The organism is Hymenobacter sp. BT730 (assembly GCF_030542105.1).
GTDB lineage: Bacteria > Bacteroidota > Bacteroidia > Cytophagales > Hymenobacteraceae > Hymenobacter.
In genome coordinates this window covers 1,552,770-1,610,440 of record NZ_JAUOFB010000001.1, presented here as the reverse complement: position 1 = coordinate 1,610,440, position 57,671 = coordinate 1,552,770, and the positions used below count along the sequence as shown (strand labels likewise).

45 protein-coding genes (2 of these 45 cut by a window edge) are annotated in these 57,671 nt (G+C 56.4%); 22 read left to right on the top strand and 23 right to left on the bottom strand.

Annotation, left to right across the window (positions count from 1 at the left end; all coding sequences use genetic code 11):
* Together Q4G72_RS06915 and Q4G72_RS06910 are read right to left on the bottom strand one after the other, a co-directional pair.
* Positions 1–504: the 5' end (the start) of a FecCD family ABC transporter permease gene (locus Q4G72_RS06915; RefSeq protein WP_303310669.1), read on the bottom strand. 507 nt of this gene lie to the left of the window's left edge; the window shows 504 of its 1,011 coding nt (coding positions 1–504); it begins with the start codon at positions 502–504; its stop codon lies beyond the left edge, outside the window.
* A 27-nt stretch (positions 505–531) separates the two neighbouring features.
* On the bottom strand, positions 532–1,449 hold the full coding sequence (locus Q4G72_RS06910) for an ABC transporter substrate-binding protein (RefSeq protein ID WP_303310668.1): 918 nt from the start codon (positions 1,447–1,449) through the stop codon (positions 532–534).
* A gap of 90 nt (positions 1,450–1,539) precedes the next feature.
* On the opposite strand from Q4G72_RS06910, the gene rfaD reads away from it, so the two are divergent.
* Positions 1,540–2,508 (top strand): ADP-glyceromanno-heptose 6-epimerase, encoded by a 969-nt coding sequence (gene rfaD / locus Q4G72_RS06905; protein WP_303310667.1) that lies wholly within the window; start codon positions 1,540–1,542, stop codon positions 2,506–2,508.
* A gap of 216 nt (positions 2,509–2,724) precedes the next feature.
* Entirely contained in the window at positions 2,725–4,125 is a 1,401-nt protein-coding gene (locus tag Q4G72_RS06900; RefSeq protein WP_303310666.1) for an FAD/NAD(P)-binding protein, read from the top strand.
* Between the two features lie 62 nt (positions 4,126–4,187).
* Here Q4G72_RS06900 and Q4G72_RS06895 read toward each other — a convergent pair whose 3' ends face one another.
* From Q4G72_RS06895 to Q4G72_RS06885, 3 genes are all read right to left on the bottom strand, one after another.
* Entirely contained in the window at positions 4,188–4,448 is a 261-nt protein-coding gene (locus tag Q4G72_RS06895) for a hypothetical protein (protein WP_303310665.1), read from the bottom strand.
* A 150-nt stretch (positions 4,449–4,598) separates the two neighbouring features.
* A complete protein-coding gene (locus Q4G72_RS06890) occupies positions 4,599–5,606 on the bottom strand; it encodes a quinone oxidoreductase family protein (RefSeq protein ID WP_303310664.1) in 1,008 nt (335 codons plus the stop codon).
* A gap of 66 nt (positions 5,607–5,672) precedes the next feature.
* Positions 5,673–6,086: a thiol-disulfide oxidoreductase DCC family protein gene (locus Q4G72_RS06885; RefSeq protein ID WP_303310663.1), complete on the bottom strand. Its 414-nt coding sequence runs from the start codon at positions 6,084–6,086 to the stop codon at positions 5,673–5,675.
* A 345-nt stretch (positions 6,087–6,431) separates the two neighbouring features.
* Here Q4G72_RS06885 and Q4G72_RS06880 point away from each other — a divergent pair, with 345 nt between their 5' ends.
* The 3 genes from Q4G72_RS06880 to Q4G72_RS06870 all read left to right on the top strand — a co-directional run bounded on the left by Q4G72_RS06880 (position 6,432) and on the right by Q4G72_RS06870 (position 8,926).
* Positions 6,432–6,824: a hypothetical protein gene (locus Q4G72_RS06880; protein ID WP_303310662.1), complete on the top strand. Its 393-nt coding sequence runs from the start codon at positions 6,432–6,434 to the stop codon at positions 6,822–6,824.
* Positions 6,825–6,950: 126 nt separating this feature from the next.
* Entirely contained in the window at positions 6,951–8,486 is a 1,536-nt protein-coding gene (locus Q4G72_RS06875) for an HTTM domain-containing protein (protein ID WP_303310661.1), read from the top strand.
* A gap of 119 nt (positions 8,487–8,605) precedes the next feature.
* Positions 8,606–8,926: a hypothetical protein gene (locus Q4G72_RS06870; RefSeq protein ID WP_303310660.1), complete on the top strand. Its 321-nt coding sequence runs from the start codon at positions 8,606–8,608 to the stop codon at positions 8,924–8,926.
* An 85-nt stretch (positions 8,927–9,011) separates the two neighbouring features.
* Here Q4G72_RS06870 and Q4G72_RS06865 read toward each other — a convergent pair whose 3' ends face one another.
* From Q4G72_RS06865 to Q4G72_RS06850, 4 genes are all read right to left on the bottom strand, one after another.
* On the bottom strand, positions 9,012–10,814 hold the full coding sequence (locus Q4G72_RS06865; RefSeq protein ID WP_303310659.1) for a DUF885 domain-containing protein: 1,803 nt from the start codon (positions 10,812–10,814) through the stop codon (positions 9,012–9,014).
* 165 nt (positions 10,815–10,979) lie between these two features.
* Positions 10,980–12,260 carry a T9SS type A sorting domain-containing protein gene (locus Q4G72_RS06860; RefSeq protein ID WP_303310658.1) on the bottom strand — a complete coding sequence of 427 codons (1,281 nt, stop codon included), beginning with the start codon at positions 12,258–12,260 and terminating at the stop codon, positions 10,980–10,982.
* A gap of 353 nt (positions 12,261–12,613) precedes the next feature.
* On the bottom strand, positions 12,614–13,468 hold the full coding sequence (locus Q4G72_RS06855) for a hypothetical protein (protein ID WP_303310657.1): 855 nt from the start codon (positions 13,466–13,468) through the stop codon (positions 12,614–12,616).
* Positions 13,469–14,207: 739 nt separating this feature from the next.
* Positions 14,208–15,431 (bottom strand): carboxypeptidase-like regulatory domain-containing protein, encoded by a 1,224-nt coding sequence (locus tag Q4G72_RS06850; protein WP_303310656.1) that lies wholly within the window; start codon positions 15,429–15,431, stop codon positions 14,208–14,210.
* A gap of 219 nt (positions 15,432–15,650) precedes the next feature.
* On the opposite strand from Q4G72_RS06850, the gene Q4G72_RS06845 reads away from it, so the two are divergent.
* From Q4G72_RS06845 to Q4G72_RS06835, 3 genes are all read left to right on the top strand, one after another.
* The gene (locus tag Q4G72_RS06845) at positions 15,651–16,670 is read left to right on the top strand and encodes an alkaline phosphatase D family protein (protein WP_303310655.1); all 1,020 of its coding nucleotides are present in this window, start codon (positions 15,651–15,653) and stop codon (positions 16,668–16,670) included.
* Between the two features lie 104 nt (positions 16,671–16,774).
* A complete protein-coding gene (locus tag Q4G72_RS06840) occupies positions 16,775–19,933 on the top strand; it encodes a serine hydrolase domain-containing protein (RefSeq protein ID WP_303310654.1) in 3,159 nt (1,052 codons plus the stop codon).
* 152 nt (positions 19,934–20,085) lie between these two features.
* Positions 20,086–21,717 carry a 3-(methylthio)propionyl-CoA ligase gene (locus Q4G72_RS06835; RefSeq protein ID WP_303310653.1) on the top strand — a complete coding sequence of 544 codons (1,632 nt, stop codon included), beginning with the start codon at positions 20,086–20,088 and terminating at the stop codon, positions 21,715–21,717.
* A gap of 80 nt (positions 21,718–21,797) precedes the next feature.
* On the opposite strand, the gene Q4G72_RS06830 is transcribed toward Q4G72_RS06835, so the two are convergent.
* The 5 genes from Q4G72_RS06830 to Q4G72_RS06810 all read right to left on the bottom strand — a co-directional run bounded on the left by Q4G72_RS06830 (position 21,798) and on the right by Q4G72_RS06810 (position 26,340).
* Positions 21,798–22,319 carry a DUF2059 domain-containing protein gene (locus tag Q4G72_RS06830; RefSeq protein WP_303310652.1) on the bottom strand — a complete coding sequence of 174 codons (522 nt, stop codon included), beginning with the start codon at positions 22,317–22,319 and terminating at the stop codon, positions 21,798–21,800.
* A gap of 73 nt (positions 22,320–22,392) precedes the next feature.
* Entirely contained in the window at positions 22,393–23,574 is a 1,182-nt protein-coding gene (locus Q4G72_RS06825) for an acyltransferase family protein (RefSeq protein ID WP_303310651.1), read from the bottom strand.
* A 75-nt stretch (positions 23,575–23,649) separates the two neighbouring features.
* Entirely contained in the window at positions 23,650–25,449 is a 1,800-nt protein-coding gene (locus Q4G72_RS06820; protein WP_303310650.1) for a family 10 glycosylhydrolase, read from the bottom strand.
* Between the two features lie 312 nt (positions 25,450–25,761).
* Complete coding sequence (locus tag Q4G72_RS06815; RefSeq protein WP_303310649.1) at positions 25,762–26,004, bottom strand: hypothetical protein; 243 nt, start codon at positions 26,002–26,004, stop codon at positions 25,762–25,764.
* A gap of 30 nt (positions 26,005–26,034) precedes the next feature.
* Positions 26,035–26,340, bottom strand: a complete 306-nt coding sequence (locus Q4G72_RS06810) for a hypothetical protein (protein WP_303310648.1) — start codon at positions 26,338–26,340, stop codon at positions 26,035–26,037.
* Positions 26,341–26,467: 127 nt separating this feature from the next.
* Between Q4G72_RS06810 and Q4G72_RS06805 the strand changes: the two genes are divergently transcribed.
* The 3 genes from Q4G72_RS06805 to Q4G72_RS06795 are packed head-to-tail and all read left to right on the top strand — an operon-like array spanning position 26,468 to position 29,371.
* Positions 26,468–27,277 (top strand): hypothetical protein, encoded by an 810-nt coding sequence (locus Q4G72_RS06805; RefSeq protein WP_303310647.1) that lies wholly within the window; start codon positions 26,468–26,470, stop codon positions 27,275–27,277.
* A 51-nt stretch (positions 27,278–27,328) separates the two neighbouring features.
* Positions 27,329–28,177, top strand: coding sequence for a rhomboid family intramembrane serine protease (locus Q4G72_RS06800; protein ID WP_303310646.1), 849 nt, complete (start codon positions 27,329–27,331; stop codon positions 28,175–28,177).
* Between the two features lie 60 nt (positions 28,178–28,237).
* Positions 28,238–29,371, top strand: a complete 1,134-nt coding sequence (locus Q4G72_RS06795; protein WP_303310645.1) for an esterase/lipase family protein — start codon at positions 28,238–28,240, stop codon at positions 29,369–29,371.
* Positions 29,372–29,518: 147 nt separating this feature from the next.
* Here Q4G72_RS06795 and Q4G72_RS06790 read toward each other — a convergent pair whose 3' ends face one another.
* Positions 29,519–31,945 (bottom strand): glycoside hydrolase family 31 protein, encoded by a 2,427-nt coding sequence (locus tag Q4G72_RS06790; RefSeq protein WP_303310644.1) that lies wholly within the window; start codon positions 31,943–31,945, stop codon positions 29,519–29,521.
* A gap of 175 nt (positions 31,946–32,120) precedes the next feature.
* Between Q4G72_RS06790 and Q4G72_RS06785 the strand changes: the two genes are divergently transcribed.
* Positions 32,121–33,101 carry a glycosyltransferase gene (locus Q4G72_RS06785; protein WP_303310643.1) on the top strand — a complete coding sequence of 327 codons (981 nt, stop codon included), beginning with the start codon at positions 32,121–32,123 and terminating at the stop codon, positions 33,099–33,101.
* Positions 33,102–33,194: 93 nt separating this feature from the next.
* Entirely contained in the window at positions 33,195–33,659 is a 465-nt protein-coding gene (locus Q4G72_RS06780) for a YdeI/OmpD-associated family protein (RefSeq protein ID WP_121235488.1), read from the top strand.
* A gap of 78 nt (positions 33,660–33,737) precedes the next feature.
* Here Q4G72_RS06780 and Q4G72_RS06775 read toward each other — a convergent pair whose 3' ends face one another.
* Both Q4G72_RS06775 and Q4G72_RS06770 read right to left on the bottom strand, forming a co-directional pair.
* Positions 33,738–35,786 (bottom strand): alpha amylase C-terminal domain-containing protein, encoded by a 2,049-nt coding sequence (locus Q4G72_RS06775; RefSeq protein WP_303310642.1) that lies wholly within the window; start codon positions 35,784–35,786, stop codon positions 33,738–33,740.
* A 128-nt stretch (positions 35,787–35,914) separates the two neighbouring features.
* Complete coding sequence (locus Q4G72_RS06770) at positions 35,915–36,403, bottom strand: hypothetical protein (protein ID WP_303310641.1); 489 nt, start codon at positions 36,401–36,403, stop codon at positions 35,915–35,917.
* 317 nt (positions 36,404–36,720) lie between these two features.
* Between Q4G72_RS06770 and ggt the strand changes: the two genes are divergently transcribed.
* Positions 36,721–38,457, top strand: coding sequence for a gamma-glutamyltransferase (gene ggt / locus Q4G72_RS06765; RefSeq protein WP_303310640.1), 1,737 nt, complete (start codon positions 36,721–36,723; stop codon positions 38,455–38,457).
* 129 nt (positions 38,458–38,586) lie between these two features.
* On the opposite strand, the gene Q4G72_RS06760 is transcribed toward ggt, so the two are convergent.
* On the bottom strand, positions 38,587–38,928 hold the full coding sequence (locus Q4G72_RS06760; protein ID WP_303310639.1) for a hypothetical protein: 342 nt from the start codon (positions 38,926–38,928) through the stop codon (positions 38,587–38,589).
* Between the two features lie 149 nt (positions 38,929–39,077).
* Between Q4G72_RS06760 and Q4G72_RS06755 the strand changes: the two genes are divergently transcribed.
* A complete protein-coding gene (locus tag Q4G72_RS06755) occupies positions 39,078–42,101 on the top strand; it encodes a TIM-barrel domain-containing protein (RefSeq protein ID WP_303310638.1) in 3,024 nt (1,007 codons plus the stop codon).
* Here the strand turns inward: Q4G72_RS06755 and Q4G72_RS06750 are convergent.
* A complete protein-coding gene (locus Q4G72_RS06750; protein ID WP_303310637.1) occupies positions 42,098–42,832 on the bottom strand; it encodes a phosphatase PAP2 family protein in 735 nt (244 codons plus the stop codon). The genes Q4G72_RS06755 and Q4G72_RS06750 overlap by 4 nt on opposite strands.
* Positions 42,833–42,943: 111 nt before the next feature.
* Here Q4G72_RS06750 and Q4G72_RS06745 point away from each other — a divergent pair, with 111 nt between their 5' ends.
* From Q4G72_RS06745 to Q4G72_RS06730, 4 genes are all read left to right on the top strand, one after another.
* On the top strand, positions 42,944–43,840 hold the full coding sequence (locus Q4G72_RS06745) for an AraC family transcriptional regulator (protein WP_303310636.1): 897 nt from the start codon (positions 42,944–42,946) through the stop codon (positions 43,838–43,840).
* Positions 43,841–43,931: 91 nt separating this feature from the next.
* Positions 43,932–44,342, top strand: coding sequence for a DUF983 domain-containing protein (locus tag Q4G72_RS06740; RefSeq protein ID WP_303310635.1), 411 nt, complete (start codon positions 43,932–43,934; stop codon positions 44,340–44,342).
* Between the two features lie 124 nt (positions 44,343–44,466).
* A complete protein-coding gene (locus Q4G72_RS06735) occupies positions 44,467–45,912 on the top strand; it encodes an alpha-amylase family glycosyl hydrolase (protein ID WP_303310634.1) in 1,446 nt (481 codons plus the stop codon).
* A 63-nt stretch (positions 45,913–45,975) separates the two neighbouring features.
* On the top strand, positions 45,976–46,926 hold the full coding sequence (locus Q4G72_RS06730; RefSeq protein WP_303310633.1) for an aldo/keto reductase: 951 nt from the start codon (positions 45,976–45,978) through the stop codon (positions 46,924–46,926).
* A 112-nt stretch (positions 46,927–47,038) separates the two neighbouring features.
* Here the strand turns inward: Q4G72_RS06730 and Q4G72_RS06725 are convergent, their stop codons facing one another.
* Both Q4G72_RS06725 and Q4G72_RS06720 read right to left on the bottom strand, forming a co-directional pair.
* Positions 47,039–47,806, bottom strand: coding sequence for a manganese catalase family protein (locus Q4G72_RS06725; RefSeq protein ID WP_303310632.1), 768 nt, complete (start codon positions 47,804–47,806; stop codon positions 47,039–47,041).
* Between the two features lie 196 nt (positions 47,807–48,002).
* A complete protein-coding gene (locus Q4G72_RS06720; protein ID WP_303310631.1) occupies positions 48,003–50,150 on the bottom strand; it encodes an FUSC family membrane protein in 2,148 nt (715 codons plus the stop codon).
* Between the two features lie 261 nt (positions 50,151–50,411).
* On the opposite strand from Q4G72_RS06720, the gene gloA2 reads away from it, so the two are divergent.
* Positions 50,412–50,801, top strand: coding sequence for an SMU1112c/YaeR family gloxylase I-like metalloprotein (gene gloA2 / locus Q4G72_RS06715; protein WP_303310630.1), 390 nt, complete (start codon positions 50,412–50,414; stop codon positions 50,799–50,801).
* A gap of 180 nt (positions 50,802–50,981) precedes the next feature.
* Here the strand turns inward: gloA2 and Q4G72_RS06710 are convergent, their stop codons facing one another.
* Entirely contained in the window at positions 50,982–51,683 is a 702-nt protein-coding gene (locus Q4G72_RS06710; RefSeq protein ID WP_303310629.1) for an outer membrane beta-barrel protein, read from the bottom strand.
* 136 nt (positions 51,684–51,819) lie between these two features.
* On the opposite strand from Q4G72_RS06710, the gene serA reads away from it, so the two are divergent.
* Positions 51,820–53,721 carry a phosphoglycerate dehydrogenase gene (gene serA / locus Q4G72_RS06705; RefSeq protein ID WP_303310628.1) on the top strand — a complete coding sequence of 634 codons (1,902 nt, stop codon included), beginning with the start codon at positions 51,820–51,822 and terminating at the stop codon, positions 53,719–53,721.
* A 1,011-nt stretch (positions 53,722–54,732) separates the two neighbouring features.
* A complete protein-coding gene (locus Q4G72_RS06700; protein ID WP_303310627.1) occupies positions 54,733–57,471 on the top strand; it encodes a S8 family peptidase in 2,739 nt (912 codons plus the stop codon).
* A 66-nt stretch (positions 57,472–57,537) separates the two neighbouring features.
* Here Q4G72_RS06700 and Q4G72_RS06695 read toward each other — a convergent pair whose 3' ends face one another.
* A protein-coding gene (locus Q4G72_RS06695) for a D-alanyl-D-alanine carboxypeptidase/D-alanyl-D-alanine-endopeptidase (protein WP_303310626.1) crosses the window boundary here: on the bottom strand, positions 57,538–57,671 show its end. 1,222 nt of this gene lie beyond the right edge of the window; the window shows 134 of its 1,356 coding nt (coding positions 1,223–1,356); the start codon falls outside the window, past its right edge — the gene reads right to left on this strand; the stop codon is at positions 57,538–57,540.

Genomic DNA, 57,671 nt, shown 5'->3' with positions numbered 1-57,671 from the left:
AAGCAACCCGCCTATGGCGGTAGTCAGGGAACCAATAGCTACGCCGCCTAGCAACAGTTGCGCCGGCCGCAATTGCCCTTGCTGCATGCCCAGCACTACTACTACCAGCGTAGTGCCCAGGGCACCGGCCAAGGCCGCCAGCGGCGGCAAGTAGAAGCCACCCAGAAAAACGCTGGGCAGGAAAGAAAAGCATAGAATAGCACCTAAGGCCCCGCCGGAGGCAGTGCCCAGCAGATAGGGGTCGGCCAGGGCATTGTTTACCATGGCCTGCATGAGGTAACCACTCACAGCCAGGCCCGCGCCGGCCAGCACCGCCAGCAGCAAGCGGGGCAGGCGCAGCTCCACCAGTACCAGCTGGGCTGGGTCGGTAGGGTTGTAGTGCAGCAGCGCGCGGCGCACCAGGGCATAGTCTACCGAGTAGCTGCCCACGCGCAAACCCAGCGCCAGTAGTACCACCAGCAGCACCAGGCCCAGCACTAGCCAAATGGCGGCACGTTGATTCATAGCGTGAAGTAACACCAGCCGGTGGAATTACCGGGCAGCCGGCTGCCGCAACAAGCGTTGCAGCTCCTGAATAGATTCTACCACACGCGGGCTGGGGCGCTCCATCAGGTTGCCGGTGACGGCAAACACGCGGCGGTTCTGGTAAGCCCGTATGCGGCGCAACTCCGGATAATTCTTGAAAAACGTGCTGTCCAGCTGCCCGAAGCGGCCGCCCAGCAACACATCGGGGTTCAGTTGCAGAATGTACTCGCGCGTGAGGGCCGGGTAGGGTTGCGGGAAAGACTCAACCACGGCATTTTGCCCGCCGGCCAGCCTTATTTTATCGGTAAACAGGGTGTTCTGGCCATATACATAAATGGGGTCCTGCCAGGTAATGGCCAGCACCCGGGGGCGCGGCCCGGCTGGTGCCGCCTCGGTTATGGCTTTCAGCGCAGTGCGGAGGGAATCGGTGAGGTGGCGGGCTTGTGGCTCGCGGTGCAGAATGCGGCCCAGGTCCTGCAGCCCTTTGAAAATATCCTCTACCTTGTTGTAGCGCTGATAATACACCGGAATGCCCAGCTTTTCCAGGCGGGCCGCATCATCCTGGGAGGTAATGCCTTCAATGGTGAAGACTACATCGGGCTGCAGCGCTACCAGGCGCTCCAGATCCAGCGGATAGCTGTTGACCACCGGTTTGCGCAGGGCTGCCTGTGGGAAGTCACAGACCTGGGTGCGGGCTATGATGGTGGCGGTATCGGCTACGGCGTACAGCATTTCCGTCATGGACGGGGCCAGCGCCAGAATACGGCGCGGCTGGGCCGGCACAGTAAGGTTGCGGCCCAGGTCGTCGGTCAGCTGCTGGGGCCGGGCGGCATTTTCAGTAGTGGCGGGCTGCTTATCGGGCTGGCAGGCGAGCAACCCGAGCAAAGGCAGCGCCCGAAACACGCGTAGAAATAACTGAAGCATGGGCAAAGGTAGCGCGCCAAGTCAAGTACTCGTCAGTCGAGGAAATGCAGACGGTGGATAATGCCTACTTTTAGGCAAAATTTCAGCCCTATGATAGTTGTGACCGGAGCGGCCGGCTTTATTGCCAGCTGCCTTGTAACCCGCCTCAATGCCGCCAACTTCAACGACATTGTAGTGGTGGATAATTTCTCAGTGGAGCGCAAGCTGGCCAACCTCAAGGGCAAGCACCTGCGCGAGTACGTAGACCGCAACGAGTTTTTTGAGTGGCTCGATAAAAACCACGAGGAAGTGGAATTCATCTTCCACCTCGGCGCCCGCACCGATACCACCGAGCAGGACCGCGCCGTACTGGACCTGCTCAACCTGAATTACTCCAAGCAGATGTGGCAGGCCTGTGTGCGCTATCATCTGCCGCTGGTATACGCCTCCTCGGCCGCTACCTACGGCTCGGGCACGCTGGGTTATTCTGATCAGGACGATGCGCTTTTGCCTTTGTACCGCCCCTTGAACCCCTACGGCGAGTCGAAGAATGACTTTGACAACTGGGCCGTGGAGCAGGAAGAAAAGCCGTTTTTCTGGGCGGGCCTGAAGTTTTTCAATGTGTACGGCCCCAACGAATACCACAAGGGCCGCATGGCGTCCGTGATTCTGCACGCGTTTGAGCAGATTCGGCGCACAGGCTCCATGGAGCTGTTCCGCTCCCACAACCCCGACTATACTGACGGCGGCCAGATGCGCGACTTCGTGTATGTGAAGGACGTGGTGGAAGTGTGCTACTTCCTGCTGCATCACCGCCAGCATTCCGGCATCTACAACCTGGGCACCGGCGAGGCCCGCACTTTCCTGGATTTAGCCCTGAACACGTTTGCCGCGCTGGATATGACGGCTGACATCCAGTTCAAAGACACACCCGAGGACATCCGTGACAAGTACCAGTACTTTACGGAGGCTGATATGCGCAAGCTGCGCAGCATTGGCTACGACCGGCCTTTCACCCGCCTGGAAGATGGCATCAATGATTATGTGCGCAATTATCTGGCAACAGGCGCCTACTATTAATCAGGGTGGCTAACTAAACCAGAGCCATTTGCTTCGATTTTACATCTAGCCGCCCGGCTGTGCGCAACGCACGGCCGGGCGGTTCGTTTGAGGGCACAAGCTGCAGGCGGGAAGAACCACAATTAGCTTATTGGCTTATGCCCTTGATTTTTTAGTAAGAATCTTTTCTCCCATTTTATCCGCCCAAACTCTCCCACCCTTCTTGAACTCACCTCAGTGAAACGAAAGACCATAACGATTTTGGGCGGGGGATTTTCGGGTTCCATGCTGGCGGTACAGCTGGCGCATTTACCAGGCGGGCCATTTGCCTGTGATATCCACCTAGTAGAGCCACGCCCTATTGCTGGTCCGGGGCTGGCTTACACTGCCCGCCGACCAGAATATCTGCTGAATGTGCGTAGTCCTCAACTAAGTGCTTTCCCGGAAAATCCGGGCCACTTTGTGGAATGGCTACAGACAAACCACACGCCAGCCTGTGAGCAGGAATTCTGTTCCCGTGAAACCTATGGGCATTATATACAGGAGTTGGTAACTACGATTATAAGCCATTCTCCTATAAATGGCATTCGGGTTACGGTACATCATACCGCGGCTACTGCCGCTACTTTAGCCCCGGATGGAAAATCAGCGGTTTTGGAGCTGGCCAATGGCACACGCTTATCCAGCGACTATGTTGTTCTGGCTTTGGGCAATTTTCCGCCACTACCACCCACTCGTCCGGCTGATGGCTACAGCAACCACCCAGGCTTTCATGGCAACCCGTGGGCACAGGGGGCCTTGCGCTCCATTGGCTTGGATGATTCTGTGCTATTGATAGGCTCTGGCCTTACCGCAGTGGATGTATTGCTCGGTCTACGCGCCGACGGCCACCGTGCGCCTATCACCGTGGTTTCGGGACACGGGCGCTGGCCTAGTACGCATGGCCCGGCAGAACCCACCTATCCCAGTTTTTACACTACTGAGCTGCAGGAATTAAAAACGGTAGGTGAGGTAGTGGCCGCTATTCGCCGGCGCGTGCGCACAGCGGCCACACAAGGCATTGACTGGCGGCCGGTGCTGGATTCGCTCCGGCCTGATCTGGGCAACATTTGGGCAAACTGGCCTTTGCCGGAACAGGCCCGTTTTCTCCGCCACGTCTCTTCGCTCTGGACTACCATCCGGCATCGTAGCCCGCCGCAGAATGCCGCCATTATAGAACAGTTGATGGCCGCCGGCCAAGTACAAGTATACCAGGGCCGGGTACAGCATCTGGTTTCGCAGGGCCCTGAGCTGGCCGTCCACATTCGGCGAAAGAGAAGTACTGCTGTCCTGACGGCGCAGCACGTGGTTTCCTGCACCGGGCCTTTGCTGGACTACACCCGCATTCAGGACCCCCTGGTACTAAGCCTGCGGGAAGCCGGCCAACTGGTACCTGATGCCTTGCGGTTAGGCATTGTTACGGATGAGCACGGCGCCTTGCTTACAGCCGACGGATCGGTTTCACCGGTGTATTTCACACTTGGCCCCAGTCGTCGGCCCGCATATTTTGAATCGACTGCTGTGCCGGAGCTGAGGCAGCAGGCGGTGGCGCTGGCCCAGCTTCTGGGCAGTAAAGTGGCGGGCCAGCCGAGGGTTTAAGCCAAATGCCACCGCTGAAACAGGCTCAGCAGTGGCATTTGGTATGTGAAATAAAAAGGCACTTAAGCGGCCATATCATCTTCCGAATAAAAGGGCACCATGGAAACTACCGGCGCCGTGGTGGTTTGTTCGGCCGCATCCGGGGACTTCCGGCGCAAAGCGCGCATCAACAAGTAGCGGTATTGTTCCGCATCGGCCAGGGCAGTTTCAATGGCCCGCAGTGCATCATCATAAGTTACAACCGGCGCCGATTCTGCCTGTTCCCCGGTTGGGTAGGTCAGGTAGAAAACCGGTGCATTGAGGTAATCAGCAGCTGATTTCATATAGGGAAGAGCGAAGAGTCCTGATTGAATTATCGTACGCTTTATAACAGAAAAGCCCCTCTCTTCATTCATTTTTCAGCGAATATTACTCCAAAATATTGCAAGTTATAATGTTGATTTTCAATAGTTTATAAATAATATTCCAGAAATTTATTCATGTGAAATCTGCAATACAATTTTGCCAAACTGCTGTCCATTATCCATGCGTCGCATAGCGGCTTCGCCTTCGGCAAGCGGCAACACTTCATCTACCACGGGATGCAATTGATGCTCGGTAACCAGAGCCAGCAACTCGGCGAAATCCTGCTCGGTACCCATGGTAGAACCCAGAATAGAGAGCTGCTTCCAGAATATTTTGGCGGGCGGTACCTGCGGAATAGTGCCCAAGGTACCCCCGTAGAACACTATACGGCCGCCGGGAGCAGCCACATCCAGCAGTTGGGCAAAAGCAGGGCCAGCAGCGCTGTCCACAATTACATCGAAAGGCCCACCGGCTTCTTTGGCTATTGTCATGGCCCAGCCTTCGGTTTTGTAATTGATGCCACCCTGCGCACCTAAGGCTACGGCCCGGGCTATTTTCTCGTCGGAGCCGGAAGTGACCCACACTTGTGCGCCGCGGGCCACGGCCATTTGCATGGCCAGCAAAGCTACCCCACCACCTATGCCCGTAATCAGCACCCGCTCCTGGGCTTGCAGACCGGCCCGGGTGAAGGTGGCCCGATAGGCCGTTACGCCAGCCAGAGGCAAGGCCGCAGCTTGGGCAAAGCTCAGATGCTGCGGCATGGGGTGCACATATTGTAAGGGTACGCTCAGGAATTCGGCGAACGTGCCCTGCTCCGGCAAACCTACAATGGCAAAGGAACGGCCCTGTGCCCTGGGGTTTTCGCCCCAGTTATGCCCCGGGTTGATGAGCACCTTCTGGCCCAGCCACTGTGGATCAACTCCCTCCCCAACGGCGGAAACGACGCCTGCTCCATCGGAACCCAGGATGCACGGAAACCGGAGCCCGGCATATTGGCCGTGCTGAATCCAGACGTCGCGGTGGTTGAGGGCCGCGGCGTGCAGGTGAACCAGGAGTTGTCCGGGGCCGGCAGTGGGCGTAGGCACGTCGCGGAGCTGTAGGGGCTGGCTGATGCCTTCAAGAACTAGTGCTTGCATGCAGAAGGGAGTTGGGTGGAAGAGGCGTCGTAAGGTACTGGCAAATAACAAAACGCGGGGCCTGCGCTAACCTGCCAGGAAACGGGCGCGCAACTCCGGGGTGGGCAGCCAGCAGGCATCCTGTTTGCCAAACCACTGATATCGATGCCGTGCCACCCAGCGGTACACGGCATCGCGCAGGCGCTGAGGCAGCCAGATGGCGGCGTAGCTCCAGCGCCAGGGCCAGGTTAGCTGCCGGGCTATGCGCAGTGCGGCGGTGGAATGCGAATAAAGCTGCCCGTTTTCCAGTAGCAACACTGACTGCGGCTCGCCAACGGGTACTACATGGCCTTGGGCAGCCAGTAATGCCTGCGCTTCCGGCGACTGCAGGGCCGCAAAGCGGAAGTTGCCAGCCGGGTCGTGCTGAATGACAAACTGCACAAAACTATTGCAGAGGTTACAGACGCCATCAAACAAAATAATTGCCGGGAAAGCCGTCATGGAGCTACAGGGGGTGGAAAATAGTTTGCTTAATCAATAGTACTGAAGAAGGAAACATTTTGGCCTAGCATGAAGCCATTTATATAGGTCCTGTAAACCTGTCCAGACTCTATAATCTGCTTTTTATGGAATAGTAAGAAGGTTTGCCAGTTAAAAATACGGATACCGGCAGTGCGCCAATTTGGCGAAATCAGTATTTATTAAAGAATAAAAGTGAATCATACGGCTCAACGGTTCGTATAACAAGCACATTATTCCCTACTTATAGAAACCCGCATGATGGGAAAATGTCTTTCCCTGTTGGTTTCCAGTGTTCCTTTTTCTCCTTCCTTAACCGATTATTTTATGAAAAAGTCATTTGCCTCCGTGGCTAAGCTGTCAGCCGTACTCGTGCTGTCCACTGGCCTGTCTTTAAGCTCATGCAACAAGAGTATGTCGACGGATAGCGGCACCTCTCCCTCTTCGGGCAGTGATATGAGCACCACTTCCGGCACTTCCACCTCCGGTACATCTACATCAGGCACTACGTCCGGAACAACATCGGGCATGGATGGGACAACCACCGGTTCTACCGGCTCCACCACGGGCTCTACAACTGGCACTACCACGGGTTCCACTACCGGCACAACAACCGGAACTACCTCCGGAACAACCAGCGGCACTACTTCGGGCTCTACTACTGGCTCTACCACCAGCAGCACAACTTCTGGCACCACCAGTGGCTCTACTACCCGCTAAGGCGCGTTGAATAGCCAAGCCCTCCTTTTATAAAGGCATACACGGCAGCTTCTCAGAATAAGTGTATTCTGGTAAGCTGCCGCGTTGCGTTTTCCCTTTCCATTAAGCCCCCTGCCCTGGCCTTCTATGCCACGTGCCTCTGCTTTCTTCCAGAATCCGTTTGTGCTGGATGTGCGGGCACTGGGGCTCATGCGCATTGCACTGGCTGCCGTATTACTGACGGATTTAGCTATTCGCAGTACGGACCTGGAAGCGCACTACGCCAACATGGGCGTGCTGCCGCTGCATGCGCTGTTTGCCAATTGCTGGACGCCCTATCAGTTTTCCCTGCATACCATTAGCGGGTTGTGGCAGGTGCAGGCTCTGCTGTTTTTAATTGCGGCGGGAGTAGCCGGCGCCCTGCTGTTAGGGTATCATACCCGCCTGATGACGGTACTTTCGTGGCTGCTGCTTGTATCGGTGCAGAACCGCAACCCGCTCATTTCGCAGGGGGGCGACGACCTGTTGCGTATGCTCCTGTTCTGGGGAATTTTCCTGCCCTGGGGCCGCTGCTACTCACTGGATGCCCGCCATAAGCCACTACCTGCTTCGTTTTCCTATTTCAGCGCGGCCACGGTAGCCTACATGGTGCAGCTGGCCATGCTGTACTGGTGCACGGCGCTTTTAAAAAGTGGGCCGGAATGGACCCAGGAAGGCACCGCGCTGTACTATGCTCTAAGCCTGGACCAGATTTTAATGCCGGTAGGGCGCCTGCTGTATCCATACGGAGAGTTACTGCGGGTACTCACGTTTGGTGCCTACTACACGGAAATGCTGCTGCCCTTTGTGCTGTTTATCCCATTTCGGGTGGCATGGTGGCGCATGGTGTTTATTACGGTGCTTCTTCTCTTTCATATAGGCATCAGCCTGACCCTGTTTGTGGGGCTGTTTTACCTGATCAATATTGCCTCGCTGCTGGGGTTGCTACCTGCAGCAGCGCTGGCCGTGCTGGAGCGGCGCGTATTGCCGCCACTCCAGCGTTTGCAGCAACGCGCCGCCGAAAATACAGCTGCCTGGCGCGCCCGCCTGACAGCCTGGCCCCGCCCCTTCCGTCTGCAGGTAAGCGCTGCCTGGCATGGCTCCGGTAGCAGCCGGCAGTTGGTGCGTAGTCTGCGCGAGGGGCTGGTGCTAGGCTTGCTGGTATATATCTGCTGGTGGAATGCGGATAGTGTGGCCCCAACGCGCAGGTTGTTTTCAGACCAAAGCCGTTGGTTAGCTTATCTGGTTCGGCTGGATCAGCACTGGGGCATGTTTGCACCCACGGTTTTTAAGGATGATGGCTGGTACATTCTGGAGGCCACTACCGCCACCGGGCAGCACCTTGATTTAAACCGGCATGGGGCGCCCGTTAGCTATGCCAAGCCGGCCTCGGTAGTAAGCCTGTTTGCCAATGACCGATGGCGCAAGTACTCCGAGAACTACCTTTTCATCCAGAACGCCTATATGCGCCCGTACTACTGCAACTATATGCTGCGCATCTGGCAGGAAAAGCTGCCGCACACCCCCATTCGGCAACTGGCTGTGGTGTATATGAAAGAGGTTTCTCTGCCGAATTATCAGGTGGCGCGCCCTACCCGGGAAGTGCTATGCACCTGTGCCCCGGCGGTACCGACAAAACCATGACTAGCCCAGAATGGGTGGCATAAGGCTATTGAGCCGGAAAAATCTGGCAGCCCCATCTTCCTGTTCCTTCCCGCCGTATACAAAGGCCGAGTATCCTGTTCATCAAGTTATCCTTTCCTATGAAACACCTGCCTCATATAGTACTAACTCTGGTGGCTGCCACCGCCCTTTCTTCCTGCGACCGGAGCAACAGCCCCGGCAAAGACCCGCAAACCACGGAAGACTTTACCAATGCCCCTCCGGCGCGTTCTACCGACACCAACCTGGATAGCGTTAGTAAGGACCAAGATGCCCAGACGCCTATTGGCACCGGCTCTGCCGCAGACCAGAAAACCTCTACCGACGCGGCCATAAAGGGCTCCCCCAACGACCCCACTTCCCCGGTACAGCGTATGCCTAGCCAGTCTACCGAGCAGCAAGCCTCTACCCGGGAAGAGTAGCCACCGGCTCCATCTTACTGAAAACGCCCGCCAGAATATCTGGCGGGCGTTTTTTTTATGAATAAGGCATTAATTCCTGTAGTGCTTATTTCTGGGCAGCGGCCCAGGCGTCCATTTTGCGCTCCAGCACGGCCAGGGGCATTACACCGTCCTTCAGCAGCTCATCATGAAAGTTACTCAGGCTGAACTTAGTGCCGAGTTGCTGCTCGTACTTAGTACGCAGTTCCCTGATCTTCAGGGCACCTACTTTATAGGAAAGCGCCTGACCCGGAATGGCCATGTAGCGCTCAATCTCGGCCGTGGCGCCGTCTTCGCCTATGGCTTCATTTTCCATCATATACTTAATGGCCTGCTCCCGGGTCATGTTTTTGGTGTGCATGCCCACGTCTACTACCAGCCGGATAGCGCGGTGCATTTCATCACCCAAAGCCCCCATATATTGGTACGGGTTGGTATAGAGGCCCAGCTCTTTGCCCAGGCTTTCGGTATACAGCGCCCAGCCTTCGCCCATGGCGCCGTACCAGGCAAAGCGGCGGAACTTGGGCAGTTCCGTATTTTCCTGCTGCAGGGAAATCTGGTAGTGGTGCCCGGGAATAGCCTCGTGCAGGAACAAAGACTCCATGCCGGAGGTAATGTTGAAGGTAGTAGCATCCAGAATAGGGATGTAGAAAATACCCGGGCGGGAGCCATCCGGACTGCCCTGGTTGTATTCTGCCGAGGCCGAGGCGGCGCGGAAGGCCTCTGTCTGCCGGATTTCGAATGGCGTTTTGGGCGTGCGCCCGAACATCTTCTTCAGGTTAGGGTCAATGGTGGCCTGAATAGCCCGGAAGGCGTTGAGCACCTCTTCCGGCTTTTTGTAGGGCATTAGCTTTTTGTCGGACTTCAGGCTCTTGAAGAATGCCTGCAAATCTCCTTTAAAGCCTACCTGCGCCTTTACCTTCTCCATCTCTGTGCGGATGCGCTTTACCTCGCTCAGACCGGTTTGGTAAATCTCCTCGGGCGTTTTATCGGTGGTGGTCCAGTATTTTACGTCGTAGCGGTAATCTTCCGCGCCCTGGGGAATGGCCGCAATACCAGTGCTGGTACGGGCCTTGGGGAGGTATTCATTTTTGAGGAAGTCGCCCAGCTTTTTGTAGGTAGGCACCAGTTCCGTCAGAATAGCTTGCTTATAGGCTTCCGTAATCCGCTTTTTGTCGGCTTCGGCTATGTCCTTCGGCATCTTGCTGATTGGGCCGTAGAACAGACTCTTGGTGGGGTCGGTAACCACCATAGCCGTCATTTGCGGCACCATTTTTACCACCAGAGCTTTGGGCAGCACTACGCCAGCTTTCATGCCCTGGCGGAAGTTGCTGATGGCGGTATCGGCCCAAACGGAGAACCTCCGCACGCGGCCCAGCCAGTTGTCGTAGTCCTGCGCGGTTTTAAACGGCTGGTTGCCTTCGCCGGAGCCATACTGCCCCATAGTGAGAGGCAGCCCCCAGAACTGCTGAAAGGGCATCATCCAGGTGTTCAGCTTGAGGCCTTCCAGCTTGGTTTCCAGATCATACTTAAAGATGTCGTAGCTGATTTTATCATTTTCCGACAGCTTCTCCCGGTCATATTTAGCCAGCTGATCCAGGTAAGACTGGTAGGTGCTGCGCAGCTTTTCCCGAAACTCCTGGGTGCCGTCGTTGGGCAGTTGGTCGTTGTAGCGGTTGTCGCCCTGCGCGGTAGCATCAAGCGGGAAAAGCCGGCTGTTTTCTTCCCAGTACCTATCGAAAAGCGTGGCCATATCTTTCATGTCAGTAGCCGTGCTGGCCGTTGCGCCGGCCTCTTGTGGTTGCGTTTGCTGACTACAGCTACCCAGCAGGGTGCCGGCCAGCAGAGCCGCTAAGGTTACGTGTTTCATCCGGGGAGAGTTGAAAGGGTGAATAGAGACGAAAGCTAGCAGATTTTGCGGCGAAAGGCAGTAGCTAAAGCCAGAAATGCGGTGGCCATATCCCCTAAAACCCCGGTACCTCCGAAGACATGCTTCGGAGGTACCGGGGTTTTATCAGCGGGAAATTTGTGTGGTTTAATTCAGCAGGATTTTCTGGCTCATCATGCCGGTAGAGGTCATAGCCTGCACAATGTAGATGCCCGCTACCGAAGTACGCAACGGAATAGTGCGGGAGAAAGTACCAGCGGTTTCTGCCGCCAGCTGTTCAGTATATACTACCCGGCCCATGCTATCCAGCACCCGAATGGCGCGGCAGGTGCCCGGGCTGCGCAAATCCAGATTCAACGACGACAGATTACCATACACAGTCATTGTTTGATTGCCTTTGCCAACCTGCACTACCGCTACACTGGAGTAGGAGAAGGTACCATCGGTATCAGTGGCTTTCAGGCGGTAGTAGCTGGTACCAGCGCGGGGCGTTTTATCTACGGAGCTGTACGTGAGTGTAGAAGAGGACTGGCCGGCAGCAGGCACTACGGAAACAGCTTCAAACTGGCGGCCGTCCTGTGAGCGTTCTACAGTGAAGTTGGACGAGGCCCGTTCCATGGCCGTAGCCCAGTTGAGCTGTACCTGCTCATCTACATATTTAGCGGAGAAATTAATCAGCTCAACAGGCAGCGGGGCACAGCCATTAATGGCAATAGCCTGCAAAGCATTGGGGTTGCAATCCAGGCCTGGCTCAGGAGCAGCGGAGCAGGCATTATCCTGCCCCTGTATGCATACCCGCAGGTTGGGCCCAAACAAACCATTCAGGTTTCCCCGGCTTTGGGTGCGCACGCAGCCATCAATTTCCAGGGCTCCGGTTCCCTCAATGCTGGGGTTGCCCTGACGTACAATCAGGTCCCCTTCAATGCTAACATTGGAAGCTACCGTGAGCGTGGACTGGTTGGAAATGGAAATACTGCACTTAGCTGTCAGTGGAGCGTTAATCAGGGCATCAGCCTTCAAAAAGCTCATGGAGGTTACTTCCACGCTACCATTGGCCAGCAGCCGCTGCTGATCGGCGCCTGTCTGCTGGCCAAAGTTTAAGGCGCGCCCGGGAGTAGAGGCCGCCTCCTCAATAGAACCTGCGGTTCCAATTAATATTATCCCATTGTTGCCCGATACGGTATAGTCCCTATCCAGCTGTACAGGAGCATTAATGATGATGATGTTATTGCTGACGTCTCGCCCGTTTACTACCTGATTGGTGGGCACTCTGTTTGCGTTAGCCGTGCCGGTAACGGTCCAAGTATCCGGGTCGCTCCAAGTACCGCCAGTGGCAGTGGTGGTATAAACCGTTTGCGCGGCTGTCCCTGTATGAAGCCCGAAGCTCAGCAGAGAAAATAGGACAAAAGAGAGTATATTGGTTTTCATGTTCGTCGTAGTTAAAGTCAAACTTTTTATCGCAAAAGCTTGATATTTATACGACAACGCTTATTTTTAGATCAAAAATTACCAATAAAAATATATTCGATCAATTTTATATATATAAATATTTTAATTATTAGAAACAGAACTTAAACAGCCTGAAGCTGTCCAGTTTGTTTATAATGCTATACAAAAACTGTACTTATTTTACAAGTATTTGTATGATGGCGACAAAAAAAATCTATAAAATGTTCCCCAATCTGCTTATTAAATAAATTTTTTCTCGGCTCCGACAACATGCCAAGGCCCCTCCAGAATCATCTGGAGGGGCCTTGGCATGTTGTTCAGGTTTGGAAGCCTTATTCCTGCAGCAATAGGCGTTGTGTGAGAAGGCCAGTGGCAGTTAGGGCCTGAACCGTGTAAATACCGGTGGGGCGCTGGCCCAACTGAATCTGACGCTGTAGAATTCCTTTAACGGCGGCCGGAATTACTTCACTGTAGATAATACGTCCCAGGTTATCTACCACGCGCAGTTGCCTGCATTCGCCCGGCGTGTGTAACGCTACATGTATTTGGGCTGCGCTGCCTGCCTGTCCATACGCCAGGAGTTCTGCCTTATGAACAGTGGCTTCCACAACCACTACCGGAGAAAAGGCTTGGGTGCCATCGGCATCTGTCTGGCGAAGCCGGTAGTAGTTGGTGCCCATTACCGGCGATGCATCCGTGGCAGAGTATTTTTGAAGCGTGCTGGACTGGCCGGCCGCCTGTACGTGGGCAATCGAATGAAAAGCATGGGCATCGGTAGAGCGCTCTACGGTGAAGCTGGCGGAAGCCCGCTCCAGGGCGGTACTCCAGGTTAGCTGCACCTGGCCACTAGCATAGTGCGCTGTAAAGCTGTTTAGCTCCACGGGCAATGAAGGTGGGGGGCAGCCATTATTGGGGATTTCCACGTTGGTATTGACTACCAGTCGGCTATCCAGGGTATTTCGGCCACAGCCTCCTCCCCTTTTTACACATACCGTGATATTATCTGCAAACAATCCTTTCATTGGACCATTGTTCAGACTTAATACCTGCCCCATTACAGTTAAGCTGGCTTCCCCCAGTCCTTCATCAATGTCGGGCGTAGTGGCATCTGTGTTGCCGTTATAAACCACCAGGTCACCATTCACCACCACATTGGAGGAAATAGCAAACGTAGACTGATTGCTCAATAACAGATTGCAGTCCAGCGTAGTGGCCGATCTGATAGACGCATCGGATTTATAAAACTCCAGAGTAGCCGCGGTTATTTTACCACCACTGGCAATAGAGAATCTTTGGACGGCTCTCTTTGCTTGCTCTACAAACTTCAAAGTCCTGCCGGTCGCAACTAATTCCCCTAAACTGCCTATGGATATTTTGCCATCCGCGCCGCCCACTTCATAGTCAGCAGTCAATTCGACTTTACGATCTATGGTCACAACATTATTCCACCCAGATGTTGGAACATCGGGCATAGGTAATCCGGCAGGGCTGCTGGATTTGGTCCAGGAAGCGGCAGCATTCCACTGTAAGGTAGCACCTGGCAGTAAGGCTGCCGAGGTAGTACTATAATAATAGGTTTGCGCCTGCCCCTGTGTGTATGCGCCAAACAGCGCTCCAACCAATAGGAAAAGAGAGAGTAGATTTGCTTTCATCACCAGCCAACTTTACAGTTCAATTATTCGCCTGAATTCTCCTATTAATATAACACTTAGCTCATGCATGAACAAGCTTATTTGTAATATTATAATATTAATTATACCTATATCGATAATACACAAATTACCGTACGACGCCTATTTCCTGCTTGGTCTCCTAGTTTAGATTTCTCTACACTAACTCAGATACCGTGCAGGGCAGCATTGACCGAAGACCATAAAAAAAGCCCGCTGGTGAATACCAGCGGGCTTTTTTACAATAAAGGAGGGGCTATTTTTTGATCATAGTGCCAAATGCGCCTTTTCGCTCGAAAGCCGCAATAACCTCATCTTCCACCGGTGTGCGCTTCACTACCGGGTTGTTGGCCCAGAACTCCGGATCATATTTGATACTCCGAATAGCATCCAGGTCACGGTCTTTGGTTCCGGCCGGGGCGTATTTAATGCCGGTAGGCGTAGGCGTGGTATCGTAGAAGAAAGTAAACGACTGCACGTTGATGGGAGTAGCCGCTTTGCCGGTGCTGGTCAGCTCTGCCCGCAGATTCGTTTTCATATAGGATAGCGGCGTGGAACCGGTGGCCCCTGCGGCATCCTGAAAAGCCATTTCAATCTGCAGCTCTGGGTTGCGGAACTTCTGGTTGGGGTTGCTGGACGTAGCCGTGAAGTTGGGCGTGGTCATTTGGTAGCGCAGCACCTGGTAAGTATCCGTATCTACCCAAATAGTACCTTTTGATTCGTATCTGGTCAGTTCGGGTCGGGTTTCAAAGGTTATTTCGGCTACCCCCCCTTTAGTAGAGTCGGGACCGGCAACAATGCCTTTGATTTCGAGCAGGTAATTTTTGAAGGTGTTGGGGCTAAGCAGCGCCAGGGATTTGGTGCTGTCGGCCCGAGGGTCAAACAGGCCAAAGGAGCGGGTGTACAACGAGAAATTGCTGAAGCTGGTAAGCGCCTGCTTGCCGGCATAGCGGCCCTGCGCAATAGCGGTACCCTCAATGCGGGAGTTATTCGATTTCACGTTCCAGATAACTTCCTGCAGTTCCGTAGGCTCTCCACCAATGCGCGTAATCTGGCGGTAGAAGGCTTTACCGTAGAATTTCTGATCATAGCTGTTCTGCAGCCGCCGATAGGCACGGTCTACCAGCTGGAAAGCATAGCTGCCTACTTTCACCTCGGGCAGGGTAATGGAGGCCGACGCCAGGGCAACCGCCAAGGGCTCGGCGGCGGAAGTAACCCGCACCGTGTCGCGCTGGTGGCTGAGCTCCGAAAACACCAGCGTGCGTGGCAAGGAAGGTAAATTGATAGAAAACTCTCCGTTTTCGTTGCTGGCCGTACCCAATGAGGTGCCGCTTACACCAATGCTTACAAACGGCAGCGGCTCACGGGTATCTTTATCGATAACGGTACCGCGTAGCAGTACCTGTGCCTGCGCAAATTGAGCCAGCAGCACCAAGCCCAGCAATAAACCCAGTGGCTTACTTATCAGGCGGGCGGCCACGGAATAGGAATGACGAAGAAAAAGCGAAGACCGATAAATCAAAACAGCCAGTATTGAAGTGAAAAGAATCGAGAAACACTAAACGTAAGTACTACCCGGTAACATGTGTGGCTTTTACAAAAAACGAACCGGATAGTTTTCAAACCAACTATCATACCCAGAAAGATAATCTTTGCCTTTCCTTTGCTGACTGGTCTGCCACTTACTGTACCCCTGCTGATGAAACCAACCCTGCTACTTGCCGCGCTGACTTCTTTATATATAAGTGTTGGTACGCCCGTGCTGGCGCAGCACAAAAAAGAACTGCGCATTGCCTTTGGCTCCTGCAACCGCCACGACCTGCCCCAGCCGCTCTGGGATGATATTGCGGAAGATAAGCCTCAAGTCTGGATCTGGCTGGGCGATAATATCTATGGCGACACCGACGACATGCAGGTGATGCGCCAGAAGTACGATGCCCAGTTCAATCAGCCGGGCTACCGCCACCTGCGTGAGCAGGGCACGGCCATCATCGGTACCTGGGACGACCACGACTATGGCCGCAACGATGGCGACAAGAACTACCCCTTTAAAAAGCAAAGCCAGCAGGTAACGCTGGACTTTCTGCAGGAGCCCACCGGCAGCCCACGCCGCCAGCAGGAGGGTATTTATGCCGCCTACGATTATAAAGTGGGCCGCAAGAAGGTGAAAGTAATTCTGCTGGATGACCGTTACTTTCAGGATACGCTCTACCGCGACGCCAACAAAGTGTACCACCCCAATCTGACCGGCGACATTCTGGGCGAGGCGCAATGGAAGTGGCTGGAGCAGCAGCTCACTAACTCCGATGCCGATGCTCACATCATTGCCTCGGGCATTCAGTTCCTGCCGCAGGAGCACGTCTATGAAAAGTGGGCCAACTTCCCTACCGCCCGCAAACGCCTGCTGGATTTGCTGGTTTCTACCAAAACCAAAGGCGTGCTGCTCATCAGCGGCGACCGACACATTGGTGAAATTTCCAAAATAACCCTACCCGGCCTGGAGCAGCCCATTTATGAGGTAACCTCCAGTGGCCTAACGCACCCGGCCACACAGAATACCGGCGAGCCCAACCAATACCGCGTAGGGCCGCTGGTTAATCAGAAGCACTATGCCTTGTTCCGGTTCCGGCAGAAGCACCGCAAGCTGCTGGTTTCGGCGGCGCTGAAGGGAGATGAGGGCGTTGAGTTTTATTCGGAGGATATCGAGATAAAGAAATAAGCCGCTACCTCTTCGTAACTGCGCCGCTCTAAGCTGGGTACCGTCGGCGAAAGCAGCACATTCCCCTAACTTCGCAATTCATCCTTCGCCCAAGCCGCTTGCCTTTGTTCCGCTACCTCTCTTTTCTGCTGCTGGCGCTGCTGCTACTAGCCCCGGCAGATGTTTCGGCGCAACGCCGGAAGAAATCTTCGGCCCGCAAAAAAACCACGCATACGGTAGCCCGCCGGGCACCGGTGCGCCGCAGTCGCCCCGCCACGGCCGTTCCCCGGCCAGAACAGGTTGTTCCGGCAGCTAAGCCCAAACCTGCACTGGTAGTGGCAAAGGCAGTGAACGGACAGCCGGGCAAGCTGCCAGTGCCATTTGCCGCGCAGCTCAGCAGCTCGCGCTGGGTAGATTCGGTGATGCAGACGCTCACGCCCGACCAGCGCGTGGCCCAGCTGTTTATGGTGGCGGCTTATTCCAACCGTCAGCGTATTGATGAGGATTCGGTTTCGACCTTGATCCAACAGTACGGCATTGGGGGCCTGATTTTCTTTCAGGGTGGGCCCGCGCGCCAAAGCCGCTTGCTAAACCGCTACCAAAGTCAGAGCCGGGTGCCCTTACTGGTGGCCATGGATGCCGAATGGGGCGTGGGCATGCGCCTGGACAGTGTGGTGCGCTTTCCCTTCCAAATGAGCATGGGCGGTATTCGGGACAACCAGCTCCTCTATGATATGGGCGAGGAAGTGGCGGCGCAGTTCAAGCGGCTGGGCATGCACGTCAATTTCGCGCCGGTAGTAGACGTGAATAACAACGCCGCCAACCCCGTTATTGGCTTCCGCAGCTGGGGCGAAGACCGGCAGAACGTGACGGAGAAAAGCTACCTCTATATGAAGGGAATGCAGGACGCGGGCATTCTGGCCGTAGCCAAGCACTTCCCCGGCCACGGCGACACCGATACCGATTCTCACTTGGCCTTGCCGCTGGTGCGCGTAGACCAGCGCCGCCTCGATACGTTGGAACTGTACCCCTTCCGCAGCCTGATGCAGCGCGGCCTGGGTGGCCTGATGATTGCCCACCTTAACATTCCGGCCCTGGATAGCACCGGTACCCCCTCCACCCTTTCCCGCCCTATTGTCACGGACATGGTGCAGCGCAAAATGGGCTTTGAAGGCATTATCTTCACCGATGCCATGAACATGAAGGGCGTCATCAGCAAATACCCGCCCGGCGAGGCCGATGTGCGCGCCCTGCAAGCCGGCAACGATATTCTGGAGTTCTCGAAAAACATTCCACTGGCCCTGCAAATGGTGCGCGCGGCCATCAACCGCGGAGAATTGAGCCAGGAGGATATAGACCGGCGCTGCCGCAAGGTGTTGGCTTTAAAGCAGTGGGCGGGGCTGGACAAGTACCAGCCTATCAATCTCAAAAACATCTACCAGGACCTCAACGGGGCCCATGCCCAGTACCTCAGCCGCCACCTTTCGGAGTTGAGCGTGACTTTGCTGCGCAACCAGAAAAACCTGTTGCCCCTCCCCCGCCTGGATACGCTCCGGCTGGCTACCCTTACTATCGGCACCAAAGACACCACTGATTTTCAGCGTATGGTGGCCGTGTATGCTCCGGTGCGCCACTTCTGGCTACCCGCCACGCCTACGCTGGACGAGCTGGTGAAAATGCGCGAGGCGCTACGGCCTTACAATACCATTCTGGTAGGATTAAGCAACCTGGGTCGCCAGCCGGCCACCAGCTTCGGTATAACCCCCGAAACCAATGTGCTGCTGCGTGAGCTGGGCGCCGCTAAACAGCGGATGGTGGTCAGCGTATTTGGCTCAGCCTACGCAGCGGCCAAAGTGCGTGACCTGGACCGCGCCGACGCGGTAATCATAGCATATCAGGAAAGCCGAAATGCCCAGGAGAAAGTTGCTGAGCTGATTTTTGGTGGCCTCAGCGCTACCGGGCGCCTACCCGTGACGGTATCAGACAAATACGCCTACGGTGCCGGACTGCCTTTACAAGGGGGCGCGCGGCTTCGCTTTGGGGCGCCTGAGGATGTGGAAATGGACCCGCGCCTAGAAGCCCGCGTGGATTCCGTGATGGCGCAGGCGCTGGCTGCCCACGCTACGCCCGGCGCTCAAATTATCATTGCGCGGCGGGGCACGGTAGTCCTGCGCAAAAGCTACGGCACCCAAACCTACCCTGAAGCCGGTAAAACTGCCCGTCTTGTGCGGGATACCGATATTTATGACCTGGCTTCGCTTACCAAAGTAACGGCTGCCATTCCGGCACTGATGAAGCTGCAGGATGAAGGCAAATTCAGCCCCGATAAAACCTTGGGCGACTATTTCCCCGAGCTGCGCAAAACTGATAAAGCCAACCTGAAGCTGCGCGACGTACTCACGCACCAAGCGCGCCTGCAGGCCTGGATTCCTTTCTGGAAAAGCTACGTACGCAAAAACGGCAAGCTAAAGTGGTGGTATGTGCGCCGCGACTCGTCTGCCTTGTTCCCCTTGCAGATAGCCCACAACGAGTGGGCCCGCCGCGACTTACCCAAGCGTCTTATCAAAGCTATTGGGAAGTCGCCGCTGAATGCCAAGCCGGGCTATGTGTACTCTGATTTGTCGTTCTATCTATACCCCTTGTTAGTAGAACGCCTCAGCGGGAAACCTTTCGACCAGTACCTGCGGGAAAACTTCTATCAGCCCCTGGGGGCTACCACACTGGGCTTCAATCCGACGCGGCGCTTCCCGCTTAGCCGTATTGTACCCACAGAGTATGACTCCCTGTTCCGCCGGCAGCTGCTGCATGGCACTGTAGATGATGAGGGCGCTGCACTGCTGGGCGGGGTATCCGGGCACGCGGGCCTGTTCGGCTCGGCTACCGATCTGGCCAAGCTGGTGCAGCTCTATGCTAACGGTGGCCGCTATGGCAATCAGCAGCTTATTAAAGAAGCAACGCTGGCTGAATATACCCGTTGCCAGTTCTGCCCCCAGAACCGCCGCGCCCTGGGATTTGACAAGCCCAGCACCCCGCCGGCCGGCAACACTGCCCACGATGCCAGCGCCAGTAGCTTTGGGCATTCCGGCTTCACGGGTACCTATTTCTGGGTAGACCCGCAGTATGAGCTGACGTATATTTTTCTTTCCAACCGCGTGAACCCTACGCGCCGCAATAATAAGCTCTCAGACTTAAACGTGCGGACCCAGATTCAGCAGCTGGCTATTGATGCTATTCGCAAGCCCCGGCATCTGGAAGTAGAAAGCACCGTTCCGGAAGAGAATTAAAACTCTTTTGATTCCGCTAAGCCAGCCCCATGCCTTTGCCAAAGCATGGGGCTGTTTTTTAATAGGCTTCCCATAGGGTAGGGTCCTGCTCCCCCTTGGCTTACTTCCGCATTTCTCCTTAGCTTATAGCCTCCCCAAACCCACCGCTATATATGTTAGGATTAATGATGCAGGAGCCCCTGCGCATTGCCGGGCTCATTGAGCACGCCGCCAAGTGGCACGCCGATACGGAAATAGTAACACGCCTGGTAGAAGGCGGCTTTCACCGCTACACCTATACTGCCGCGCACCGCCGCAGCAAGCAGCTGGCCAATGCTCTTACTGGGCTGGATATCAGTTGGGGCGACCGGGTAGGCACGCTGGCCTGGAATACGCACCGCCATTTTGAGCTGTATTATGGCATATCCGGCATGGGTGCGGTATGCCACACCATTAACCCGCGGCTGTTTCCGGAGCAGTTGGTTTACATCATCAACCACGCCGAAGACCGGCTGATTTTCTTTGATCTTACTTTTCTACCGCTGGTAGAAAAACTAGCGCCCTTATGCCCAAAAGTAGAGGCCTGGGTGCTGATGACCGACCGTGCCCATATGCCGGAGGCTACCACGCTGCCCGGTGAAGTGCGCTGCTACGAAGACCTGTTGGCGGCACATAGCGACGAATTTACCTGGCCTGTCTTCGATGAAAACACGGCCTCATCCCTGTGCTATACGTCCGGCACTACTGACCAACCCAAAGGTGTCCTTTACTCGCACCGCTCCACGCTGCTGCATAGCTATGCCGCCGCCATGCCCGACTGCTTTAACTGCTCCGCGCGCGACGTTATTCTGCCTGTAGTGCCTATGTTCCACGTCAATGCCTGGGGCATTCCGTATCTGGCACCTATGATTGGCTGCAAACTGGTGCTGCCCGGCCCCGGTCTGGATGCGGCCAGCCTATATGAGCTGTTTGAGAATGAAGGAGTAACATTTTCCGCCGGGGTACCTACTATCTGGTTTGGGCTTTTGCAGTTTATGCGGGATAAAAAACTGCATTTCAGCACCCTCAATAAGATGATTGTAGGGGGTGCCTCCTGCCCTCCGGCCTTGCTGAAGGCATTTCATGATGAATTGGGCATTACAATCCGGCATGCCTGGGGCATGACGGAAACCTCGCCGCTGGGCACCGTTTGCACCCTCAAAAGTCAGCAGCTGAGCCTAAGCCCCGATGAGCAGTTTGCTATTCAGACCAAGCAGGGCCGCGCCATTTTTGGGGTGGATATGAAGATTGTGGACGACGAAGGCCGTGAACTGCCCCACGACGGCGTAGCCTTTGGCGACCTGTTGGTGCGCGGCCCTTTTATTGTAGCCGACTACTTCCGGGCCGGGGAGCCCGGCGAGCTGACGAAAAGCGGCTGGTTCCGCACCGGCGACGTGGCCACCATCGACCCCAACGGCTTTATGCAAATAACCGACCGCTCCAAAGATGTCATCAAATCCGGCGGTGAATGGATTTCGAGCATTGAGCTGGAAAACCTGGCTGTGGGGCATCCCTCAGTGGCCGAAGCAGCCGTTATCGGTGTCCCGCATTCCAAATGGAGCGAACGGCCGTTGCTGGTGGTTGTAGTCCGGCCCGGCCATGAAGTAACTGCTGAGGAGATGCTGGACTTTTACGAAGGCAAAGTGGCCAGCTGGTGGAAACCCGATGCCGTAGAATTTGTGGAGCAGCTGCCCCATACGGCTACCGGTAAGCTTCTCAAAACGCAGCTACGCAAAGACTTTGAAGGATATGTGCTGGGTGGCTGATAGCAGCCTTCGGAATTGATAAGTAAGCAAAACGGCGCCGCCCACTTGGGTAGCGCCGTTTTGCTTTAGGCAGAAAACGGTTATTCCTGTGCTTTCATTTTCTCTTCCAGCATACGCTGCAGTTCCGGCAGGTTTTCCTGCACCCGGCGCTGTCCCAACTGCATGCCTGCCTGTAGCAGCAGGTTCTGCTTGCTTACATACTTCTGCCCCGTCGGCGACTGGTAGAACTTCGTCAGGTCGCGCAACTCTTTCTCGGTGAATTCCCGTGCGTAAAGTGTCACCATATCCTCCTTCAGCGAGGCCCAGCTCATGTATTTATTCATGAATGCGCGCATTTCAGGCTCCAGCTTCTGCAGGTTGGGGTTTTGCTGCACCTGCATGGCCAGGGTCATATCAATACTCTGGTTGATAGTCTTTTCAGACTGCATGACTTCCAACAGCGTTTCAGCGGCTTTGCGTTGCCCGGCAGAAATGGTTGTTTGTGCAGGAGTAGCCGAGGCTGCCGTGGTATTTTGAGCCAGAAGAGCCGGGGAAAACAGCAGCAAACCTGCTGCGCATAATGCGCCACCCCAACGGGCGGCCGGGAAATCAAACAAAGACATATGAACTCTGATAGGATGTGGAAAAGATAAGTTCGTTACAAGGTCCGGAAAATAAACGGCCCAGGGGAGTTGGCTAGAGCTTTACAACGATACTCCGCCGGTGCAGCACCCACAGCACTACATACCAGATCAGCATGCATACCACGGCACCGGCCAAAGAGGCATTGTAAGGAGAGGTGAAGTAAGGCGTAAAAAACTGCCCATACAGCCCGTCCTTCATGCTAATGGTTTTGCCGGCCGGCCCAGCCACCTGCCACAGGTTGAGTGTGCGGGCCACCAGCGTAGAGCCCACAAACACCAGCAGCGCATTTACACCTACTACCTGTGCCGGAAAGGCCAGACGTCGCCAGCCCTGCACATCGCAAAGCCAGTAGAGCGTAGCCAGGCCCGCTACGGCCAGCCCACCGGTAAAGAGCACGTAAGAGCTGGTCCAAAGGCTTTTGTTAAGCGGAAACCAGTAGCTCCAAATCAGTCCCAGCACAATCAGCAGACCCGCATCAATCAATAGCCACACTACTTTCACGGCAGGCTCCAGACGTGGGCGGCGCAGCCACTCCCCCGTGAGCATGCCCAGCAGGCCAGTAGCAATAGCCGGCAGCGTACTCAACAAACCTTCCGGGTCCCAGGTACGGCTAAGCTTCCAGAGGTGATTTTCGGTGAAGATGAGCCGGTCTAACCACGCGCCCAGATTGGTTGCCGGGTCCAGGTTAGCGGGGCCGAAATCGGGCACCGGGACCCATTGCAGCAAAATGGCGTAGCCCACCAGTAGCCCCGCAACCAGCGCAATTTGCTGGCGGCGGGTAGTATACAGAAACAAAAATCCGCATACGCCAAATACCACCCCAATACGCTGGAGCACGCCCGGCAGGCGTACCGTGGCAAACTCAAAGTATGGCAGGAGCGCTACCAGAATGCCCAGGGCAATAATGAGCGTGGCCCGGCGCAGCACGCGGCGCATAGCCGTACGGCGGCGCTCCGGCTCCTGCCGGCTGCTATCTAAAGCATATACTGCCGATACGCCCACAATAAACAGAAAGAAGGGGAAGACCAGATCTGCCACGGTGCAGCCATGCCACTCCGCGTGTGCCAGCGGCGCGTAGATGTGGCCCCAGTCGCCGGGGTGGTTTACCAGCAGCATTACCAGCACCGTTATGCCCCGAAAGACATCCAGGGATATCAGGCGGCCGGGCTGGGAAGCCTCCTGGAGTGGCTGAATGCCCGTGGTAGAAACAGCAGCTTGGGTAGTAGTTTGCATGAGAGCTGCGTTCTAAGTCCTGGGAACAGCCGGTTTATTGACTCAGATTAAAGTTACGTAGCAGTAGCCAATAATTTAGCCGCCAAATATCCGCCCCAATATTCCCTGCCGGCGCTTGTGCTTGATTTTGACTTTGGTCTTGGAGGCCGTAGATGAAGATGGTCGGCTGCCAACAGTGGGCCGCGAAGGAGCCGGCCGGGCCGGAGGCCGCGTGGTTACTGGTGGCGTAGCGCCAGGTGTAGCTCCGGGCAAGGTTTCTGGCAAAGCCGGAGCCGCTGGCGTTTCCGCCACCAGCACTTCCGGATCATTTTTCAGCGTAGTGACGCGTACCGGAGCACTTTCATTATGCAGCCGATCCACGGCCGTAACGTAGTAGGCGTATTCCCGGCCGGGGCGGGCAGTAGTATCCTGCCACACCAAGGGCTTATCCGGGCGCCGGGGCAGCAGCGTTAGGATACGGCGGGGGTCATCGGGGCCAGGGGTTTCGCCTTCAGCAAAGCGGTAGATTACAAAGTAGCGGGCATCGTCGCCATCGGTAGCCTGGGGGCCGGCCTGCCAGCGCAAGGTAACGGGGCCACCGGCACGAGTGAGCATCAGGTTCTGGGCCGGGCGGGGCGGCACAGCATCCATCCAGGGCATGGTGGGGATAAGTGCCGGGTAGCGGAACAGGTTCAGACGCAAAGAATCGGTGGTGTGCAGCGGGTTGGCCATAATGGATTTGGCCGAGAAAAACACGCTGCCACTAACATCAGCCGGAAAGGAGCGGTTCAGGCGCACCTGCCGCGGCAGCTCACGCGGGTTCCGCCAGGTGGTATCGGAGCGGGTGCTTTCCAGCATGCGGTAAGCACCCTGGCCAATGTACAGGTGCCGGTCATAATGGTTGCGGGCCCACCACTCCAGAATGGTGGCGTAGGGCACCAGCCGGAAATTGCTGCTCCAGTAGAGTTGCGGCACAATGTAGTCTACCCAGCCTTGCTGCAGCCACAGGCGCGTATCGGCATACAGATTGGCGTAGCTGGGCTGCCCGGCGCGGGTATCGGAGCCATCGGGGTGGCCGGATTTATTCATCCAAACGCCGAACGGCGAGACGCCAAACTTCACCCAACGCTTGGTGCTGCGAATGGAGTCATGCACCTGCTGAATAAGCAGGTTCACGTTCTGGCGGCGCCAGTCGGCCAGCTTTAGGTTATTGGGGTTGTACTGAGCAAAGGCGGCTTCATCGTGAATGACCTGACCGGGCTCCGGGTACGGGTAGAAGTAGTCATCAAAGTGCACGCCATCAATATCATAGCGGCGTACCACATCCAGAATTACCTGGGTAATATAGTTGCGCACTTCCGGCAGGCCGGGGTTGTAAAGCAGCTTGCCTGAGTAGCGAATAAACCACTCCGGATGCTGCCGAAACTGGTGGTTGGGCGCCAGCCGGCGCGTTACTGAATCCAGCGAAGCCCGGTAGGGATTAAACCAGGCGTGAAACTCCATGCCCCGGTCGTGGGCTTCGTCAATGAGAAAAGGCAGTGGATCGTACTCGGGACTGGGGGCGCGGCCCTGCTGCCCGGTGAGCCACTTGCTCCAGGGCTCCAGCTCGGATTTGTAAAAGGCATCGGAAGCTGGGCGCACCTGCACAAATACGGCGTTGATTCCGGCGCGCTGCTCGGCATTCAGCATGCGCTGGTACTCGCGGCGCTGCTGCTCGGCAGTGAGGGTGCGGGAACTGGGCCAGTCTATATTTTCTACTGAGGCAATCCAGACACCACGCAGCTCGCGCTTGGGCGGCAGAGATTGTGCAATTCCTTGGGGGCCATAAGCCATGAGCCCCAACACCAGCATCCAACCAAATAAAACAACACGACCAGCAGCAAGTAGACGAAGCATCAGCACCAAACGAGGAATAAGCCTCGAAATTACGCAGTGCCGGGCGGTATAACGAGAAAAAGCTCAACAATGCCCTTTATTTCTGTCCTATTTCCTACTTAGTAACTACCGGATACCTGGTACCTGGGCAAAAGTCAATTTTACCTGAAATTATTTCGATAAGTAGCTATACATCAACGCCCAGGCAGAAAATCTATCTGGGCGTTGATTAATCCTATGCGCAAAGAATACTACCCTGCCTTATGCTTTTCGGCATAGTTGATGCCGCCGTCATTGGCAATGTTGCAGGCAGGCTGTAGCTGGCGAACTAAGTTAGTCCCCTACGCCGCGGCGCGTGAGGTCGTTGTGCGGCTGAGGTTCTTCGCCGCCTTCCATCCCATTGGTCTGGTCTGAGTTGCCGTAGCCACCCCGGATGCCTTCACCATCCCCCATATCTTCCTGGGTGCTGGTATGCTCCGGCTGGCCTTTAGCTGGCTGCTGGTTGGTATTGGGCTTCGCCGATTCCTGAGGGGTATTTGGCTGCGTATTGTCGGTGGGCTGTGGGTCGTTTTGCATGTAGAAGAAAACAAATGGGTGAAAGAGAGTTTACAGGGTCACCTGGCCGCCTTCGCCGCCTGAAACCCCGGTACCGCTGCTGGTTGTGCCCCCGCCTACGTCGCCTTCGGCAGCATTGCCGGGCGTGTCGTACTGGGTGCTGCGGCTCACATTCTTGCCTTTAATGGGCCGGCCGCCTTCGGTACCGCCGCTGCCGGAGCTGTCATCAGCGTTGAGGCCCCGCAGGGCTTCGCCGGTGCCCGGTGCCTGGCGCCCTTCCGGCTGGAAGTCGCGGGCCCGATCATGATTACTGGTGTCCTGGTCGAGGGGTGGCTGGGGAGTGTCGTCGGGTTGCATAGGGCTTATTGGGATATAAGTGAGACCTAAGTATTTCTGGCTATACGCGGCCTGCGCCGGGTGGTTGAGCACGGCTTTCCAGTATCTTGCCGCCTTATTGTTTAACCATTATCTATTCTTTTCACTAATGTCAACTTCCAGTGCTTCGGGCTCTGATTTTCTAACACAGAAAACGACGGATGAACTTCTATTTCTGATCCGCAATCCAAGCTTATACCACGAGACCTTAGTAACCGCCGCTCAACAGGAACTACGCCAACGGGGCATTAATCCATACCTAGCCATTGCTACAGCCCAGGATAACCAGATAGAGTGGGACACGGATTCCGGGTCTCGCATTAACTGGTCGGCCGTAATGACGGTGGTGCTACTAGTAGGTGGCGCTGCGCTTTACTGGTGGTATATGCCGGCTAAACCCGGTTCTTCCACCACTTCCGGCCCAGCTGTTCTGGAAACGGTGGCCTCGCGCCCCATTCCTAACTTTGAGGCCCAAACAGAGGCCAGCGTGCAGCGAATGGAGCGGTTGCTCCCGGCCTCAGCCCGCCGAGACGAAAAGGCCACGCGCAAGTACCTGATTCTGGCCCGCCGATTCTGGAATGCCGAGCATCAGTCGGCCTATTTAAACAAGGAAGTGGCCGCTGCCCGTCTGGATGCAAACTTTCCCGTCCAGACTGATTTAACCCTTCAGGAATGGCACAAGCTCACCAGTGTGCTGGTATATAACCACAACCTGAAGCCCATTATGCAAGCCCGCGTGGACCTGATGAAGGACATAGCCCAGCGCGAAATGACGGCCCTGACCCTGATGCGCGGCAACTACCAGCTCAGCAACCCGCCCATAAATAAGCAGGTGCGGGTGGCCCTGGCACCGGTACCGCAAATGCTGAATGAGCTACAGGGCAAAGCCACTACCCTGCACATGAATCTGGGTAAATAACCAGCCGCCCGGCAAATCAACCTTCGGCTGGCTACGCTGTTCTGTACCTCTATGCTGCCAGCCGAAGACCAGCCCACCGATTTTGCTCGCCTCAGTGATGCTGAATTACTGTATCTGGCGCAGCACGCCCGGCGCTACCCCCCGGAGCTGGGTCACGCCGCATTGCTGGAGTTGCAGCGGCGCGGGTTGGTACCTGCTGACCTGCCCCAGCCCCGTCATTCTAAGCCAGCTCCTCAGCAGGAAGAGGCCGGTGAGCCTTCCTGGTGGAAGCAGGCCAGCCGGGTTTTCCGGCCCGGCGGCAGCTATTTTATTACGCCCCTGTTGCTGTTGCTGAATCTGGCAGTTTTTGGGCTGATGGTAGCGCAAGGCGTAAACCCACTGCACCCCGACGGTACCGACCTGATTAACTGGGGTTCCAACTTCTCTCCTCTCACGCTGCGCGGGCAGTGGTGGCGGCTGTTTACGGCTTGCTTTCTGCATGGCGGCATTGCGCACCTGCTGCTCAACAGCTATGCTTTGGTGTTTATTGGCGTCCTGGCCGAGCCGCTGGTAGGGCGCTGGCGCATGTTGCTGGTGTACTTGCTTAGCGGGGTTGCAGGCAATGTTCTCAGCCTATGGTGGCATGCCAGTGGTGTAAACGGCGTGGGAGCTTCCGGGGCAATTTTTGGGTTGTATGGCTTGCTCCTGGCCTTAGTGGCTACGGGCGCCCGGCACCTCACGCGCCCCCAGCGGCTGGCCTTGCTGGTTAACACACTCTTTGTAACGGCCACCAGCCTGGCCTATGGCCTACAACAGCCTCACGTAGACAATGCAGCGCACCTGGGTGGGCTGCTTTTAGGCCTGCTGGCTGGGGTAGCGTTAGGCATCTGGAGCCGGCTTTCCCCGCCGCCCACTACCTAAGATAGTTGCTTAGACGCGCCGGGCATTTCTACCGTAAATTTGCTTTATACCGCTGCTACTGTGCCCGATACTCCTCCCCTCGTTCCACCCGCTGAAGATGCCTCCGAGCCCACGCCGCCTTCCCGCTGGCAGAAGCTGGGCGCGGCGGCGCGCCGGGCGGCCGGGTTGCCCGCCGATGGCCTGAGTTACCTCTACCACACCACCCAGGCCAACCGCCACTTTACCCTGCCGGTGCTCAACGGCGCATTCGGCGACCAACTAGCCGAACGTCACGACCCGCGGGCCATTCAGATGAGCTTCCGCCGCCATGGCGCCGATGTACCAGTTGCCCACTTGCACCTCTCCCCTGACCGCCACAGAACCGTCGTATTCCTGCACGGGCTGATGGGCGACGAGCTAATCTGGCAAACCGGCCCCGGTGCCACACCCCGCTATGGGCCTAATTTGCAACAGGAACTGTCGGTGCACTGCCTGTATGTGCGTTTCAATTCCGGCCTGCACATCTCCCAGAACGGCCGCCTGCTCAGCCAGCTCCTCACGGAGTTGGCAACTACGTTTCCGGAAGCCACACAGGAGTTGGTGCTGGTGGGCCACAGCATGGGCGGTCTGGTCATCCGTTCCGCAGGATATTATGGCTCGAAGCCAAAAACTACGGCAGCATCAGATCTGGCCTTTGAGCCAGTTGAAAACCCAATTGCTTCTGCCACCTGGGTAGAGAATTTGAAAACGGTATTTCTGCTGGGTGTCCCCAATGAGGGCTCTTTTTTGGAGCAGAACAGCTACCTCACCTCCATGGCCCTGCGCAAAATCAATCTGCGCCCCACCCGTTTCCTGAGCCAGCTGCTGGACCGGCGCAGCAACGGCATTAAGGACTTACGCCATGCCCGGCTGGTGGATGAAGACTGGCAGCACCCAAACGCCGACGACCTATTGCCCCCGCGCACCCTGGTGCCGCCACTAGCCGGCGTGCATTACCATATTCTGGTAGGCTCCCTGCTGAAATCCACCGCATCGGCCTTGGCGCATTACTTTGGCGACGGACTGGTGGGTGCCGGCAGCGCCGTCGGCCTTGTTTTTGGTGACCCTGCCCTGCCGCCCGATGTGCAAGTAAGCACGCGCACTTTTGCGCAACAGCACCACGGCACGCTGCTTTCTAACGAGCAAGTGTATCAGTATCTGCGGGAGAATATCTGAGGCAGCAGCCTGCTGTATGCTTAGCTAGAATTACCAGCGTCTGCAAAAAGAAGACACACTTTAGCCAGGAGCGTTACTTGATTAAAGCAACAGCGCCCGACCAATGGCCGGGCGCTGTTGCTTTAGAATCAGGATGGTCTGGGCTGACTATTGAACTACTATTTCTCCAAAACCTGCCGATACAATAACATGGGGCAGCGCGAGGCCGGCTTCGGTTACGCCTTGTGTAGCTTCCACGGGCTGGCCATCTACAGTTACCATGGCGGGCGCGAACGGGAAGCCATGCAGGACCACGCTGTAGGTTTCGTAGGTAGGCTCAAAGGGACCCGTAATTTCCTGCTTCAGGCTGAAGCTATTATCGTTTCCGTGCACCCGGAAGTGCCGCGTAGTGCTCTGGCCTTTGGCATAGCCGTAGCCTTCGCCGCCATCCTCGTAGAGCACGCTCACCTCGTCGCCTTCGGTGTAGTACACGTGCAGGGTGAGTTGCTCCACCACTTTCTCACCCACGTACTGCATGACGGGGTAGAAAGGAATAACAGCACCCGCGCGCACAAACAATGGAATCCGGTCTAAACCAGCACTGGCCCATACTTCGGCCCCGCCGCCTTTGGGCTCATCGGTCCAGTAGTAGAACCAGTTGCCGCGAGGCAGATACATCCAGCGGCCATCGGCGCCGGCCTGCGTAATGGGGCACACCAGCAGGTGGTCGCCCAGCGCAAACTCGGCCATGCGCAGGTAGGTGTCGGTGTCGTTCTGGTCGAGGAAAGCCAAGGGGCGCAACATGGGCGTGCCTTCCTGCACGTACTGCCAGAAGGTGGTGTACATGTAGGGCAGCAGGCGGTAGCGCAACTCAATAAACGACTTAGCCAGGTCGCAGAACTCCTGCCCGAAAGACCAGGGCTCCTGGTCGCCGTGGTCGCCGCTGGAGTGGGTGCGGAAGAACGGGTGGAAGGCCGCCAGCGCTACCCAGCGCACATACAGCTCGCCATCCGGCGTGTCAATAAAACCACCAACATCTGAGCCCACAAAGGAGAAGCCGGAAATGCTCAGACGCTGGCACTGAATGTTAGCCAGCCAAAGGTGCTCCCAGGAGGCAATGTTGTCACCGGTCCAGCCGGAGGAGTAGCGCTGCCCACCGGCGTAGGTGCTGCGCGTGATGGTGAACGGGCGGTTAGGGTAAGCAAACCGCTTCACGCCGTCGTTGGTGGCGCGGGCCATCTGCATGCCGTACACGTTGTGCGCCTTGCGGTGCGTGCCGGGGTGGCCGTCGTAATCAAAGCGCACGTCATCCGGGAAAGTGCCTTTCTCGAACACGGCCGGCTCGTTCATGTCGTTCCACACGCCCTTCACGCCGGTTTCCTCAATGAGGCCCTTGAACAGGCCAGCCCACCACTCGCGCACGGTGGGGCGGGTGAAATCGGGGAAGTTGCAGAGACCGGGCCACACGGAGCCCTTCATCAGGGGCCCGTCGCCGCGGCGGCAGAAATAGTCGTTCTCCAGTGCCTCGGTGTACACCGAATAATTGGGGTCAATCTTGATGCCGGGGTCGATGATGACGATGGTCTTGAAGCCATCTTCGGCCAGCTCCTGCACCATGCGCTTGGGCTCGGGGAAGTGCGTGGGGCTCCAGGTAAAGCACCGGAATCCATCCATGTAGTCGATGTCCAGGTAGAGCGCGTCGCAGGGGATTTTTCGGTCGCGGAAGCCCTGGGCAATGGCCTTCACGTTGCTCTCGGGGTAGTAGCTCCACTTGCACTGGTGGTAGCCCAGCGCCCACAGCGGGGGCAGCTCGGGCGGGCACGTGAGGCGGGTATACTCCTGGGTGACTTCCATGAGCGTGGGGCCATAGATGAAGTAGTAGTTCATCTCGCCGCCCATGGCCCAGAAGCTGGTGACATCGGCCCGCTCCGCGGCAAAGTCGAAGAAGGACTTAAAGGAGTTATCGAAGAAAATGCCGTGGGCAATTTTCTGGTGTAGCTCCAGATAAAACGGAATGTTCTTGTAGAGTGGGTCCGAGCCTTTTACGTAGCCGTACGTGTCGGTGCCCCAGTTCTGGTAGCGCTTGCCGCGCAGGTTCATGTTGTCGGGCTTGTCGCCGAGGCCATAGTAGTGCACGCCGCTCTGCACCTGCTTGCTCATCTTCACGATATCGTTGCCGGTTTCGTAGTCGTACTCCCAGTGGAAGCCCTTTTCGTCGGCGGAAAGCAGCGTGCCCGAGCGGTCCAGAATGCGCACCCCGGCATTTTCCTTGCTCACGGTGCAGATCAGGCGCTCAGTGGTGATGCGGTAGTGGTCGGGCTTTTCCTTGAACTCCAGGAATTCCAGCTCGCGGCGGGGCTGGTCGGCGGGTACGGCGTAGCTGAAATCCGCCTCAAAACGACCTTCCGCCGCGTAGCGAAAGCGCAGAATTTTATCGGTTACCACGTACAGCATCAGCTGCACGCCATTATCACAAGAAAAAAGAAAACCTTCGTCAGTGGTTTGGGATGAAATGACCTTGCCGGGGAAGAGCTCCTGCTTCCGCGACACCAGGTCGTTGATCATGTAATTATTATCCTGAATTGTATCGGCCATGAAGGTGTGAGTACGGGGCAAAAAAATGTCCGGACGGGCCGGACAGACGAGCTTCGTTACGCAAGGTAAAAACGAATCATAGGAATTTTACCTATCATTAATCGTAGATTGCCAAAAAGCCGTTTCCCCGTATATAGGCGGCTTTTTACTTTTCGCCTACCCTCAACGCTTCCTCATGGAAACCTCTCCCCTAAAGGTACTGCTATTGGGCTGGGACGACACGTACCACCAGCTGCCCTCGGTACCCGCGCCGCTGGGGCTGGCCCGTACTCTGTCCTCTCACACTGACCTGACCGTGGTGCTCCCCTCCCTGCCCGCCGCTACCGAACCCATAGCCGGCGCCGAGCTTACCGCAATTGGTAACCTGAGTGTAGAAGAGCTACAAGCGGCTATTGCGCAGGAGCGCGGTGCTGTTACCCAGCGCCAGGGTTGGGAAAGCCCGGCAGCTCCGTATCAGGGTGCGACTCCCACCGAGCAGGATCCTTTCGCTAATAGCCAAGGCGCTGCTTTTACGACAGACGGGGGGCCTTCCTCTCAGCTTCTCATTGATCCACTGGAGGCAGGCTTTGACAGCATAGGCGAGCCGAAAGGCGACGAAGCCAATGACCTGGACCAGGGCATGCCGCTGGCAGCAGAGCCGGCTCCAAAACCGGCCGATTTCCGGAGCCTGCTGCCGCCCAATGCTGAGCGGACCACACCCGACCATGCGCTGGCCATTCTCAGCAGTGGCGTAAACGATGGGGCCAGTCTCAATTTTCGGGTCATACAATACGCCCGCTTTGCTACACCTCTGGTAGCAGAGAAACCTTTTCAGGTGATTTACGCGGCCGACTGGCCCACCTGGCTGGCCGCCATGGAAATTCGGCAGCGCACGGGCCGTCCGCTGGTGCTGCACGTGCATTCCCTCTGCTCCGACCGTAATACGACCGATGACCGGGGGTGGATTCAGGAGCTGGAGCGCCTGGCTTTGCGCCGCGCCGATTTAATTCTGGTGGATTCGGAGGAACTATGCCATCGGCTGCGCCAACACTATAACATACCTTTGCACCGCACCCACGTGCAGCATGGCGAGGTGAATGCGGAAGAAGTATCCCGGGTTATGCAGCATGTGCTGGAAGTGGCCCAGCTCAAAGCTAACCGGCATCAGCCAGCCTAACTCTGCTGACTCCCTCTCAGCGGAGGCGCGGCACCAGAACCGGAAGAGTGGTAAATTGCCCGCTTGTTACCAGTACCCATTAGCCATACAGTATTGACTCCCGAACACACTTTTGATGCCCCCCTGGAGCTGGATGCCGAAACCGGCGGCGTTTTCGTCTTGGTTCCCTTCAACGTAGAAGCCACCTACGGCGTGCGCGGCCTGCTGCCCATACGTGCTACTATTGATGGTTTCCCGTACCGCGGCAGCCTTTCTCCTATGGGCGATGGCAACCACGCCCTGTTGGTGCTTAAGCAGATCCGCAATGCCATTGGTAAATCCTGGAGTCAGTCGGTGCATATCACCCTGTCCCGGGATACCGAAGAGCGCACCGTGACTGTGCCCGAGGAGCTAGCCATGGCCCTGGACCGGGCCGGTCTGCGCCAGCGCTTTGACGATCTTTCCTATACTCACCGCAAAGAGTTTGCGCAGGGCATTGAGCGGGCTAAGAAAGCGGAAACCCGCGCCCGCCGCGTGCAGGATGCCCTGGACCGGATTGCCTCCGGCCGCAAACCGTAGCAAAACGTTAGTCACACATCAAATCAAAGGCCCGCTTCTTAACTGAAGCGGGCCTTTGATTTGATACGGGTTCTGCTTTTAGCCAATGCGCTGCAGCACTAACGCCGTGCGGCTGGTCACATACAGGCTGAGTTTGTTTACTCCATCCTCCGCAAAGGTTTCATAAGTCAGGCCATCGTCTACGCGCTGGAAACCGCCGAATTGGGCATCATCGGAATTGAGGATGATGCGGTAGCGGCCGGCCTGGGGCACGAAGAAGCGGTAGTCGAACACGCTGCGGTCTACGTGGAAGCTGAAGACGAATATCAGCCCGGCGCGCTCGAAAATAAGGACCTGGTTGTTGCTGTCGATGTTAAGCTCGTGGGCCGGGCCGGCGGCCAGCAGGCGCTGGTTGCGGGCAGTGGTAACCATGGCTTTATCGAAGGCCAGCAGGTACTGGTATTTCAGCTCGGGGTTGGTAGAAAGGCTCCACTGGCGGCGGGCAAAGTGGTAGCTCCACTCGTTGCCCTGACGTGGGAAGTCCACCCACTCCGGGTGGCCAAACTCGTTGCCGATGAAGTTGAGGTATGCCTCGCCGCCCAGCGCCAGCGTGAGCAGGCGGATAAGCTTATGCAGCGCCACGCCACGGGCCACCACCGGGTCGGGGTCGTCCTTGTGCATGTGGGTGTAAATGGCGGCGTCAATCAGCCAGTGAGCCAGGGTTTTGTCGCCAACCAGGGCCTGGTCGTGGCTTTCGGCGTAGGCTACGGTTTTCTCGCCGACGCGGCGGTTGGTGAGCACATACCACAGGTCGTGGAGGTTCCAGTCTTCGTCGCGGGAGTGTTTTAGTAGCTTAATCCAGTAGTCCGGAATGCCCATAGCCAAGCGGTAATCAAAGCCCACCCCCCCTTCGCTGATGGGACGACACAGACCGGGCATGCCGCTCATGTCTTCGGCTATCAGCAGGGCGCTGCGCTTGCAGTCATGCACCAAGGTAGAAGCCAGCTGCAGGTACAGGATGGCATCCTCATCTACTTCCGGGCCAAAATACTGGTCGTAATGCCCAAAGCCCACACCCTCGCCGTGGTGGTGGTAGAGCATGCTGGTAACCCCATCAAAGCGGAAGCCATCAAAGTGAAACTCCTCCAGCCAGTAGCGCAGATTGCTGAGCAGGAACTGCAGCACTTCGGGCCGGCCGTAATCAAAAAGTTTGGAGTCCCAGCCGGGATGCTCGCCGCGCTTGCCGGGATGGAAGTACTGCGCGCCGGAGCCATCGAAATCAGCCAGACCCTCCGCCTCATTTTTCACGGCATGGGAGTGTACCACGTCCAGCAGCACGGCAATGCCGCGACGGTGAGCCTCATTGATGAGATGCTTCAGCTCCTCAGGGGTGCCAAAGCGGGAAGAAGCGGCAAAGAAATTGGCTACGTGGTAACCGAAGGAGCCGTAATACGGATGCTCCATCACGGCCATCAGCTGAATGCAGTTGTACCCCAGGGCCTGAATACGCGGCAGGATATTTTCGGCAAATTCCAGATAAGTACCCGTGCGGCCTTCCTCCGTGGCCATGCCCACGTGGCACTCATAAATAAAGGGCTCCCGCACATAGTTGGCGATGCGAAATTTCTGGTCGGTCCAGGTGAACTGGGTTTCGGGGCGCCACACCTGGGCGGCAAAATCCTTGGACTGCTCGTCTTGCACAGCACGGCGCAGCGTGGCCGGCAGCCGGTCTTTGCCGCCTTTTTGCGTGACCACGTGCACCTTGTAGCGGCTACCATGCGTGAGGCGCTGGCCGTAGTCTTTATCCGCCAGAAATACTTCCCATACGCCATCCTGCCCGCGCTGCAAAGGCGTGGCCTGCCGGTCCCACTGGTTGAAGTCACCAACCAGAAACAGGCCCTGTGCAGCCGGGGCCCATTCCCGGAACCAATAGCCCTTGCGGCGGGGGTCATAGTTAAGCCCGAGCCGTTGGTGCGCGGAGGCAAACTTGGTGAGTGAGCCATACTGCTGGTTAATTTCCTGCAGGCGCTGCTCCAGGCGCTCTAAACGGGCCCGCAACACGGGCTCATAAGGTGCCAGCCAGGCATCCTGCTGCACCAGGGGCAGGTGCGGAGTAGAAGGTACTACGTCAGTCAGTTCCGTATTCATGGCAGGTCGGGTTTGGGTCAAAACTACGAGGAGCGGGGGATTATGATAGTGCTTTCCTAAAAGAGGTCATGTTTTTGTTTCCGAGGCGCACAGCTGCGCACTCCTATTTATTTTTTTTAAATATGAATTTATTTATTGAAAGTACTTAAATATATTTGCTCTAAATTTTCAAATGATTGGGGGAAAATAAAAATATATTTAATTTTTCCATCACTCAATACCGTTAATTTATGCACTTCTAATTTGCTCCCAAACAAACTTTTATTTAAATTTTTAACCTCAATAATTTTATTTACAACAATTACTTGCCTTTTCCTGAAGTACCAGTCAAAAGTTTTAAATATCCATATATCATCTTTATACATAAACTCACTGATTAAAGAATTCATGTATTTTCCTTTTATAACAATTTGCGAATGATATATCAAGAAATAAACAATATTCACCGACAAAACTACTATGTAAATATAGTATTCTGAATTCCCAAAAGTATTATACGCATTAAACAATAGCATTAAAAGCCCTACAGGCCCCAGTACGAAAATCATTTTATTTGAAGATTTTTTTTCCGAATTGAAATAGGCTTCTGCTATTCCGTTTGAAATCTTAATCCCCATTTTATATTACCGGACAAAGTTGTTGTTTAATTCCATGTGTCATATATAGCACTTGCAGTACTGAAAACTGTTAATGTTAACTTTTCCCAAGATTCAGCGGAGCCAATTTTAAAGGAGGTAGCCTGTGATAATGTTCCGCCTGCATACCCTCCAGTCAAAGCCAAAGTTACAAAGTCATTTGCAAGGCCAAGAGAATTTTGGGACCCAGTAGAAGAGTTTAATTGTCCGTTTTTATAGTCTATAACCATCCCAACTACAACTAAAGCATTAGAAGGTATCTGCCTTTATAGGCTCGACACTCCTTATCTTCGCCGGGTATGAAACGATATTCCCTGCCGCTTGCGCTGGCGGCTTTCTTTGCCTGCACCACCGCCCAGGCGCCCGTTACCTCAACGGTTACTCCTTCCCTGGCCGCCCCCATACCAGCTGCTACGCCCGTGGTTACGGCCAAAGCTATGGTGGTATCGGCGCACCCGGAGGCTTCCCGCATTGGGGTAGAAATTTTGCAAAAAGGCGGCAATGCCTATGATGCGGCCGTGGCCGTACAGTTTGCGCTGGCCGTGGCCCTGCCAGCGGCCGGCAATATCGGGGGTGGCGGCTTCCTGCTTTACCGCGGGGCCGATGGGAGCGAAGGTGCTCTGGATTTTCGTGAAACGGCGCCGGCGGCTGCTTCCCGGGATATGTACCTGGATGCGCAGGGCAACGTAGTACCCGACCGTAGCACCCTGGGCCATTTGGCCGTGGGCGTACCCGGCACGGTGGCCGGCATGGTAGAAATTCACAAAAAACTGGGAAAGCTGCCGTGGAAAGACGTGGTGCAGCCCGCTGTGGACCTGGCCGCACAAGGTCTTACACTAACGGAGAAAGAAGCAGCGGGTCTGAATAGTAACCAGGAGGCTTTCCGTAAGTTCAATGCCACCCATCTACCGACCTACTTGCGTGAGCAAGGTGAGTGGAAAGCCGGGGACAGGATTAAATACCCCGAGTTGGCGGCTACTCTAGCTCGAATTCGCGACCAGGGACGGGCGGGTTTTTATGAGGGTGAAACCGCCACCCGCATTGTAGCGGAAATGCAGCAGGGCAAGGGTCTTATCACCAAAAAAGATTTGCTGAGCTACCAGGCCAAATGGCGTACGCCCCTACACGGGCAATATCGTGGCCATCAGGTGCTCACCTTTCCGCCACCCAGCAGCGGCGGCGTGGCACTTTTGCAGATGCTGCAAATGCTGGAGGCCTATAATCTGGGGGAAGCCGGTTGGCATTCGCCGCAGGCTGTGCACTGGATTACGGAAGCCGAACGCCGCGTGTACGCCGACCGCGCCACTTACCTAGGCGACCCGGACTTTGGCCGCGTACCGGTGCAACAGCTTTTGGAGCCCAGCTACAACAAACTACGCATGGCTACTACTCTGCCCTACCGTGCCACCCCTAGCAAAGAAGTGACTGCCGGCAAGGGTCTGCCAGGTTACGAGTCAGACCAGACCACGCACTACAGCATTGTAGATGCCCAGGGCAATGCCGTGAGCTGCACGACCACTCTTAATGGCGGCTACGGTAGCAAAGTAGTAGTAGCAGGTGGTGGCTTCCTGCTGAATAATGAAATGGACGATTTCAGCAGCAAACCCGGCACCCCTAATTCTTATGGTCTGGTAGGGGGTACGGCCAACGCTATTCAACCTGGCAAGCGCATGCTATCCTCCATGACGCCGGCTATTCTGACCAAAGATGGCAAGGTGGAACTGGTAACCGGCACACCGGGCGGCAGCACCATCATTACCTCCGTGCTGCAAAGCATTCTGAATGTCATTGACTACGGCATGAACGCCCAACAGGCAGTGGCCGCGCCGCGTCTGCATCACCAATGGATTCCCGACCAGATTGACGTAGAAAATAATGCCCTGTTGCCCGCCGCGCAGGATACGCTCCGCGCCCGCGGTTACAACCTGAACCCACGTGGCCGCTGGGGCCGTCTGGATATTATTCGGGTGCTGCCCGGCGGCAAGCTGGAAGGCGGCGCCGACCCGCGTGGGGATGATTCTGCGCAGGGCTATTGAAATTGCAATAGCCGCCTGCCATGCTGAGCTGAGTTGACTGTTTAGTATGTGCAGTAAACTCAGGCTTATCTATAATAAAAAGGCCGCTCTGTTGCAGAGCGGCCTTTTTTCAGCACAAGCCAACATCACTCAGTGAGAAACCTTCATATTGCCGGCAGCCATAATGAGCGTCTGGCCCAGGTGCCGGAGCTGGTCGCCGAGGTTATTGTGCAGGTGGGCTGCCATTTTAGAGGTTTCCTGCCCCAGGCGCTGTAAGGACTGGCTGAGCTCCAGGGTGTCGCCGTTCTGCAGGTAGCCTTTCAGGCTTTGCAGCTCAGCTACCATAGCAGCGCTGCCGTGGTTGTTCTGCAGCGTTTCAACCCAGCCATCAATGCTTTCCAGTGCGGGTTCGAGGTGAGAATGCAACCCATGGTTAATACCATCGGTGAGGGCAATGACGGTTCTTTCGAGGTGTTCGGCGTGGTTGTCCATAGTGCTAGGGAGATTTTGGGAATGATTGGCTAGCTCTTTACGCCTCGAAGTGGAATGCTGTTGTGCTACTGATGGTGAGTTGTTTTCGGGGAGGCTTCCGTAGCCGTATCCGGGGCAGTATCTTGGCCTGCTCATTAAGCTCTGTTTCTATGCTCCGTAGCGTACGCCGCGTATTTCCCCTGCTGTTCCTGTTGGTTTCGCTTACGGCTGTAGCCCAGCGGGAAGGAGGCGGACCGCCCCGGAAGGACCCGTTTGGCCAAAAGGAAATGCCCGGGCGCGCCGTTGGGACAGGAAACTACCAAAGTCATACTTACCAGGCCGGAATCCTCACAGTTGTCAGTAGCAACGGCAGCACGGTTCAGGTACGTCCGTGGGCTGAGGGGGTAGTACGGGTAGAGTATTTTCCGGCGGGGCAGCCCGTGCAGGAAATTCCATCAGTGAGCGTAGTACAGCCTGCCAGTACATGGTTTCGGTCGGGGGCCGGGAAGGAAAGCCCGGAGAAAGACGCGCTGCCAGCCACTCAACAGCCCCGGAACGCAGGTAATGTCCGCGCCACGGCTCAAACGCTGGAATGGCAAACCGATGGCACGACTACTGTCATCATTCAAAAAAGCCCGCTGCGCGTCAGCTTTCTACAGGCTGGCAAAACCCTACTGGGCGAAGTGAGCGGCTCTTTCCAACGTGACGCCTCCCCTACCGGCACCCCGGCTGGCCTCGGCGTCAGCTTTAAGCTTGCACCAGATGAGCACTTATACGGCACCGGCTCCCGCGCCCTTCCCCTGGACCGCCGCGGCCGGCGCATCATGCTCTACAACGAAGCGCACTACGGCTACCAGAATGGGGAACCGATTTTGAACGTGAGCCTGCCTACCATAGTCAGCAGCCGGGGTTATATGCTGTTTTTCGATAACCACGCACCGGGCACCTTAGATCTGGGCGCTACGGAGAAAAACACGCTGGAATACACCGGCGAAGGCCTCCGGCATATGGCCTATTTCCTGATTAGCGGTAGTTCTTACCCCGAAATGCTGAGTCGCTACACTGCCCTGACGGGCCGGCAACCGCTGCCCCCGCGCTGGGCCATGGGCCTTATCCAAAGCCGGTTTGGGTATCAGTCGGAGCAGGAAATGTACCAGGTGGCAGCCCGTATGCGGCGCGAAGGGTTTCCCCTGGATGGGCTGGTGCTGGACCTGTACTGGTTTGGCGGCACCACCCGGCAGGGCGACTTTCAGTGGAAGCAACCCAACTTCTCTGACCCTAAGCGCATGATTCGCCGCCTGGACTCCGCGGGTGTAAAAACTATTCTGATAACGGAGCCTTACATCATGCGCACCTCCCGTAATGATGCCTTTGTGCGCAAGCAGGGCTTGGTAGGGCGCGACAAAAACGGCCAGCCCTACACGGTAGAGTCATTCTGGGCGGGGCCGGCCACCCTCATGGACATGTTTAAGCCCCAGGCCCGCGAGTGGATGTGGCAGCAGTATGACCGGCTGAAGCAGGACGGCGTAGGCGGCTGGTGGAGCGACCTGGGCGAGCCGGAAAACCAACCCGCCGATATGGTGTATGATGCCGGCCCCACGCGCCGCATTCACAATGCCTACGGGCAGGCCTGGGCCAGTATTATCAGCGAAGGCTACGCGAAGCATTACCCGCAGGAGCGCCTGTTTAATCTGGGCCGCTCGGGCTGGGCAGGTATGCAGCGCCACAGCGTATTTCCGTGGTCAGGGGATGTGAGCCGCTCCTGGGGCGGATTGCAGGCGCAGGTGCCCATTATGCTGAGCATGGGCCTGGGCGGGGTGGGCTACATGCATTCCGATGCGGGCGGATTTGCCGGCAATACCGTCGACCCGGAGCTGTACACCCGTTGGCTGCAAATGGCCAGCCTCGGCCCCATTCTGCGGCCCCACGGTTCCGGTGTGCCACCGGAGCCCTACTGGTTTCCGGAGCCCTACAAGAGTGCCGTGCGCGACTTCACCCACCTGCGCTATGAGCTATTGCCTTACCTCTACACGCTGGCCTGGGAAAACAGCGTGACCGGGACGCCCCTCACCCGCCCCATGAATTTCGGCGAAACCCAGCTGCGAAACGAACCTTTACTGGAGGCCTCCGCGGAAGAACCGGATTCGGCCCAGTCGCTTGATGCCATAGAATCAGAAACTAGTTGGGGCTGGAGCACTAAAGCCTCCAGCCTGTGGGGCAGCAACCAGCTGCAGAAGCGCCAGCAAAAACGCTTCCTCGCTCAGAACAAACCGAAGTTCACCAACATCAACGACCAATATTTCTTAGGCTCCAACCTACTGGTGGCGCCTGTTATCCAGCCCGGCCAGCGCCGCCGCAACGTGGTGTTGCCTGCCGGCAACTGGATTGATTTTCACACCCACGAGACCCTCCCCGGCAGCCAGACAGTGGGCCGCACAGCCCCGCTGGCCCGCATTCCGGTGCTGGTGCGCTCCGGGGCCATTCTGCCCATGGCACCCTACGTAAACACCACTGCCCGTTACCGCACCGATACCCTGCGGGTGCGCTTTTACGCTGACCCCTGCGTGGGGCAGTCGAGCTTTACCATGTATGAGGACGATGGTAAATCGGCGCTGGCGCAACAGCAAAACGCATATCAGCTCATAGCCTTTGCGGGCAACGTCACGGCAACTGGCACTTCCCTGCGCGTGGCCGTGCACGGCAGTTACCCCGGCGCGCCCACCCAGCGTACGGTGGAGCTGCTGATTCCTCGCGTGGCGACAGCACCCGCCGCAGTACTGCTTCAAAACACTGCGCTGCCCGCAGCCGCCTGGCAGTACGATGCCGCTTCGCAAAGCCTGCGGCTGCGCTTTCCGTTGAGCAAGCAGCCGGTCGTTATTTCCATTCCGGGTCTGCAGCTCAATACCACACCCGCCACCAACTCGGCGCCCGAAGTAGTGACGCTGGAAGCGCCCAACAACCGCACCTTTAGCGGCAGCGTGCGGTTGCCCTACACGCTGTTTGTAGCGGGGCAATATCCCTTGGTTATTAAAAATGCGGCCGGCGAAATCGTAAAATCCCTACCTACTGAAACCTTTGCCGGCTCGCACACCATCACCTGGAACGCTGATGACCAGCTGGGCCAACCTGTACCCGGCGGGGTGTATTGGGCGGAGATGAACGGGCAGCACCAACGGCTGGTGCTGCTGCGCTAATGACCGTTCCGTTTGAGGTATTGCCGGCCTTTTTCCCAGTATGCTTCGCCCAGGTGCCACCAGGCCCGCAGCTGCTGAAAAGCGGGCGAAAACAGAATATGCAGGCCACCCACCCAACCCAGGGAGCCTACCCAACCGGCCAGCACATCGGAAGGATAGTGTACGCCCAGGTACATGCGCGAAAGGCCCACTCCCAGCGCAAACAGCCCGCCCAGAATCCAGATGGGCCAGCGCCAGGAGCTGCGCCACACCAGAAAGCCAATGGCCGCCGCCAGCGCCATAGAGCCCATGGCGTGGCCGCTGGGAAAGCTGTAATAAATACCGGGCGCCACGGAGTTCCATAAAGCGGGACGGGGACGGCCAAAGGCTGCTTTCACCAGCAGATTCAGCATAATGGCACCGCCCACGGAAAGGGCAAAAAACAAGGCATCGGTGCGGCGGCGCCACAGAAACAAGCCTGCGGTTAGCACAAAGCCGGTGGTGAGCATGGGCGGCGGTCCGCCGGCGTTGGTTAGCGCCAGGGCTACTTTATCCAATGTGGGCGTAGCATAGCCGTGGATAAACTCCAGAATAGCTTTGTCGCCGAAAAACCCGCCCGACTCCCAGATATCCTCTGCTACTTCCACAAAGATGATCCAGGGGCCCACAAAGCTGAACAGCAGCAAGGCCAGCAGCACCCAATGCGTGTGCAGGAAACGGCGAATCAGAAAAAGCAGTTTGGCAAGCATCATATGCAGGTAGGACGTACCAGAGGTACTGTACTGGGTTTCCGGCAGATTGTTTGTTTCTTTCCGGTCTGCTGATCTGCTTGGCTCTGCGGTTGCGGTGCCTCCCTCCTGCTTATGAAAAACCCCGGCGTACCGGTTCTGGCCCTTGATTCGTTTCCACAGCGCCCCGCCCGGCGGGCATACTACCTGGAGCGCCTGGACCGGCACCTGGCCAACTTCCCCGGGGTGAGCACGCCGCATACCCACAGTTTCTACCTGCTGCTTTACGTCACGACGGGTCACGGCACCCATACTATTGATCTGGTGACGTATGACCTCAAGCCGGGCAGTGTATTTTTTATGACGCCCGGGCAGGTGCATCACTGGCAGCTTTCCTCGGATGCACAGGGCTACATCATCTTTTTCACCCCCGATTTTTACCTGTTCCGCTACCCCGGCAGCCGGCTTTTTGAGTACCCGTTTTTCAATCCGCAATTCCCACCGGTGTTGTACCTGACCAGGGAGGAAAACGAGCTGCGCCCCCTTGTAGAAAAAATGTGGCGGGAAGCTGCCACCCCGGCTGCCCAGCAGGAGGATATCATACGGTCTTACCTCCATATTTTCCTGGAGCTGGCCGCCCGCCATTACCCTGAAGTTGCGGCTCCCGGTTCCGACGAGCATCCGCATAGCCTGCAGCTTTTGCGGGAATTCGGGCTGCAGCTCAACCAGCATTTTCGTCAGTCCCGCACGGTGCAGGATTATGCCGACAGGCTGCACGTGAGCCCTAATCATTTAAATGCTCTTTGCCGACGGCATTTGGGTAAAACGGCCAGCATGCTCATTCAGGAGCGGGTGGTGCTGGAGGCGCAGCGCCTGCTTACGCACTCTACCCAAACCGTGGCCCAGATAGCCGATGCCCTGGGTTTTGAAGATGCTTCTTACTTCGGGCGCTATTTCCGCAAACACGCCGCGCGTACTCCGGAGCAATACCGGAAGGCTGAGCTGAAAGACCAGGCAAACAGCGGGCATTGATTTGTACCAGACAAACCCGTAAATGCATCTTACCAGCCCCCTTCTATCGTAGTAGTTTTGTATTGTTCAATGCGCTTGCGCACCGCTATTCATGCAGAAGATAGAATCTACGCCTCTGGCCTTGTTGGCACAAAAATGCCCACGCTGCCATACCGGGCCCTTATTTACCCACAGCGCACTACACCTTACTAAATACGCCGATATGCCCGAGGCCTGCCCGGTGTGTGGGCTGCGCTATGAGCCGGAGCCCGGGTTTTATTGGGGCGCTATGTTTATCAGCTTTGCTTTCTCCACGGGCATTATGCTGGTTGTGGGCTTTCTGGTGTACCACCTGCTCAACGACCCCGACGTGTGGGTGTACATTTTAGCCGTGGCCGTAGTCACGGTGCTATTGATGCCTTTCTCTTTGCGCTACTCCCGCGCCCTTATGTTGTATTTGTTTGGCGGCGTGCACTACGACCCGCATTTTACGCCTACAGGGAGTACCTCCAAGAGCCGGTAACCTGCTTTTGCGTACTGCTTTACCCCAGTCCGAAGCTGCCGAAACAGCATTGGGCTGGGGTAAGCAGTTTTATGTATTTCGTCTAACACACTTCGGTACTGCGCGAAAACTGATAATTTCCCGCATGGTCACCTTTCGTCTGCCGCTGCTGGTGGGCCTGCTGAGCTTGCTTGCAGCCTGCAACTCCTCTTCTACTTCTGAAACCGACTGCGCACCGGCCGCACCGCCGCAGTACACTATTAAGCACCCAGCCTGGGCCGATTCGGCCAGTATTTATGAGGTAAACGTCCGCCAATACACGCCGGAGGGCACTTTCCGGGCATTTGAAGCCCACCTGCCCCGCCTGCAGCAAATGGGCGTGGGCATTTTGTGGCTGATGCCGGTGCAGCCCATCGGCCAGCTCAACCGCAAAGGCACGCTGGGCAGTCAGTATTCCATTCAGGATTATCGGGCCGTCAACCCGGAGTTTGGCACCATGGACGACCTCCGGCACCTGGTGGCGGAAGCCCACAAGCGGGGCATGCATGTTATTCTGGACTGGGTGGCTAACCACACCAGCTGGGACAGCAAGCTGGCGAAAGAGCACCCCGAATGGTTTACCAAAGGTCCCAAAGGCCAGTTTGTAACGCCCGTTTCTGACTGGCAGGACGTTATCGACCTTGATTTCTCCAAGCCAGAACTACGCCGCTACATGACGGAAAGCATGGCTTTCTGGGTGCGCGAGGCCGACCTGGACGGCTTCCGCTGCGACGTAGCGGGCCTGGTGCCCATGGATTTCTGGAACCACACCCGGCAGGAGTTGGAAAAGCAAAAGCCGGTGTTTATGCTGGCGGAATGGGACGAGCTGCACGACCCACCCTTCCTGAAAAAAGGCGAGTTCAACCCCAACACCGGCATGCTGGAAAAAGCTTTCGATGCTACCTACGCCCTGCGTATGCGCTACCTACTGGATAGCATCAGCCGGGGCCAGCAGCCAATAGCTGCTCTGGATAAGTACCGCCAGGTAGAGCGCACCCGCTACCCGGCCAACACCTATCTGATGTACTTCACCAGCAGCCACGACATCAACAGCTGGGATGGCACAGAGTATGAGCGGCTGGGGAAGAATGCCTTGCCGCAGGCCGTGCTAACGGCGCTGCTGCCGGGCATTCCAATGGTGTATAGCGGCCAGGAGGCGGCCCTGAAAAAACGGCTGCGCTTCTTTGATAAAGACACTATCCCCTGGAATGGCTACCCGCTACAGGACTTCTATAGTAAGCTGCTGCAGTTGAAAAAGCGTCATCCAGCTCTGCGCAACGGCGACCCATGTAGCCAGTTTACGCGCCTGACTTCCCCAGAGGGCACCTATGCCTTTCTGCGTCGTAAAGGCAAGTCAGGTGTACTCACCGCTGTAAACATGGACGCCCAGCCCCATCAGCTGGCGCTGGCCACCCTGGGCCCGGGCGTATACCGGGAGCTGTTCAGCGGCCAGGTACTGCGGCTGGGGTCAGGCTCGAAGGTGCTGTTACCACCCTACGGCTACCACGTATATGAGCGACTACCCGACCCACCCCGCAATGGACTGTGGTAGTATTGCCCACTGTGGAGCTTCTCTAGCGGGTTTAGAGGCTTTACCCTATTAACTAATTATCGAATGCAATACCGTGAACTGGGCCGCTCAGGCCTGCATATTGCCCCGCTGGTGCTGGGCGGCAACGTCTTCGGCTGGACGGCCGATGAAGCTACTTCCTTTCAGGTGCTGGACGCTTTTGTAGGCGGTGGCGGCAATGCCATTGACACCGCCGACGGGTACTCCGTATGGGTGCCGGGCCATGTGGGTGGCGAGTCAGAAACCGTAATTGGCAAGTGGCTAAAGCAGCGCGGCCGCCGCGACGAAGTGGTCATTGCCACCAAAGTAGGCTGGGAGGTGAATGCCGAAAACAAAGGCCTCGCCAAAAACTACATCTTGCGGGCTGTAGAAGGCTCCCTCAAGCGGCTGCAAACCGACTACATCGACTTGTATCAGTCGCACAAAGACGATCCAACCGTGCCGGTAGAGGAAACCCTGGAAGCCTATGCCCAGCTGGTAAAAGAAGGCAAAGTACGAGCCATTGGGGCTTCCAACTTCACGGCGGAGCGGCTGCGCGAATCGCTGAAGGCCAGTGAGGCCCACGGTTTTCCGCGCTACCAGAGCCTGCAGCCGCTGTATAATTTGTATGATCGGGCCGCTTTTGAGCAGGAGCTGCTGCCGCTCTGCCGCGAGGAGCAAATTGGGGTAATTCCTTACTATGGTCTGGCTTCCGGTTTTCTGACGGGCAAGTACCGCACCGAAGCCGACCTGCAGAAAAGCCCCCGTGGTGGTGGCGTAGGACAGAAATACCTCAACGAAAAAGGCCTGCGTATTCTGACTGGGCTGGATACCGTGGCCGCCCGCCATCAGGCTACGCCTGCCCAGATAGCCCTGGCCTGGATTATGGCCCAGCCCGGCCTTACGGCGCCCATAGCCAGCGCCACCAGCGTAGCCCAGATAGAGGAGCTGCTACCTGCCTTGCATCTGCGCTTATCTGCTGATGATCTGGCTATTTTGAATAGTGCCAGCGCCTAAATCCGGTTTATCCACCAGGCATTAATCAATAGAGAAAGGCCTCCCAAAGCTTAAATAGGTACTTTGGGAGGCCTTTTGTGGTTGTCCTAATTTGGATTAGCTGGCCAGCGAATTACCGCACGGCCTTATGGATTTCCTGCGCAATATCTTTTTGCGTTACCTGATCCTCCATCTTGGCAGGCTTCATCGGCGACTCCACGAAGTTGAAGAAAGCTTCCTCATTCCAGGGGCCGCGCAAGTCCCGGTCCCCGTTTTGGCCGGTGCCGGTAGAGGCGTTGAAATATTTATCCACCACACCGGGGGTGGGCGCCAGCAGGCCTACTTCCAGCGGGTCTTTGCCCATGCTGTCGAGGGCCAGCATAAAGGATTTCATGTGGGTGATTTCACGGGTCATCAGGAACTGCAGGGCATCTTTGGTGCCGGCATCGTCACAGAAATTAATCAGCCGCTCATACACGATTTTGGCGCGGGCCTCGGCAGCAATGTTGCTGCGCAGGTCTACATCCAGCTCGCCCGTAATTTTAAGGTAGTCGGCAGTCCAGGGGTTGCCCTGGGAGTTGAAGAGGTTAACCCCGCCCCCACCGGCAATGGCAACCAGCGGGTCGGCTTCGGCCAGCTCCCGGGATTCTTTGGTGGGTTTGAGGTGCAGGCGGGCCAGGGTGCCGATAATTTCCAGATGGCTGAGCTCCTCGGTGCCAATATCCATGAGCAAATCCTTGCGGCCGGGGTCGTCGCAGTTTAGTCCCTGAATGGTGTATTGCATGGCCGCGGCCAGCTCGCCATTGGCGCCGCCAAACTGCTCCAGCAGCATATTGCCAAATCGTGGATCGGGGGTACCTACCCGAACCGTATACATTAGCTTCTTCACGTGGTGATACATAACTACCAGCTTAAAGGGTGAAAGATAAAGGAGGGTGTACGCCCCGTTTTCCACCGCTGTTTCTGGCTTGGCAGGCTTTCTGAGCTGAGGCCCAAATTATGTTTCCAGCATCGTAGAGGTGTAATATTTAGATAATTCAAATTTCTATCGGGAGTACCAGAATGCCCCTGTCTTGGGTAGGGCCAGTAACTTTTGGTCAGGCCAGCGCTGCCTCTGTCACTTTGCTGATATCCTGACTCAGCTGGCGGATGAAGGCCAACTGCTCGGTGAGCACCTGATCATCGGCGGTGCGCGTGCCAGACGGTGGCGTGGCGGTTTCGGGAGAGGCGGCTTCGATGGGGGGGACAGCCGTAGCTGGGTCCAGACGGCGCAGGCTGGTGGCCAGGGCCGCCATGGCCTGGCCTAGAGGGCGCTGCTGTTCCGGCGGCACCTTAGCGCCGGGCTGACTGGTGAGCGTAGCGCCCAGAGTAGCTATGTTAGAGGACAGGATATGATTAAGAACCACAAACTGCTGTACTTCTTCGCTGTGCTGCCGCTTGCTTTCCGGCTCGGATAGCATGCGCTGAAACGCCGCTGACAGGTTAGCCGAGCTGATGTATACTGCTTTGCGCACCAGCTTATACTCGGTGAGCTGCAGCGGGCGCCCCGCCAGCCGGTCGGCCAGCTGCTGCAGGTAGCGCAGGTTGGCCTCCACCACGTCGCGCATGAACTGGCGGAGCTGGTTGGCCTCCCAGGTAGGAAACAGCAGATAGCCAGCGGCCACGGCAATGGCGCACCCAATGAGGGTATCCAGCACCCGCTCCTTCAGCAGCGGTAGAAATCCCAGCCCCAGGAAAGTGAACATAATCAGCAGGAAAGGCGTCATCAGAAACACCGAAACCACATAGTTGCGGCGCTGAAAGCTGTAAGTACCAATCATCAGCAGCACCATCAGCAGAAAGCGCAGGGTGGGCTCGGTTATCAGCCATAGCAGCAGCACGCCCAGCACACCGCCCCCAATAGTGCCCAGCACGCGCTGGTAGTTGCGCTCTTTGGTCAGGCTGAAGCCGGGCTTGAGCATGAAGGCGCAGGTCATCACAATCCAGTAGCTGTGATGCCCGAAAGCCACCCACTTGGCCACCACAAAGCCAAACAGGCAGGCCAGCCCCATGCGCACGGCGTGCCGGAACACCGAGGATTTCACGGTGAGGTTGCTCAGCAGCAATGCCGGCGAGAGGTTTTCCCGCCCCACAAACCGCCGATACTCCACGGGTCCTACATCCCGGCGGCGGGTGGGGGAAGCGGGGTCGAAGTACTGCACCAGGGCCTGGAGCTGCTGTTGCATGTTGCGAAAGTTCACCAGCACCTTTTTTAGCATGAGCATGCTTATACCGGGTGCCTGCTCGCCCACGGCATCAATACGGGCTTTCAGCTGGTCCAGCTCGGCTGTCCAGTCGGGCCGTTTAGAGTAGGGGCGTCTGGCATGAATGGCCAGGCCAATGGCATCCAGCTCGGCGGCCATCTGCCGGATCAAACGGGCCATATCAGGCAGCAGGCCAGTGGCCCCGAAGCGCTGGCGCAGGGCAGCATAGTCATAATAGGTAGCCGTAATCTGCTCATACAAGTCCACGGCTTCTACAAAGGCGAACATCAGAGCGCGCCCCACGCCGGTAGAATCCTCTACCAACTGACGGCTTTTGAACAGGAGTTGCCGCATAGCATCCTGCCTTTCACTTACCACCACTTGTTGAGCCAGCAAAGTACGGTAGGCTACATTCAGGTCTTTCTGCGGCTCATAGAAATCCGCCTTCAGCTCCAGAAACTTGGCAATGGCGTGAATACACTCACCCAGGGCACGCTCTACGGGGCGGTAGGGCCGTACCTGCCGGGTAAGCAGGCTGGCGGCGGTGTACCACAGTCCGCCCCCCGATACCAGCGCCGCATACTGCAGCACCTGGGGGGGCGTGAGAGGCTGGTCCATCATCAGAATCATCACCAGCAAGGCAGCGGTTCCCACGGCGGCAGCCCGGTTGCCGTACACCATCAGCATGGTGAAACAGAAGCTGGCCAGCAGGATTTCGGCTCCCAGCACGTACACATTCAGGCGGGCAAAGCCCGTGACCAAGGCCATAATCAGCATACACAGCACACAGGCCAGCATACCATTGCGCTTGTGCAGTGTGGGTCCCGGAATATCGGTCACACTCACGCTAAGCGCCCCCAGCGCCAGAATAAACCCGGCTTCCATTTGGTTCAGGTAAGCGCAGACAAGGCTGGGAATGAGGACCAGCAGCGTGATGCGGAGGCCATCGGCTACGTCCTGCCCGAAGAGGAAAAACTGAAGGCGGCGGGTGTCAAATGTCATCAGCAGAGAATGGCCGGTATGAGCGGCAGAGGGGAAGCATACAAAGGGCGCAGCAGCCGTGGTTGTCAAATACGCAACTCCTACGTAGCAAATCAACGCAACGATAACAGATTCCCGCTGCCTTGTCAGCAACTCTTTTGTAGAAATGAGCGGCTTATGCCGGGTAGGAACCGGCCACCAGAGGTAAGCCACGGGCCTGCGGGCGGTACATATAGAAGGTGATTTTCGCGGATATTGCAGGGCTTTTTCCCTTTTTCCGCTATGCTGAAGCTGCTGCACGTTCACCACATTGCCATAATCTGCTCAGATTATGCCGTATCCAAGCGGTTTTACACGGAGGTACTGGGCCTGGCTGTCATACGGGAGGTATACCGGGCAGAGCGGGACTCCTGGAAGCTGGACCTGGCTCTGGGCGGCAATTATATCATCGAGCTCTTCTCTTTTCCTACTCCCCCACCGCGGCCCACGCGCCCCGAGGCCACGGGCCTGCGCCATCTGGCCTTTGCGGTGGATGATCTGGAAGCTACCATCCAAGGACTGCATGCCCACAATGTTGCCTCGGAGCCCATCCGGGTGGATGAATTCACGGGGCGGCGCTTCACTTTTATCCAGGACCCTGATGGGCTGCCGCTGGAGTTTTATGAGGTCTAATACTCTTATTCAGTTGCTGCTAAAAACAACGCCCCGGTCATTTGGCCGGGGCGTTGTAGCATCTACCTGGCTACATGAAGCTTCCAGGTAGGCTTGCATGGTATGCTTCAGAATATACGAGTAGGTATCAACGGAGTTACTCGTTTCTACCTACTTCACTAACTACTGTAACCAACTAGATTAGTGAACCTTATAAGCCACACCCAGTCGAATGGCTTGTATATATGCTTCGTTTACGCCGCCTACCCAGCCTGTTTTATAATTAGTCAGGCCATAAGAGTAGCCGGCTGTAAGGCTAACGCTCCCCCGACTAAGAGTTATGCCGGCCCGCAGCCGTTTGTCCCAAGGCTCATGGCTACGCTCTACTTCTATTTTCTGGGCTTGTCCATTAAGAGTAAATCGGCCTTTCTCCCAGCAAGAAAGCTGCCGCGCTATTTCTGCGCCTACGGTGATATCCAAGGCCACCTGACCCAGCCGCAACCGCTGCCCTATGTAGGGATATAAGCCAATAAACTGGTTTTCCAGGTTTGTGCGGCCCTCTACTGCGTAATTTTGGGTACCAAAGGCGTACGCCCCGTTCAGGCGGGTGGCCGGGCGCAGATTATCGTAGCTTAGTTGCGCCCCAAGCAGCAGCCCCCGTTTACCCACGTGCTGGCCTTGCACCGCGGCTCCGTATGACCAGCCCCAGCGGCTACCGTAGGGATTATTGGTATAAGTGTTTCCGGGACTGGTGTCACTCAAATTCACAAACGAAGTAGGCTCGGCCGAGGCTCCCCGGAAAGCCGCTACACCGGAGTTCAGATGTACCGAATATTCCGTTTGCTGCGCCTGGGTTAGTAGCGGCAGCGCACAGAGCGGCATTAAGAGGGAAAGTATCTTCATACAAAATCTGTTTTTAGCAGGAGACGGTTAGCGGCTGATCCGTTGCACAAGGTACCGGCTTGTTTTCGCTGAATGAACAACATCCACCGGCCTGGCCTGCGGCTTATTGTCTGTTCCATTCTACCTTGTCGCCATTATGCCTGTACCACACCAACCGCTTCCCTATCTTATTATTGACTTCGACAGCACTTTTACTCAGGTAGAAGGGCTGGACGAGCTGGCCGATATTGCCCTGCAGGGTAGCCCGGAGCGGGAAAAGATAGTGGGCGAAATCCGGGCTTTAACGGACCAGGGCATGAGCGGCAGCCTTAGCTTTTCAGAGTCGTTGCAGCGGCGGCTGGCCCTGCTGCCCGCCCGGCGCGAGCACATTGGGCAGTTGGTAGAAAGGCTGAAAGGGCTGGTTTCCGAAAGCATTCAGCGCAACCAGGCGTTTTTCCACCAGTTTGCCGGGCGCATTTATGTGGTCAGCAGCGGCTTTCGGGAATTTATTGAGCCGGTAGTCGCCGAGTTTGGCATCGGGCCCGATTTCGTGCTCGCCAACACCTTCACTTTCGACGCGGAAGGCCGCATCACGGGCTTCGACGCCGACAACGTGCTCAGCCAGAACGGCGGCAAAATCCTGCAGCTGCGCCAGCTGGACCTGGAGGGCGACGTGTACGTGCTCGGCGACGGCTACACTGACTACCAGATTCGGGAAGCCGGCCTGGCCAACCGCTTCTACGCCTTCACGGAAAATGTCAGCCGTGAGGCCGTGGTGTCCCGTGCCGATGAAGTGCTTCCCTCTTTCGACGAATTTCTCTACCAGAATAAACTTCCGATGACCCTCTCCTACCCCAAAAACCGCATTAAGGTCCTGCTCCTTGAAAATCCTGACCCGCGGGCGGCCGAGCTGTTCCGACAGGAAGGCTACCAGGTAGATTTGGTACCCGGCGGCCTTGATGAAGACGAACTGGTGGAGCGTATTGATGGGGTAAGTATTCTGGGAATCCGCTCCAAAACGCAGGTAACACCCCGCGTGCTGGAAGCTGCCAACCGCCTTATAGCTATTGGTGCCTTCTGCATCGGCACCAACCAGATAGCCCTGACCGAGTGCATGACAAAGGGGGTAGCTGTGTTCAACGCCCCCTTCTCTAATACCCGCTCTGTGGTAGAGCTGGCCCTGGGCGAAATCATTGTGCTGGCCCGCCGCATCCCGGAAAAGAACCCTAAAATGCATGAGGGCGAGTGGGATAAGTCGGCGAAAGGCTCGTTCGAAATTCGGGGCAAGAAGCTGGGCATCATCGGCTACGGCAACATCGGGGCACAGCTATCCGTGGTGGCAGAGGCCGTGGGTATGCAGGTGCTTTACTTTGATATTGCCGAAAAGCTGCAACTGGGCAACGCCGTGAAGTGCCGCACCCTGGACGAGCTGCTGCAACAGGCCGACATTGTGACTATGCACGTGGATGGTCGCCCGGAAAACACCAACCTCATCGGCGCCCGGGAGTTTGCCCTCATGAAGCCCGGCACCATCTTTCTTAACAATGCCCGCGGCCACGTAGTAGATGTGCCCGCCCTGGCCGATGCAATCCGCTCAGGTCACCTGGGCGGCGCAGCCGTAGACGTTTTCCCCTACGAGCCCAAAACCAACCACGAAACTTTCGAGAGTGAGCTGCGTGGCCTGCCCAATGTGCTGCTTACGCCCCACATTGGCGGCAGCACTGCCGAGGCCCAGCGCAACATTGCTGAGTTTGTGCCCGAGCGCCTGATGCAATACGTGAATACCGGCAACACCCAGCAGAGCGTCAACTTTCCTAACATTCAGCTGCCAGTACAGCAGGCCCACCGCCTCATTCACATTCACCACAACGTGCCCGGCGTGCTGGCCCGCATCAATAACGTGCTGGCGGCCCATTCTGTGAACATCCTCGGCCAATACCTCAAGACTAACGAGCACATCGGTTATGTAATTACCGATATCGACAAGGAATATGAGCAGGAAGTAATTGGCGAGCTGCGCAAAGTGGAGCACACCATTAAGTTTCGGGTGCTGTACTAAGGCGAGTTCACCTGAAGCTGATGTAAGATTTCAGGCAAATACTTGGTGGAATGCTGCTGTCCAGGCTAATAGCTAGCGGCTCTCCAAAGCGGGACTATTCTACGCGGGAGGCGTCTGCTAACTCCGCAGAGGCAGCTAACACACCGCAGAAATTACCTCTAGACAAAGGTCTGCAGCGCCTTGGCCCAGTATGATAGATTGCAGCTCACCTATGGCATATATGATCCACCGGGGTGGCGCGTCATTCTTGATGTAGGGTTGAGCAGCCAAGCAGGGTATATACTGTAGTGGATTCTTTTGCCTTGCCCTCAAGAGTCAGGAGAATACCACCTCTCCCAAGGCTCAAATTCTCCAAAAGCCGAAGCCAAGACCAGTAGCAGGGTTGTCCCCGTTTAAGCAAAAAAGGCCGTTATCGGCCTTTTTTTGTCTACCCCTCATCTGTAAACAAATACTACAACTACGCTTCACTTATGCTGGTGTCAGCAAGCGAACCAGGATACCAGCCCTCCCTAAAATCCTGGTTAAAGCTATAACGAGCTACCAATAGGCATCTCACACATGCTTATCGACAGATATTGTATCATTTAAGCAAAAAATGTTTTTAAGGTTTTTGACATAAAAACCAGATGGCAGTGAAAGAAATAACACCTGACTACAACGCCTATCAGACACTATAAATATTTGATAATGACAACAATCATAATATTAATTATTATAAATATTCATTCAGACATATTTTAATATTTAAGAAGATTCGCTTCAACAAAAACAATAAAAATCTGTGTCACATTTCAGGAAAATCTTTCCTGTATTTAAAATTATTTTCGGGTTATGGTCGTGAAAACCGGTGAATAATAAGGGTGCGTAAGAGTCTGCAGTTAGCGCTACCTCCTAGCGCTACTCTGCTTTTTTCAGCCTTCGGGATGTATAAAAGCATGTTGCTTTGCTCAGGCAGGGGTGTTCCTCCGCACCTCTGCACCACCCATTTTTCACCCCAATCACAAACCCTTAATGAAAAAACATTTAGCAGTTCTCGTGATGCTCTGCCTTTCCGGTAGAGGTTTGTTTGCCCAAGGTGTAGTTGATCCAGATTTGCGAGCGGCGTTGAAAAACAGCCCCGTTGCGCAGGTAGTAGTTACCTTTCAGGGGGATGGCGCCCCTAAACTTGCCCAGCTTAGCGTGCTCCAACAGTTGGGCATCACCAAAGGCCTCACCTTTCGGGCATTGCCCATTGCCGGTGTGCTGGCCACGGCCGCCCAGGTAGATGCGCTTTCCAAAAACCCGGCAGTAAAGTCTCTGTATCTCAACAAAAAGCTCAGCTATTTCAACTACGACGACACGAATCTGACCGGCGTAAAGCGCCTGCGCGCCGACAAAACCATTACTGCCCGCAACAATGGCCTGCCAGTTTCCGGCAAAGGCATTGGTGTGTTAATTAACGACAGCGGCGTAGATGGCACCCACGAGGACATCAAGCTAGGCACGCACCTGGTGCAGAACACGCTGGGCAGCACTAACCTGAATGCCTACGATGCCATGCTGCCCGTGACGTATGTAGAGGGCGTTCCAAATACCGATACCAACTCTGGCCATGGCACGCACTGCGCCGGCACGGTCGGCGGCAATGGCATGCGCTCCGGCGGTAAGTACGAAGGCGTAGCGCCCGGCGCCAGCCTCCTGGGCTACGGCTCTGGCGGCGCCCTGCTGGTACTCGATGCCATAGGCGGTTTCGACTATGCACTCACGCACCAGTACCAGTACAACATCCGCGTCATCAGCAATTCCTACGGTTCCAGCGGAGCCTTCGACCCCACCGCCCCCATCAACGTAGCTTCCAAAAAGGCTTATGACCGGGGCATGGTGGTAGTATTTGCCGCTGGCAATGAAGGCCCAGGTGCTGATACCCATAACCCTTACGCCATTGCGCCCTGGGTAATTTCCGTAGGCGCCGGCGACCGGTACGGCAAGCTGGCCGATTTCTCCTCCCGGGGCGTGAAAGGCGAAGGCGGCACATTTACTATGGATGGTGAAACCTGGATGTATGCTAACAAGCCTACCATTGTAGCCCCTGGCGTAGATGTAGTTTCTACCCGCGCTGTGGCGCCCGTAGCTTCCCTGAGTGCGCAACAGGATGCAGAGCTGCTTGATCCGGCTTACGTGCCCTTCTACACGCACATGAGTGGCACTTCCATGGCTACGCCTCACATGGCGGGTGTAGTGGCTCTGATGCTGGAAGCGCAACCCTCCCTCTCCCCGGCCCAAGTGCGCGAGATTGTGGAGAAAACTGCCACCAACATGCCCAACCGTGAGTCGTGGGAGGTGGGAGCCGGCTACGTGAATGCCTATGCCGCCATAGACAAGATTTTTCGCTCCTCTAACTTCGGCGCCACGGTCAATGCTACCCGTACCTTCAACAGCACCGTCACCACAGAAACCACTTCGCAGGCGGTCAGCATCAATTACAACCCGCTGCTGACGGCTACCAACCAGATGACGTTTTCGGTAGCTGCCGGCACCAACAGCCTGGAAGCTAAAATCATTGCCGGCGGAGTTTCCGGCCAGACCGGCAATTCCCTGAACCTGATTCTGCTTTCTCCTAACGGCACTGAGTATCGCTCAGGCATTCCGGTAGCTTTTGCCTTGTATTCGGATAGAAGCGTAGCCGTGGCCTCGCCCATGGCCGGCACCTGGACGCTGAAAGTAGACGGCCTGAACGGTGTGGCGCTGCCTGAAACCGTGTCGGGCAAAATCACGCAAACCAGAGCAACCGGCACCACCGGTCTGGGCGATATAGCCGGCCATCCTGCCGAAGCGGCCATTAAAATGGCCGTAGGCGCCCGTCTGGTAGATGGGGTTGTGGGCGGCTATAAGCCCAACGATTTGCTGAAGCGCATTCAACTAGCTGATTACCTGCTGATGGGCCAGGCTGTGCGCCAGTACTTCCCCACCACCGGCGCGGTTACCTATTCTGACGTGACAGGCAATGAGGTATTGCTGGCCGAAGCCGTATCGGCTAAAGGGGCAGCGCTGCGCGACCGGTTCCATGAGTTCAATGGCCTCATGTTGCCTACAGCTACCGGTAAATTCTCGCCCACGGGCACTGTAGACCGCACCACCCTGGCTTATGCCTTGGTACAGGGCCTGGGCTTGCAGCAGTATGCCGTAGAGCGCACCGGCAAAGCCGTAACCGTGAAAGTAGATGGGAAGGATATTCCGGTGGATGATGCTGCTAAAATTACGGCCGGGATGGAAGGCTATGTAAGCGTGGCATTGGAACTGGGCCTTATCAATGCGTACTTCACCGTCACGCAGGGCACCTTCGACTTGCTGCCTACGCTGCACGCTACCTTTAAACCCACCCAGAATGTAACCCGGGCTGATTTCGCGGTTATCGTAACCCGCACGTTCCCGCAGTGGGATGCGGTAACCCAACCAGTAGCGCAGTCTGCCACTCAGGCCAGCCGCACAGCTACTGATGCGCTGACTACCCGCCTGAACGAGGAGCCCGCCGCTTATCCTAACCCATTTTCGGGCACCACGACCATTAGCTACGCTATGCCGCAGGATGGCTACGTAACGGTAGAAGTGTACAACGTACTGGGTCGGAAGGTGCAAACACTGGTAGCTCAGCCGCAAAAGGCCGGCAGCCACCGCGTCGCCTTTGATGGTAGCCGCTTGGCGCGGGGCACTTATATGTTCACCGTTAAAACCGGAAATACCGTTTCATCTAAGCGAATGATCATCCGGTAATCATCAAACCACCATAAAAAAAGCCCAGCTAGTCTAGCTGGGCTTTTTTTATGCCTTCATATTCCACTACATCCGCTCCCGCACCTGGGCCAGCACCTTCTGCATTTCCTGCCGGATAGCGCCGGTTTCTGCTACGTGGTTATTATTCATAAAGCTGAAGGCAAGTAAGCGGCCTTTTTTAGTGCGCAGGTAGCCGGCGA

Coding starts and splice junctions, on each gene's coding strand:
- gloA2 (WP_303310630.1), top strand. CDS start 50,412: ATGCTGAAGCTGCTGCACGTTCACCACATTGCCATAATCTGCTCAGAT.
- Q4G72_RS06815 (WP_303310649.1), bottom strand. CDS start 26,004: ATGCAAAACGACCCACAGCCCACCGACAATACGCAGCCAAATACCCCT.
- Q4G72_RS06700 (WP_303310627.1), top strand. CDS start 54,733: ATGAAAAAACATTTAGCAGTTCTCGTGATGCTCTGCCTTTCCGGTAGA.
- Q4G72_RS06730 (WP_303310633.1), top strand. CDS start 45,976: ATGCAATACCGTGAACTGGGCCGCTCAGGCCTGCATATTGCCCCGCTG.
- Q4G72_RS06885 (WP_303310663.1), bottom strand. CDS start 6,086: ATGACGGCTTTCCCGGCAATTATTTTGTTTGATGGCGTCTGTAACCTC.
- Q4G72_RS06785 (WP_303310643.1), top strand. CDS start 32,121: ATGGAAACCTCTCCCCTAAAGGTACTGCTATTGGGCTGGGACGACACG.
- Q4G72_RS06770 (WP_303310641.1), bottom strand. CDS start 36,403: ATGGGGATTAAGATTTCAAACGGAATAGCAGAAGCCTATTTCAATTCG.
- Q4G72_RS06745 (WP_303310636.1), top strand. CDS start 42,944: ATGAAAAACCCCGGCGTACCGGTTCTGGCCCTTGATTCGTTTCCACAG.
- Q4G72_RS06760 (WP_303310639.1), bottom strand. CDS start 38,928: ATGGACAACCACGCCGAACACCTCGAAAGAACCGTCATTGCCCTCACC.
- Q4G72_RS06735 (WP_303310634.1), top strand. CDS start 44,467: ATGGTCACCTTTCGTCTGCCGCTGCTGGTGGGCCTGCTGAGCTTGCTT.
- Q4G72_RS06775 (WP_303310642.1), bottom strand. CDS start 35,786: ATGAATACGGAACTGACTGACGTAGTACCTTCTACTCCGCACCTGCCC.
- Q4G72_RS06910 (WP_303310668.1), bottom strand. CDS start 1,449: ATGCTTCAGTTATTTCTACGCGTGTTTCGGGCGCTGCCTTTGCTCGGG.
- Q4G72_RS06895 (WP_303310665.1), bottom strand. CDS start 4,448: ATGAAATCAGCTGCTGATTACCTCAATGCACCGGTTTTCTACCTGACC.
- Q4G72_RS06835 (WP_303310653.1), top strand. CDS start 20,086: ATGTTAGGATTAATGATGCAGGAGCCCCTGCGCATTGCCGGGCTCATT.
- Q4G72_RS06750 (WP_303310637.1), bottom strand. CDS start 42,832: ATGATGCTTGCCAAACTGCTTTTTCTGATTCGCCGTTTCCTGCACACG.
- Q4G72_RS06805 (WP_303310647.1), top strand. CDS start 26,468: ATGTCAACTTCCAGTGCTTCGGGCTCTGATTTTCTAACACAGAAAACG.
- Q4G72_RS06755 (WP_303310638.1), top strand. CDS start 39,078: ATGCTCCGTAGCGTACGCCGCGTATTTCCCCTGCTGTTCCTGTTGGTT.
- Q4G72_RS06720 (WP_303310631.1), bottom strand. CDS start 50,150: ATGACATTTGACACCCGCCGCCTTCAGTTTTTCCTCTTCGGGCAGGAC.
- Q4G72_RS06890 (WP_303310664.1), bottom strand. CDS start 5,606: ATGCAAGCACTAGTTCTTGAAGGCATCAGCCAGCCCCTACAGCTCCGC.
- Q4G72_RS06870 (WP_303310660.1), top strand. CDS start 8,606: ATGAAACACCTGCCTCATATAGTACTAACTCTGGTGGCTGCCACCGCC.
- Q4G72_RS06820 (WP_303310650.1), bottom strand. CDS start 25,449: ATGCTTCGTCTACTTGCTGCTGGTCGTGTTGTTTTATTTGGTTGGATG.
- rfaD (WP_303310667.1), top strand. CDS start 1,540: ATGATAGTTGTGACCGGAGCGGCCGGCTTTATTGCCAGCTGCCTTGTA.
- Q4G72_RS06825 (WP_303310651.1), bottom strand. CDS start 23,574: ATGCAAACTACTACCCAAGCTGCTGTTTCTACCACGGGCATTCAGCCA.
- Q4G72_RS06800 (WP_303310646.1), top strand. CDS start 27,329: ATGCTGCCAGCCGAAGACCAGCCCACCGATTTTGCTCGCCTCAGTGAT.
- ggt (WP_303310640.1), top strand. CDS start 36,721: ATGAAACGATATTCCCTGCCGCTTGCGCTGGCGGCTTTCTTTGCCTGC.
- Q4G72_RS06830 (WP_303310652.1), bottom strand. CDS start 22,319: ATGTCTTTGTTTGATTTCCCGGCCGCCCGTTGGGGTGGCGCATTATGC.
- Q4G72_RS06865 (WP_303310659.1), bottom strand. CDS start 10,814: ATGAAACACGTAACCTTAGCGGCTCTGCTGGCCGGCACCCTGCTGGGT.
- Q4G72_RS06725 (WP_303310632.1), bottom strand. CDS start 47,806: ATGTATCACCACGTGAAGAAGCTAATGTATACGGTTCGGGTAGGTACC.
- Q4G72_RS06875 (WP_303310661.1), top strand. CDS start 6,951: ATGCCACGTGCCTCTGCTTTCTTCCAGAATCCGTTTGTGCTGGATGTG.
- Q4G72_RS06790 (WP_303310644.1), bottom strand. CDS start 31,945: ATGGCCGATACAATTCAGGATAATAATTACATGATCAACGACCTGGTG.
- Q4G72_RS06860 (WP_303310658.1), bottom strand. CDS start 12,260: ATGAAAACCAATATACTCTCTTTTGTCCTATTTTCTCTGCTGAGCTTC.
- Q4G72_RS06710 (WP_303310629.1), bottom strand. CDS start 51,683: ATGAAGATACTTTCCCTCTTAATGCCGCTCTGTGCGCTGCCGCTACTA.
- Q4G72_RS06845 (WP_303310655.1), top strand. CDS start 15,651: ATGAAACCAACCCTGCTACTTGCCGCGCTGACTTCTTTATATATAAGT.
- Q4G72_RS06810 (WP_303310648.1), bottom strand. CDS start 26,340: ATGCAACCCGACGACACTCCCCAGCCACCCCTCGACCAGGACACCAGT.
- Q4G72_RS06880 (WP_303310662.1), top strand. CDS start 6,432: ATGAAAAAGTCATTTGCCTCCGTGGCTAAGCTGTCAGCCGTACTCGTG.
- serA (WP_303310628.1), top strand. CDS start 51,820: ATGCCTGTACCACACCAACCGCTTCCCTATCTTATTATTGACTTCGAC.
- Q4G72_RS06740 (WP_303310635.1), top strand. CDS start 43,932: ATGCAGAAGATAGAATCTACGCCTCTGGCCTTGTTGGCACAAAAATGC.